Below are 56,823 nucleotides of genomic sequence, written 5' to 3' on the forward strand. Positions count from 1 at the left end.
TGCTGGGGGGGGGGGGGGGGGGGGGGGGGGGTTGGGGGGGGGGGGGGGGGGGGGGGGGGGGGGGGGGGGGGCCCCCCCCCCCCCCCCCCCCCCCGACTCCGGTGCCGACGCTCACGTGCCCGCCGGCGTTGCCGATCAGTGGCGGGGTGTCCGCGGCGACCGCCCGGAGCCTGACGATCAGCTACTCGATGCTGCTCACCCCACCCTGCGGTTACAACCCGCCCGTCACCGTCACCCTCTTCGCCGGCCAGGAAGACGCCCGGCAGTGGCTGAATCCGGTGGCCGAGGCGGTGTCCGGGCCGGAACGCTACGGAACGGTGACCATCGACGGGCTGACTCCCGGCACCGCCTACTGGTTCCGGTTCAGCGCCGACGGCCGCCGGGATCCGTACGTTGTCGGATCCGGGCGGACCACACCGCTGGCGGTCTGCGCCGCGACCATGGCGATCGGCAGCGCGTGGAGCGGCGGCTTTGTTGCCACCGTGACCGTGCGAAACGTGGGCGACGCAACGCTCGACGCGTGGCGGGTCTCGCTGCGGTGGCCCGGTGACGAGCGGATTCTGACGCTCTGGAACGCGGTGGCGCAGGGCAGCGGCGCCGACGTCACGATCGGCAACGCCTCGTACAACGGGACGCTGGCGCCCGGCGGCTCGACGACCTTCGGCATGCTCGTCGCGGTCGGCGCGCCGCCGGGGGACATCGCCCTCGGCTGCGACCGCTGATCGGGCCCCTCCAGGCGACGGGGCGCACGGTTGATCTTCGACGCGGGCCGACGGCGCCACCACTGCCACCTACTACCCGGGCGGCGCGTATTGGTGCCGGCGAACGCGCTCGCGTAGTGCTTGACCACGACCAGCTCGCCCCGCGCGGGGGACACTGGATCGGGCACGAGCTGGGCCTAGACCAGGTTCCCGCGCAGCTGGGCCGGGCCGGCGACTTCCCGGGTGATCTCGCACAGTGAGCTAGCCGCAAGGGCCGGTCATCTCGACGCTGCTGGCGCGGTCGCGCTCGCGCGGAGAATGGTCCGGCGACGGCATGTGAGCAGCGGAGACGGCCGCCGGTCGTTGATCTTCTATCGATGGTCGGCTATCCGACCTGCACCTAAGTCTGCCCTTGCGCGCTGGAGCACCGTTGACACGCCGAGTAACGCTGGCGGGCGTGGAGGGACACGAGGGGGCCTTCGAACCGGAGCAAGAGGCTGCCCGGACGACGCCGTCCTCACACCGGGCCGACGGCGGTGGCGCGGCGCTGCCCTCGGGGGTCTCGAACGCGGCCGTCGCCCGCGCGCTCGGCGGTCATCGCGCGGGTTCGGAGGAAGGCACCGAGCAACTCGCCCGCCGGGTGTTCCCAGGCTGGCCCGCGGAGGCCACGCCCGCCGCGCCGGAGCCGGCCGGTCCAGAGCCAGCGGGTCCGGCGCCGGGCACGCCGCCTAGAGCCGGGTTGCCCGCCTCGGTAGTCGGCCAGGCCGATCCGGCGTGGCGCCCGCTGCTCGGCTCGATCGGGGTTCGCGACGGCGCGGACGCCGCGTTGACCGGCCTCGGTGCCCACGGCGCCACGCGCGGCACCGAGGTCTATCTTCCGGGCGGGGTGGCGGGCGCGAGCGGCCCGGGCTCGCAGCGGCTGCTCGCGCACGAGGTTGCGCATGCCGTTCAATCCGGCGCCGGGCTGACCGGGCCGAACGCGGTCGGGCTGTGGAGTCGCGACCAGCCGTCGGAATCGGCCAATTACCAGCGCTACTGCACCTACTTCGCCGCCGAGATCGGCGACGGCATCGGGGCGGCGATCGGCCGGTTCAACCTGGCGTCACCGAGCCCGCACCTGCGCCTGAGCGCCGGCGCGCAGCCACTCGCCGAGGCGGTCGACATGGCGCTGCCCCGGGGCCCGGACCTGCTCAAGGCACTCGACCGGCTGCTCGGCACCGTGGACGAGACCGCGCGGATCGTCGACCGGACCCGGGTGCACACCCAGCAGGCGATGGCGCCCGAGTCCAAACCGGACGACATCTCCATGTGGGAGCTGTCGACCGGCCCGCTGGTGTGGTACCCGGACGTCGCCAGCGGGCTTTCGGACGCGTTGATCGCACGGTTGCGGGAATCGCTCGCGCGGATGGTCCCTCGATACCTCGACGCCCGTAGCCGGGCCCAACTCGCCGCCTGGGAGCAGGCCGCCCGCACCGACCCGGCGCTGGCGCCCGAACCCGATCCCGGCGCCCTGCTGGTCTCGCATCCGGTCGACGCTCTGACCGCCGGCTTCCTCACGTCGGGGAACACCGTGGAGGTCGACCTGGCCGCGTACCGGTCGAGCGGCCCGGCCCCCGCGGCCGCGGCGCCGCGGCCGGTGCAGATCAGCTACCTCCCGGCCGAGGGTCTGACCTACTGGGTGCGGGTGGAACAGCCACCGAACGCCACCCGGGAGGAGGTCGCCCTCGCGCTGTACGGCACCACCGAGATGGCCTACCAGCTCATGGCGGCCGGGCGGCTGTTCGGATTCCCCTGGTCCGGTCAGTTGCTGCCGAGCCGGCAGGACGAGCTGCGCCGGGCGTCGTCCCAGCCGGGAGCCGCGCCGGTCGGGCAGCCCGGCGCGAGGACACCGTCGGGATCGCCCGATCCCGTACGCGAGCTGCTCGCCTCCCCGGCGGCCGGCGAGGCGGCGCTGGCCCAGGCACGCGCCGGCGCGCCGTTCGGGCCGGTCGCGCCCGCGGCGCCGCTGCGGGTCCTGGTGACCATGAACAACAGCGAGCTGCTTCTGGACGCGGTGGCGGCGCAGGCGAAGCGCTTCGGCGCGCAGCGCGAGGTCGAGCTGGCCCGGGCTGATCTGACGGCGCGCCGGCAGCAGCTCGCGAGCGGCGCGGCCGCCGGTATCCAGGAGTGGACGCTTCAGGCTCCTGCGCAGGAGGCCCTCCTGACCGAGGTCAGCGCCGGATTCACCCACCTGGTCGCACTGCTGGACAAGGCGGCCGAGAAGGCGGACCCGTTCGCCCGGAACCTGCCCGACTACTACCGGCAGGCGTTCCGGAACGTGGCCGAGAGCCTCGCCGGCGCTGCCGGCGCCTCGCTGCTGGTCGCCACCGCCCAGGAGCGGCTCACCGCCGCCCAGCTCTCCCTCAAGTTGCTCCCGGTCACCGTGATGGAGGGAGTCCTGCACGGGTTGCAGTCCACCATCGGCGGGATGGGCGGGCGTCAGGGCGCCACGGGCCTGGGCGCCCGGGAGGAAGCGCTGCGGGCTCGGATGATCGAGTTGCGCACGCAGGCCGAAACCGACCCTCAGGCCTTCGGCCGCTCGCTCGAAGAAGTGTTCGCGCTGGTCTCGGACCTGCAGACCGAGGTCGCGATCGACAGCGGGCTCGACAACGTCGAGCAGATGTTCAAGGCGCTGGTCGACAGCGACGGCTTCTGGGCCGGCCTGACGGCGAGCATCAACGACGCGATCGAAATCGCTCAGCTCAAGGCCGAGGCCCAGCACTGGAAGGATCTGTGGCTGGACGCCAAGACACGCTGGGCGAGCGGCGATCGGCAGGCGGTCAAGGGCGACATCGAGGGCCTGGCCGCGGATCCGGGCCAGCAGAAGTGGCTGCGGCGCGTGGCCGACGCGGTGCACGACGCCCAGATCCGCGCGTTCATCGGCCAGCTCATCGCGATGGTCGCGCTCATGCTGGTGACCTCGGGCGTGGGTGCGCTCGCCCGCGGCGTGGTGGGCGGCCTCGAGATCGGCACCTCGGCCGCGTTCTGGACGGTCCAGGTGGCGGAGGCCACGACCTTCACCGTGGGCAACGCCATCATGTTCTCCGACGAGGTGACCGCCGGCGGACTGGCCGGCGACTTCGCGTTCAACCTGTTCCTGTTCGGCACCATGTCGAAGCTCGCCGCGCGGATGGAACGGACCGCCTGGGCGGCCGCCGGCGGACTGAAGGCGCTCGCCGCCGAGCACGGCGTTCCGATGCTCGTCATGGGCGCGGCCGAGCTCGCCAAGCAGGAGGTCAAGGCCCTCTGGGAAAGCCGGGGACGGCAGGGTCTGTCGGCCGCCGAGGTCGAGGAGATCGCGGGCCAGAGCTTCGTCTCGTACGCGGCCATGACCCTGATCGCCCGCGGCAAGTTCATGAAGCGCTTCACGGACTGGGCGGCGGGCAAGGGCGGCAAGCTGGGCCAGGTCGCCGGGCGCGCCATCGAGGCCCGGAAGGAGGCCATCGCGCTCGCCGAGCTGGCGAGGTCGACCCGGCGGCAGGAGGACCTCGACAGCGGGCTGCGCCGCGACAGCGAGGCGACGCAGGCCGAGCAGGAGGTGTACAACAAGCTTTCCGAGCGGCTCGCCCGGGAGCCACAACTGCTGGAAGATCTGGGGATCCCGCTCGCCGAGATCGAGCAGCGGCTGACCGGCCCGGAGGCGGCGCAGCTGCGTCAGGCCGAGCTGGCCGGACTGATGCGGCAGCTCAACGACGGCATCTACGAGGTGCCCCGCAGCCAGATGCCGCGCCTGCTCGAGGCGATGACAAGCCAGGGCGCGGAGGTCACGCCGGGCGACATCGACGTGATCAGCGGCCGCCGGCGCTACACGGTCAAGCCCGACGGGGGTGAACCGATGACCCTGGTCGAGGGCCTGGAAGCCGGGCCGGGCGGCATCGGCAAGGCTCCGCCGAACCCGGAGCAGGCCGCGGCGGCCCGGCGCGAGGTACGCGCGGCGCTCGAGCGGCTGGCGGTGCGGGACACCGCCGTGCAGAAGCTCATCGACGGCATGCAGCACATCGAGGTGGAGGTGCTCACCCTCGGCGGCGGTCCCGGCGGCATCATCGCGAGCGCCACCACGCCATCTGCGCGGGGCATGCGCAGCGCGCCGGGCGTCGACGTGACCGAGGTGCCGAAGGTCCTCAACATCACGGCCGGGGAGGTCGAGCCGTGGCGGGCGCGGGCCGAGTCGCTGCTGGCCAGCGGTGGCCTGCAGGAGGGCAAGATCGGGCAGCCGGCGGGGGAGTGGGGCTCGACGGGGCTGACCCGGCAGCCGCAGGAGTTCAACCCCGATGCGACCGGCTTCGGCCGGGCGGAGGACATCGCCGACGCGCTGACCATGACGGCGTACGAGGCGGGCGTGGTCTCCTACCGCGGCACCCAGATGCGGGTGGAGCCCAATCCCGGCGACGGCAGCTGGCCGCACGACACCCCGTTCCGGGTTCTCGTGCGCAGCGGCACCACCGGCGAGCCCAAGTACTTCTATGCGCGCAAGGGCCTCAACCTCGCGACCGGCCCCGGGCCGGCCACCCGGCTGGAGAGCCGTGGACAGCTGGCCAAGGTCACGCCGGAGCACGAGGAGGTGCTGATCGACAGCGGACGCCTGCTGTACGGCGACGCGATCTTCTCCGCCTCGGTGGCCGGCAAGACCGTCCTGGTCTCCGGCGGCGGCGCGACCGCCGGCTGGGCCGCCTGGACGGCGGCGGAGTCCGGTGCGGCCAGGGTGATCTGGCTGGGCCGGCCCGCGCGGGTGCGGCCCGGTGAGCCCCTGCCGCCCATCCCGCCCGAGATCGTCGCGCTGGGCGAGCGGCTCGGCTACGGCAACCTGCCCCCGGGCGAGGCGGAGGCCGCGCTGCGCGAGCTGATGTCGTTCAAGAACGCGGTCCTCGCGCGCAACGTCGACCTGTTCCTGGATCCCCGGGTGGAGCGGCGGGTCGCCGCGATCGAGGAGGTCGTCCCGGCCGAGCAGGCCGGCGGTTCGGCCCAGAAGGTGCGCGTACGCTTCGCCGGCGGTGCGGCCGAGGGCGAGGTCTTCGACATCGTCGGCATCTCGCACGGCCAGGACGCGGCCGGGCAGGCGCACCGCGCGGCCGGACCGCCGGGGCTGGTCGCCGTGCTCAAGGGGACCGACGTCCAGCTGCGGGTGATCGTCCGCGAGGGGCGCCTGGTCGGCCTGCGCGGCGAGGCGCCGGCCGACTTCGTCCAGGTGCCGGCCGGCTCGATGACGCCCGAGCTTGCCGAGTTCGTCGCGCCCGCCGAGAAGGCGCTCTACGTCGACCTGCTGACCCGGCAGGCCGCGGACGCCCGCGTTCCCGAACACTCCCGCGGAGTGCCCGGCTCGCTGAACCGGATCGGCCAGACGGTGCCCGGGCTCAACACCCGCGTGCCCGAGCCGGGCAAGGGCGCCGCCGTGCCCGGCGACCGCGACCGGGATCGCCGGCCGGCGCGATAGGCCCTGGCGGGCGACGAAGGTTCCGCGGGGCGGTCCGGTCACGCTGCCGTTCTCGTACGCGATCTGGCCCTTCACGGGCGATTGCCGCGCCGCGGTCTGCTGGCCGACCTAGTTGAACAGTTGGCGCACGTGCCTGACGGCCCTTTACCAACCTCTAATCCGTGTAGCCCAGCTGGGCCGAGATCCGGGCGGCGGCGGCCAGCAGATCGTCGACCACCGCGGAGCCGGAGTCGGGCTTGAAGCGCAGCGCCGGGCCGGCCACGCTGATGACCGCGACGACGTGGCCGTCGTGGTCGAAGATCGGCGCGGCCACCGAGGCGGCGCCGGCCTGTCGCTCGCCCAGCGAGGTCGCGTACCCCCGCCTGTGGATGCCGGCGAGGTCCTTGCGCAGCTTCGCCGGGTCGGTGATGGTCTTGGCGGTCACCGCCTCGAGCGGGTGCCGCGCCAGGTACGCGTCGAGCTCGAAATCGGGCACCCAGGCCAGGAACGCCTTCGACGAGCCGCCGGCGTGCAGCGGGAACGGGATGCCCAGGCTCACCTCGAGCCGCAGCTCCTGGTTGGGGACGACCTGGTCGGCGTACAGCCGGGTGTCGCCGCGGCGCAGCGAGAGCGTGGCCGTCTCCTGGGTGCGCTCGGAGAGCCACTTCAGCTCGGGGGCGGCCATCGCGCGTACGTCGGTGCGGGCCAGATAGGCACGGCCCAGCGCGACCGCCGCGTGCCCGAGCGCGTAGCGCCGGGTCGAGGTGTCGAGCGTGATCAGGTCGCGGCTGCGCAGCGCGGTCAGGATGCGGTGCACGGCGGCCTTGGTGAGGCCGAGCGCGGACGCGATCTCGGTGACCCCGAGGTCGGGCTGCTCGGTACGCCCGAAGTAGAGCAGGACATCCATCGCGCGCTCGACGGCGGCGACGGATCTCGACTGGCTCTCGCTCTCGTCATCGGCAGGCAATGGCGACTCCCCGGAACGGGTTCGGAACGAAACCAGTTGCGAAGCCTAGCAGCGATTTCGCACAGCGAAACGCCGTACCGGCCGAGACGCTGCTGTTTCTTCACGAACCCCGGGTCGTTGGAGTCGAGGGCGGCTTCTCCCTGCACGGCCGGCCATGAGCGAAGGGACAATCGCCTCCACGACCACAGAGGGAGGCTCAGTCATGACCGGAGCGGATGAGCTGCGGGCACTGCTCGCGGCCGGCACCGTCACGCACGTCCCCGGCGTCTACGACCCGGTGACCGCGGCGCTCGCGGTGGCGGCGGGACATCGGGCCGTCCATCTCTCCGGGGCGGCGGTCTCGGCGCTGATGCTGGGCCGCCCCGACTTGGGCTTCGTGCACGCCACCCAGATCGCCGACCGGGCCGCCACGCTGGCGCCGGCGCTGGGCGGCATCCCGCTGATCGCCGACGCGGACACCGGTTACGGCGCCCCGCTGCACGCGGTCTGGACCGGGCACGCGTACGTGCGCGCCGGAATCTCCGGGCTGCACATCGAGGACCAGGCGCAGCCCAAGCGCTGCGGCCATCTCGCCGGCAAGGAGGTCATCGACACCGGCCTCGCCGCCGCCAAGGTCGCGGCCCTGGCGAGCGAGGTGCCGGAGCTCGCGGTCATCGCCCGTACGGACGCCTACTCGGTGAACGGCCTGGACGACGTGATCGACCGCTGCCGCGCCTTCGCGGCGGCGGGCGCCGACGCGGTCTTTCCCGAGGGCGTCGACGCCCTCGACGAGCTCGCGCGGGTGCACGAGGCGCTGCCGGGCGTGCCCATCGTCATCAACCGCTCGGAGGCCGCCGGCAACCGGCCCGCGCCGAGCGACGCCGACCTCGCGACGGCCGGCGTCCGCCTCGTGCTGCACCCGGTGGCGGCGTTGCTCGCCTCCCTGCGCGCCGCGTCGCTGGTCTACCGGCAGATCGCAGACACCGGCAGCGCCGAGCCCGTCGACCGGATGCCGTGGGCGGCCTTCACCGCGCTGATCGGCCAGCAGGAAGCGATCGAGCTCGACGCCCGCTACGCCCAGACCGCCCCGCCCGGCTACCCGTCGCCCGCCACCCTCGCCGCCCAGACATCGTCCGACCAGTACCCCGGCTTTGTCCCGCCGACCCAGGGCGGCAGTGGCGCCGGCGCACCCGTCCCCAGCGGCGGCAGCGGCCCCGGGGCGCCCGTCCCCAGCGGCGGCCACGCCGCCGCGCAAACCCCGCCCGGCCACACGCATGCGTCGGGCACCGGCTCCACGCCGCCCGGTCAGCAGCGTCGCGACCAGCGCGAGGCCGACACCCGCCATTCGGCGAGGCTCCAGACGTGACGCCGGCAGCCTCCTCGGCGACTTCTAGCGGAGGTCGTGCTCCTCGCGGCCACGCAGGATGAGGTCGCGCATCGAGCCGAAGTCGTAGTGGTCGACGCGGGAGGACATGTCGGCCACCTCCCGGAGCACCGGTTCGACGTCGATGCCCTGGGCGCGGGCGTGGTCGCAGAGCCACCAGATCATCATCAGCTCGTCCCGCGGATCCTGATGCTGGTCGCGGGCCGACACGAGGATCAGCCGGCGGCGGAACTCGGCCGCCGACTGCCATTCGTCGGACAGCCCGACCGCCCACGTGAAATAGCGGTGCGCCCGGAAGGTCTCCCGCACCTCCTCGCGCATCTCCTCGTCGCCGCTCTCGTAGGCGTCCAGCAGCGTCGCGAGCGCCGCGGCCGCCTCGGCCGCCACGCCGGCCTCGTCCACCGGTTTCGGCGCGGCCCGGCGCTTCGCCACCCAGTCGGGGTCGCTGAGGTCCACCGGTCGCTGCGCGATGTCCCGCATCAGCAGGTCGATGGCGGCGACATCCACGCGGACGGCGGCGAGATCCATGCCCTCGCTCACCCTCGCCACGCTGCCAGCCGGGCGGCGGCTTTGCCACCCAGGTGGACGGTGTCGGCGCGCTCGGCCGAGACCGACTCCCAGCCGGTGTTGCTGACGACGGCGACCGAGTCGCCTACGCGCGTCGCGGTCCAGTAGAGGTGGTGCAGCGCGCCGCCGCCGACCGGCTCGCCGGCGTCGTCGGTGGCCGGGCGGGTCCGCTCGATCAGCACCGACTCGTCGCCGGCGCCGATCTCGCCGCGCAGGTAGTTCTTGACCGTGACGCCGGATTCCTCCTTCTGCACGGCGCAGCCCTGGACGGCGGCGCGTAGGTCGCTCATGAACGTGGTGGCGGCGTCGCCCTGGAAGACCAGGACGTCCTCGTAGACGGCGGCCTTCGGGGTGGACTCGGCCGGATCGTCGGGTCCGGCGAAGAAGACGCTCTGGGTGGCGCGGATGCCGACGGCGGCGCCCTGGTCGTAGTCGGCGTCGCAGAACTCGGGCAGCTCCTGGTCGCCGGGGCCGAGCCGTCGCGGCTTCTCCTTCGCCTTGCCGGGGACGTCGCCGGCCTGCAGGAACGCCGCATCCGGGATCGACGAAGGGATGGCGCGGGTCGTCCCCCCGGTCGCCGGCGTCGCGCTTGCCGCGGCGCTCGCCGGCGCCACGCTGGGCGCGGCGGCGCTGGGCGGGGCGGCGGCGTCCGACGCCTCTCCCTCTCCGCAAGCGGCCGGCATCGCCGCGACCGCCGCTGCCACCGCCGCGACGGCGAGGGTCCGCCGCATCCCCGTGCTCATCCGCATGCGACAACCTTGCCCGGGTGAGTCAAGGGGAATGCATGCCGGGCGGAAATTGCCTCGGAACGGATCGGGGCTGTGGACCGTCCCCGCGCAAAGAAGATCCCACAGCCCTGAACCGCCCCGTCTCATGGTCGACCTGGCCGTCGTCCGCGATGCCCGTCGCACGCTTCGCGACGGCGGCATTTCCTGATCTATGGTTCACACCATGCGCGTAGCTCGGCTTCACGGCGCCGGCGACGTCCGGCTGCACGACGAGCCCGACCCGGCTCCCGGCGAGGGCGAGTCGCTCGTCGAGGTGACCAGCGTCGGACTGTGCGGCTCTGACCTGCACTGGTTCACCGAGGGCGGCATCGGCGACGCGGTCGTCGCCCGCCCGCTGGTGCTCGGTCACGAGATGGCCGGCGTGGTGCGCGGCGGCCCGCTCGACGGCCGGCGGGTCGCGATCGACCCGGCGATCCCCTGCATGCGCTGCGAGCCCTGCCTCGAAGGCAACCCGAACCTGTGCCTGAACATCGTCTTCGCCGGCCACGGCGCCTGCGACGGCGGCCTGCGCCGGCTGATGGCCTGGCCCACCCACCGCCTGCACCCGGTCCCCGACACGATCAGCGACGACGAGGGCGCCCTGCTCGAGCCCCTGGGCGTCGCCCTGCACGCGTACGACATGGCCCACCCCCGCCTGGCCCAGACGGTCGCGGTGGTCGGCTGCGGCCCGATCGGCCTCATGCTGATCCAGCTCGCCCGCCTCGCCGGCGCCACCCGCGTCCTCGCCGCCGACCCGCTCCCGCACCGGCTCGCGGCCGCGGCCGGCCTGGGCGCCGCGCCGCTCACCGACTCCGAGGCCGACCTGGTCTTCGAGGTCTCCGGCTCCGACGCCGCCGTCGAGGCCGCGCTGCGGGCCGCCAAGCCCGGCGCCCGGGTGATCCTGGTCGGCATCCCCGACGGCGACCGCACCACGTTCCCGGCGTCGATCGCCCGCCGCAAGGGCCTCACGCTCGTGCTGTCGCGCCGGATGGGCGAGGTCTACCCGCGCGCGATCGACCTGGCCGCGCAGAAGAGGGTCGACCTGACCTCGCTGGTGTCGGCCGCGTTCCCGCTCGCCGAGATCGCCACGGCGATGACCACGGCCGCCGCCCGCACCGGCCTCAAGGTCGTCGCCCACCCGGGAGTGGCGGGATAGACAGCCGCCGACGTCTATGATCGCGGCCCTCGTGGGGGCAGGATGGCCTCAGATGCCCTGCTGAGGGGCCTGTACGAGGCGGTGGACGATGGCCAGCACACAAGAGCGCACGGCGGCCGGTGTCGGCATCGAGATGATCGGCATCGAGGTCGTTCCCGAGAGCGCTCGCTCCGGGCGGCCGCGGTCGTTGTTCTGGCCCTGGTTCGCGTCCAACATCTCGGTGCTCGGCGTGAGCTACGGCGCGTTCACGCTGGCCTTCGGCGTCTCGTTCTGGCAGGCCGTGATCGCCGGGGTCGTCGGCATCGTGGTCTCGTTCGCGCTGTGCGGCGTGATCGCGCTGGCCGGCAAGCGGGGCTCGGCGCCGACCATGGTGCTGTCCCGGGCCGCCTTCGGGGTCAACGGCAACCGGCTCACCGCCGCGCTGTCCTGGCTGCTCACGGTGGGCTGGGAGACCGTGCTGGTCATCCTGGCCACACTCGCCACGTCGACCGTGTTCACCCGGCTGGGCTGGGGCGGCGGCACCGGCACCAAGGTCGTCGCGCTCATCGTCGTCTCGGCGATCACCGTGATGGCCGGCGTGGCCGGTTTCGCCGCGGTGATGCGGCTGCAAGCGGTGATCACCGTGGTCGCGGCCGTGCTCACGGTGGTCTACATGGTGCTGGCCGCCGACCACATCCACTGGTCCACCGTCTCGTCGCTCCCGGCCGGCTCCACCCAGCAGGTGATCGGCGCGCTGGTCTTCCTGATGACCGGGTTCGGCCTGGGCTGGGTCAACGCGGCCGCCGACTACTCGCGCTACCTGCCCCGGTCGGCCTCGGCCCGCGGCGTGTTCGGCTGGACCACGTTCGGCGGCGCGCTCGGCCCGGTCGTCCTGCTGATCTTCGGCCTGCTCCTGGCCGGCTCGTCGACGTCGCTGTCGGATGCGATCGGGGCCGACCCGATCGGGGCGCTGACCACGCTGCTGCCGACCTGGTTCCTGATTCCGTTCGCCATCGCCGCCGTGCTCGGGTTGATCGGCGGCGCGGTGCTGGACATCTACTCGTCGGGGCTGGCCCTGCTCACCGCCGGCGTCCGCATCCCGCGTTACCTGGCCGCCGCCGTCGACGGCGTCATCATGATCGCCGGAACGATCTACGTGGTGTTCTTCGGCAGCAGCTTCATCGGCACGTTCCAGGGCTTCCTGATCACCCTGGGCGTCCCGATCGCGGCCTGGTGCGGGGTGATGGTGGCCGACGTGGCGCTGCGCCGCCGCGACTACGCCGAGGCGGAGCTGTTCGACCCGCGGGGGCGATACGGAGACGTACGCGCGCTGCCCTTGACCTTGGTCGTTGCCGGCACCGCGATCGGCTGGGGCCTGGTCACCAACTCGTTCGCCGGCTGGCTGAGCTGGCAGGGCTACCTGCTCGGGCCGCTCGGGCTCGGTGGCCGGGACGGTGACTGGGCCTACGCGGGGCTGGGCATCCTGGTCGCCCTCGTGATCGGCTTCCTCGGGACGCTGATCGGCAGCGCGGGCGCGGTCCGCCGGCAGGAGGCCGCCGGCTCACGGGTCGAGGACGCCCTCACCGAGCAGCCCTCGTAGCGGCGGCGTCAGCCGGCCTGGAACCGGCGGAGGCCTTTCGATTTCCGATGGACCTCCGAGATCCTCGCGTGCCCGATCTGCCTCGCCGCAGACCTGTTGCGGGCGAGCGAGGCGAGAAAAGCTACGCGCCAGTAGCTAAGTGAGGCATCGACGTCTTAACATCTATGAAATTGTTTCGCGTTCGCGTGTTCCGAAGGGATGCGTCAGATGCGCCGATACCGTCCTCTCCACGCCCTGGCAGCGACCGTCCTCGTCACCGCCGCCACCCTCACCCCCATCGCCGCCACGCCGGCTCAGGCCGCGTACGCGACCGACGACTACTGCCTCGGCCAGTGCTCCGACGTCCTGCCGCCCGGTCAGAACGGCGACGCCGATCTGGTCCAGATCCTGGCCAACCAGGCGTTCGGCACCATGCCCCCGCACTCCGACGACCAGCTCGCGAAGTACGGGAACCTGGCGTACAACTACACCGGCCTGACCGCCGACCAGATCAACACCTTCTTCAACGACAGCTCGTACGGCGTCGCCGCGGCCGATGTCGAGAGCACCAAGTCACCCCGCAGCGACGTCACCATCGTGCGGGACAAGCAGCTCGGCATCCCGCACATCACCGGCACCACCCGGGCCGGCCTCATGTACGGCGCGGGATACGCAGGCGCCCAGGACCGCCTGTTCCTCATGGACCTCATGCGGCACGTGGCCCGGGGCAATCTGACCAGCTTCGCCGGTGGCGCCGAAGGCAACCGCGAGCTCGAGCAGAGCGTCTGGCGCAACTCGCCCTACACCGAGGCCGACCTGCAGACCCAGATCAACGCGTTGCAGGCGAGCGGCACCCGCGGCGCTCAGCTCTACACCGACGTGCAGAGCTACATCGCCGGCATCAACAAGTACATCGCCGACTGCATGGCCGCCCGCGACTGCCCGGGCGAATACGTGCTCACCGGCCACCTCGACGCCATCACCAACGCGGGCGGGCCGGTGAACTTCACGATGACCGACCTGATCGCGATCGGCGGCGTCATCGGCGGACTGTTCGGCGGGGGCGGCGGCACCGAGATGCAGTCGGCCCTGGTTCGCATCGCCGCCCGCGCGAAGTACGGCAACACCGCCGGAGACGCCGTCTGGCAGCAGTTCCGTTCGCAGAACGACCCCGAGACGGTGCTCACCCTCCACAACGGACAATCGTTCCCGTACGGGGCGGGGGACCCCAACGCCGCGGGTGTCGCGATGCCCGACGCCGGGTCGGCGACCTCCGAGCCGATCGTCTTCGACAAGACCGGTTCGGCCGCCACCGCCGCCGGCGGAACGAGCGCGCTGGCCGACTCGCTGAGCACGCTGACGATCGACAGCGCCCAGCGCGGCATGTCGAACGCGGCCATCGTGAGTGCCGCGAACTCGGCCACCGGCCACCCGGTCGCCGTCTTCGGCCCGCAGACCGGCTACTTCGCGCCGCAGCTGCTCATGGCCCAGGAGCTGCAGGGCCCGGGCATCAGCAGCCGCGGCATCGCGTTCAGCGGCCTCAACCTCTACACCCTGATCGGTCGCGGCCCCGACTACGCGTGGAGCGCCACCTCGTCGATCCAGGACATCACCGACACGTACGCGGCCAAGCTCTGCAACACCGACGGCAGCGCGGCCACGTTGACGAGCACCGGCTACCTCTACCACGGCACGTGCACGCCGATGGAGGCGCTGACCCAGACCAACTCGTGGAAGCCGACCACCGCCGACTCGACCGTGGCCGGCTCCTACCGCCTCACCGTCCAGCGCACCAAGTACGGCCTGGTCACCTGGCGTGGCCTGGTCGGCGGCGTGCCCACCGCGTTCACCAGCCTGCGCTCGACCTACCGGCACGAGGCGGACTCGGCGATCGGCTTCCAGATGTTCAACGAGCCCGACCAGATGGGCACCCCGGCCGCGTTCATGAACTCGGCCTCGAACATCTCGTTCGCCTTCAACTGGTTCTACGTGAACTCGACCGACTCCGCGATGTTCACCTCGGGCGCCCAGCCAGTTCGCGCGACCGGCGTCGACCCCAATCTGCCGACAAAGGCCGAGCAGGCGTACGAGTGGCAGAACTGGAACCCGAGCACCAACGTGGCCTCGTACGTCCCCGCGTCCGCCCACCCGCAGGCGGTGAACCAGGACTACTTCGTCAGCTGGAACAACAAGCAGGCTTTGGGGTACGGCGCCGCGGACGGCAACTTCAGCTTCGGCTCCGTTCATCGTGGCGACCTGCTCGACAAGCCGCTCAAGGCCGGGATCGCGGCCGGCACCAAGTACGACCGCGCCTCGCTGGTGAAGGTCGTCGAGTCGGCGGCCACCACCGACCTGCGCGGCACCGACGTGCTCCCGGTCCTGCTCCGGGTCATCGACACCGCCACGGTCAGCGACTCGGCGCAGGCCGCGGCGATCGCCAAGCTGCGCACCTGGCTGGCCGCCGGGGCACACCGCCAGGAGACATCGGCCGGCAGCAAGGCGTACGCGAACGCCGACGCCATCCGCATCTTCGACGCCTGGTGGCCCAAGCTCGTGCAGGCGGTGTTCCAGTCCGGCCTCGGCCCCGACCTGTTCCAGTCCCTGGTCAACGCGTTGCAGATCAACGAGTCCCCGTCCGGCGGGCAGACCGGCCCGGTCTCGTCGCTGCCGACCAGCGCCAACGAATCCCAGGCCCACAAGGGATCCTCGTTCCAGTACGGCTGGTGGGGCTACGTCGACAAGGACCTGCGCGCGGTTCTGGGCGACAGCGTCCCCGGCTGGTCCACGAAGTACTGCGGCGGCGGTGCGGTCGGCACCTGCCGCAGCGCCCTGCTGACCAGCCTGTCGGCCGCCCTGGCCGAGCCCGCCGCCACCACGTACCCGGCGGACGCCAACTGCTCGGCCGGCGACCAGTGGTGCGCCGACGCGATCCTGCAGTCCCCGCTCGGCGGCGTCAAGCACGGCCTGATCGCCTGGCAGAACCGCCCCACCTACCAGCAGGTCGTCTCGTTCCCGGCCAAGCGCGGCGACGACATCGCCAACCTGGCCGCCGCCAGGACGGCCACCGCCTCCAGCACGCAGAGCGGCAACTCCGCGGCGAACGCGGTGGACGGCAGCTTATCCACCAGGTGGGCCAGCTCCTGGGCCGACAACCAGTGGCTCCAGGTCGACCTGGGCGCCACCAAACCGGTGGCGCGGGCCGTCGTCCGCTGGGAGGCGGCCTACGCCACGGCGTACCGGATAGAAACCTCGACGAACGGCACCACGTGGACCCAGGCTGCCGCCGTGACCGGAGGCAACGGCGGCCTCGACACCGTCTCGTTCCCGGCGGTGAACGCGCGGTATCTGCGCCTGACCGGCCAGACCCGGGCGACGTCCTACGGTTTCTCCATATATGAGCTGGAGACCTACTCGCACTGACCGAACGGGCCCCGGCCGCCATCCGGCCGGGGCCCGTTCAATACACCGGATCGTGCGGGTTGGCGTAACCCAGGTGGATCTCCAGGCCGGTCGTCCGCGCGTCGTCGCGCACCTCGAGGCAGAGCCGGTACGGGTTGACCAGCCGGCCTGCCGGGCGGCATTCGACCGAGGGCGTCGGCGCGAAGTCGTACCACGTCAGATGCCAGCCCTTGCTCTGCTCGAGATGCCGGCCCAGCCTGCGGGCCAGGTCGTTGCCGGTGGATCCGACGGTCATCGTTCGGGTGCAGTACTCGGCCTCGTTGAAGCGGTGGCAGGCGACCTCGTCAGTGCGCAGTTCGATGCCGCTCGGCAGCGGGAGCACGGCGTCGCTGGGCGGCACCATGCGGTCGGGTACGGGCACGGTCAGCGCGATCGCGCACGCCAGCGCCCACAGCGCGAGCCCCGCGGCAGCGCGTGGCACGGACAGCCGGAACGGACGCCGGCGCCACTCCAGGAAGGCGGCGCCGCCCACCAGGAGCCCGGCCGTCACCAGGTGCCAGAACAGGAAGTCGTCGACAGTGGACGGCGTGGCGTAGTCGGCCAGCGTGACGGTGCCGGCGGACCAGAGCGCGACGCCGCCGGCGAGCAGCGCGCCGACGCGCCGGCCGAAGGGGTGCGAGCGGCCGAGCAGCGCCCAGGCGGCCGGGAGGATCAGCACGACGGGAACGACGAGGGCCACCTCGGCGACCGACAACATCTCGTCGGCGATCGGCTCACCGTGCTGAATGCCGGGCCAGACGGGGAATGTGGCGGCGAGCGCGGCCGCGACGTACCGCAGGCGGGAGCTGCGGCTCCAGCGTCGCGGGCGGCCGGCCACGGGGCGGCCGGTCGGGCCGAAGAGATCGATGACGGACACGAGGCACTTGGACGCGACGGGAGCCGTCGCCGTTCCGCCGTTCGCGCCCCCTGAAGAGGCCTGCGACCCACACGCCTGCCGGGCCGATCACGACCCGGTTGCGTCCACGTAGACGAAGCCGCCGGAGTAGGGGCGGGTGCCGAGGCGGATCCGGTGGACGCCGGGCTGGTCGAAGCAGAGCGTGCCGGCGACGCCCGCGGGCAGGCTGCCGGCCGTGGTCGAGTAGGCCCGGCCGGAGCGATTGTCGATCAGCACGCAGCCGCCGGCCCGTATGCGGAGCCACTCGGGTTCGAAGCGGTCCGAGCGCACGATCGTCGCCGGGACGCCGTCCTGGGAGAGCCGCGCCGCCTCGCGTTCCGTGGGCGGCACATGCCACGGGCGGTGCCACCCGACGATCACCGCCACCGCCACGACCAGCGTCACGGACACGGTGTGCCGGCCGAACCCCCGCAGCGCGTCCTCCGTGCCGTCGAGGTCGTGCCCGAGCCGGCCCAGCGGGTAGCCGTAGAACACGTGCGCCAGGTACGCGATGGCGATCGGGACGAGGTGTCCGCTCAGGCCGTACCGGGCGGCGAAGGGGCTGAGCACCGCGACGGTCTCGAGGAGCAGGGCCCACACCACACCGAGCGGCCATGGGCGGCGCGCGGCGATCGCCACGTACGCGATGCCGAAGGTCACGCCGTTGGACAGGTGGTAGAGCCAGCCGAGCGTCGATGTCAGGCCGGACGACGAGGAGGCGTCGGCGATCAGGAGCCCGTAGGACTCGATCGGGGCGAACACCCGCTGGCCGGCCAGCGCGAACGGGATCCGGACCACGTCGTAGCCGATCACGCCGAGGACGCCGGCGACGGTGCCGACCCGGATCCGGGTCCGCAGATCCCGATCGACTCGGGGCAGGCTCGCCGCGACCGCGAGCACGGCCATCGTCGGCACCGAGACGAACCAGAACACCGGGGCCATCGGCGCGACGCCGTAGAGGTCGGCGAGCAGCGCCGCGATCGAGCCGCCGGCCAGGAGGAAGACGAGGACCCGCGGCGACCAGCGGCGCAGAGCGGCCCGCGGGTCCACGGTCAGGGCCGCCCCGGCGGGCTGGGCGGCGGCGGGTCGTCGTCGGGGTCGCGCCGGCGGTGCCGGGCTTGGCGCTCAGGCGGATCGGGCAGGAAGTCGTCCAGGTCGGCCCAGGGATTGCCGTGCCGTGGCACCGGGGCCGTGCCCGTCGCGGGTGGATCCGGGACCACGGGGTCGGGCGGCGGTCGTTCGGGCACGTGGAAGCCGGAGTAGGTCGATTGGTAGATCTGCCCGCCGATGCCGGACGTGCCGGATCCGTACACCCGGCCCGGGTCGGCGGGTGCGCTGGGGTCGGCCGGACGGCTGGGGTCGGCGGGTGGGCTGGGGTCGGCCGGACGGCTGGGGTCGGCGGGTGGGCTGGGGTCGGCCGGACGGCTGGGGTCGGCGGGTGGGCTGGGGTCGGCCGGACGGCCTGGGTCGGCGGGTGGGCTGGGGTCGGCCGGACGGCCTGGGTCGGCGGGTGGGCTGGGGTCGGCCGGACGGCCCGGGTCGGCGAATGAGCGGGGGCCGGCCGGCCGGTCCGGTTCGGCGGGTGGTGGCACCGGCCGCGCCCGCCCGGTGGCCGGCGGTGGCGCCGGGTCCGGTTGCGGCGGGGGCCAACTCCGGTCCTCGTGGTCGGGGCCGGCCGGCCACGAGCGCCTCCGAGGCTGGTCACCACCGTGGCGCGGCGTATGTCCCGCGCCGGCCGCCTGCGCGGCGAGACTCCCCGCGAGGGCGACGCCGATCCCGAGTCCGAGCAGCGTGCCGATCGCCGCGAAGGTCGCCCCGATCGATCCCCGGAGGAGCACGTGCCCCGCCCCGGCGGAGTGCAGCCATGCGAGCACCGCACCGAGCCCCAGGTCGGAGCAGGTGCGGCCGTCGGCGGTGACGCATTCGCTCCAGCCGCCGTCGTCGGCGTACGCCGCCCGCATCCGGATCACCTGCCAGGCCACAACCGTGGCCAGGACGACCAGCAACGTCGCGGCCCGCGGAGGCGCGGCGACCCGGGCCAAAGCCACCGAGACCACCGCGGCGGCCAGCCCGAGCAGCGCCTTTATCCGCCAGTTGCCGAACAGGCCGTCCACCGCGAGACCGGCGCCCTCACCGACCATGACCAGGAACGGGCTGATCATCACGGCTACCCGGGCGCCGGCTTTGGGCGCGATGATGCCGCACAACCCGCGCCAGATCCGGATGAGCGCGAAGTTCAGGACCACGCCGACCGGCGTCGCAGCGAGCGCCAGCAGCACCAGCCCGAGGGCGAGAGCCACCGCCGAGTCGATCAGCGTGGCGATCACCAGCGCCACCGAGGCGCCCCAGAGCAGCATGGCGAGGGTGCCCGCCCGGCTGGTGCGCATGGCCTCGGCGAACCGCCTCGGCAGTGCGGCGACGTCGGCCTGAAGTGCGGCGCGGCCGCGCGTCCACGCGTACGTCACCAGGCCGCTGACCAGGGTGAAGAGGATCAGCCAGAACACCGCGTTGAGGGTGTGGCCGTCAGCCGTCGCGGTCGTCCTGGTGTCCGCGGGGACGTCGCTGCCCTCGAGCTCGACCGCCATGGCGTACGTGTTCCAGACCCACCCGGTGAGGAAGGCCATCACGCTCAGCAGGAGCGTGATCTTCCAGTGGGTGCGCGTCCAGTGCCGCCACTGCGCCAGCACGTCGCGCGTCCACCGGAGACTGTCCCGGAACGAAATCGTCTCGGCCACGCTGATCACCCGCTCGGGATGCGGACCGCCGGCCGGCGTCGCGGGTAGCGGCCCGGCGACTCACCGTAGGCGTGACGCCGGGCCCCCGGGAAGCGGCGAGTCGCGAATCCGTCCGAGACGCACCTGCTCCTCGAATTCGCCCACTACGCAACGTAATCACGGTGTGATCCCGGCGCGTATCGGCGCCGAGGCCGGCCGTCGATGCGTCGAACAACACCGGATCCGGCCGCCGCCGCCGGCGACGAGGACGCGGCCAACCGGGCGCGGGCCGAGGCGCTGTCGCTGCTCGACACGGCCCGCTACCCGGACATCGACCGGTTGCGCGCGATTCTCGGCTGACATTCCCCGTCGGCGGGGCGAGGATGGCGTCATGTGGACCAGTGGTCGAGGCGGCCCGGAATGGCATCGCCGGATGTCGCCGCCGGAGAACGAGTTTCCCGCCGGGGTCGGGTTCACCGCCCTGCTCGGCCGGACCGAGGACGTGGCGGTCGGCGTCACCCTGATCGAGGCCTTCTCCACCGGCTTCCGGTTCACCCTTGCCGTCCGGGTGCGCCGGGCCCGCCCCGACGTCGTCGGCGGCCGGCTGCACATGCTGGTCAGCGGCCGGAGCCACCCGGCTGTCGAGGTTCCCCTTCAGGACCGTCTTCTGCTCGGCCTGCAGTACGCCGACGGCGAGCGGACGTCGACCCTGGAACGCGAGCCCGGGTCACTTCTTCTCATGCCGCACGGCGGGGGTGGCAGCGAGCGGAGCATCGACCAGACCTACTGGGTGTCGCCGCTTCCGCCCGACGGCCCGGTGACGTTCGTGCTCTCCTGGCCGTCGTTCGGCGTTCCGGAGACCCGGGCCGACGCCGACGGGGCGGCCATCCGCGCCGCGGGGGAACGCAGCCAACCGCTCTGGGAGTGGGAACCCGAGGTGGAGCCCGCGCCGCCCCCGCCGCCGCGCCGCCCGGACTCCGGATGGTTCGCCGAGCCGTAGGGGCTTCCGTGGTATGGGCCCGATCACTAACCTGAGCTGAATTCACCTTTGGCTGGAGGCTGGTGTGGGGTCGCTTGCTGGGTTTCCCGAAGGGTTTCTGGTGGGGGTGTCGACCGCCAGCTATCAGATCGAAGGCGCGGTCACCGAGGGCGGCCGCGGGCCCTCCATCTGGGACACGTTCTCGCACACGCCCGGCAAAACGCTCAACGGCGACACCGGGGACGTCGCCTGCGATCACTACCACCGGTGGGCGGAAGACCTCGACCTGATGACGGGGCTTGGCGTCGGGGCGTACCGATTCTCGGTGGCCTGGCCGCGCATCCAGCCGGACGGGACCGGTCAGCCCCACCAGCAGGGCCTCGATTTCTACGACCGGCTGGTCGACGGGCTCGCGGCGCGCGGCATCGCCGCGATTCCCACGCTCTTCCACTGGGATCTGCCGCAGGCCCTGGAGGACCGGGGTGGGTGGCTCAGCCGCGAGACGGCGTTGCGGTTCGCCGAGTACGCCGGGCACGTCGCGGACCGGATCGGGGACCGGGTCACGCGGTGGATCACGCTGAACGAGCCCGTGGTGCACATGGCGCAGGGCTACGCGTGGGGAACGCACGCGCCGGGCCGCACGCTAAACCTGGAGGCCCTGCCGGTCGCGCACCATCAGCTGCTCGGGCACGGGCTGGCGGTGCGGCAGCTGCGGGAGCGCGGCGCCACCGAGGTGATGATCACCAACAACTGCACGCCGGTGTCGCCCGCGAGTGACAGCGAGGTCGACCAGGTCGCGGCGATGCTCTACGACGGCTTCCACAACCGGCTCTTCAACGAACCCGTCCTCATCGGAAAATATCCGGAATTTCTGGACGAGGGGCTCGCGCCGGTCATTCAGGACGGCGACCTGGCGATCATCGCAACCCCGCTCGACGCGCTCGGGATCAACTACTACAACCCGACCCTGGTGGCGGCGCCGAGCGAACCGGACCAGATGTTCGATCTGCGGCCGATCGAAGGTGTGCCGACCACGGCCTTCGGCTGGCCGGTGGTGCCGGAAGGACTCCACGGCCTGCTCACCGGGCTGCGCGCGACATATGGAACAAAACTCCCGCCGGTCTACATCACCGAGAACGGCTGCTCCACCGGCGACGTCCTCGACGACCAGTTCCGCATCGACTACCTCGACGGCCACCTCGAAGCGGTCAGGCGGGCCGTCCAGGACGGCGTCGACGTGCGCGGCTACTTCGTCTGGTCGCTGCTCGACAACTTCGAGTGGGCCGAGGGCTACAGCCAGCGCTTCGGCCTGGTGCGGGTCGATTTCCAGACCCAGACGCGTACGCCGAGAGCATCGTTCCGCTGGCTCCAGGACGCGCTGAAGTGACCGCGCCCACCGCGACGCGCGTCGGCGGTCGCTGGATCGCGCTGCTCTCCCTGGCCAACCTGGGCCTGTGGATGGGCTACTTCGGCCCGCTGCAGGTGCTGCTGCCCAACCAGATCGAGGACATCAGCCCGGACAACAAGGAAACCGCCCTCGGGATCATCACCGCGATCGGCGCCCTGGTCGCGGTGTTCGCCGGCCCGCTGGCGGGCGCGCTGTCCGACGTCACGACGGCCCGCACCGGCCGCCGGCACACCTGGATCGTCGCCGGCGCCCTCTTCGGCGCCGCCGCCCTGGTCTTCCTCGGCGGCCGGCACACCCTGATCTGGGTCGGCATCGGCTGGTGCCTCGCCCAGGCCGGCCTCAACACGATGCAGGCCGGCCTCACCGCGGTCATCCCCGACCAGACCCCGGTCAACCAGCGCGGGCTGGTCTCCGGCTGGGTCGGCCTCACCCAGTCGGTGGGCGTGGTCGCCGGCGTCCTGGCCGTCACCGCGATCGGCGGCGGCTACGCCCTGATCGCCGCGGTGGTCGTACTGACCGTGCTCCCGTTCGTGCTGGCCACCCGCGATCCGGCCATCTCGGCGCCGCCGCGGTTCAAGGCGTTCCACTTCGACGCCTTCCGCGACCGCGACTTCTCCTGGGCGTTCGGCACCCGCTTCCTGGTGCAGCTCGGCAACGCCATGGCCACCCTCTACCTGCTGTACTTCCTGCGCGACAAGGTCCACTACGGGACCGCCGAGGACGGCCTCGCGATCCTGATCGTCGTCTACACGATCGCGACCGTGCTCACCGTCGTGGTGGGTGGCGTGATCTCCGACCGCACCGGCCGCCGCAAGCCCAGCGTCATCGTCTCGGGCTACGTGATGGCCGCCGCCACGGTCGTGCTGGCCTTCTGGCCCACCTGGACCGGCGCCCTGATCGCCGCCGTCATCCTGGGCCTGGGCTTCGGCGTGTATCTCTCGGTCGACCAGGCGCTGATCACGCAGGTGCTCCCGGCGGCCGAGGACCGCGGCCGCGACCTCGGCGTCATCAACATCGCCAACTCGGCGCCGCAGGTCCTCGGCCCCGCCCTGGCCTTCCCGCTGGTCTCCTACCTGGGCGGCTATCCGGTGCTGTTCCTCGCCGCCGGCGCGGTGACCGTGCTGGGCTCGGTCCTGGTGACCCGCATCCGCGGCGTCGCGTAAGTTCTCCGCCACAGCACCCGGCCGGGCAACCGGACCTTGCCGAGGAAGTACTGCTGCTCCTCGGGGGTCGCTTCCTCGAGGATCGCCCCGAGCGCCAGCTTGCACGATCCGTTACAGCAGCCCCTGCTGCCGGGCTCGTACGACCGCCTCGCGCCGCCGGGCCGCGCCCAGCTTGCGGTAGATGGCGCGCATGTGCGCCTTCACCGTGTTGACCGAGATGCCGAGGCTGTCGGCGATCTCGCCGGCGGTCAGCACGGTCGGCAGGAAGCGCAGCACGTCGCGTTCCCGCTCGCTCAGCGCCTCGGCCAGCGCCTCCGGCGTTCCGGCCGGCAGATCGAGGTCGCCGGTGTCGTCGTCCTCCAGCCAGCGCTGCCGGCCGGTCAGCGTGGCGATCCGGGCCGGGTCGAAGCGGCGGAACGGCTGGCGGAGGCCGTTGCGCCGGGCCAGTAGGCCGGCCCGCGACATCGCGTCGACCGACCGGCTCACGTGCCCCTGCGACTCGGCGAGCAGGGCGAGGGCGATCCATGCGGTCACCGCGGCCACCATGTCGGGGCTGTTGCCGGCGCGGGTCAGCAGCTCCTCCGCCGCGGTGTGGTCGCCGAGCGCCGCGTACGCCCGGCCCAGGCACACCTGCTCGGCGGGGCGCAGCGACGGCTCGGCCAGCCGGTAGAGCGCCACCACCCGGTCCGGCTCGTGCAGGGCCAGTGCCAGGTCCGCCTCGGTGAGCCGCAGCCATCGGTCGAGGCGGGGCGCGTTCAGCGCCAGGGGCGCCTCGTCGAGCGTGGTGGCCAGCAGCGCGCGGGCGGCGGCCGGGTCGCCGGCGGCGAGCAGCAGCTGGACGCGCACCAGCGCGGCGAGCGTCGCGGCGACCGCCTCGTGCGGGTTCATCTCGGAGTGCAGCGCCCGGCGCAACGCGGACTGCGCCTCGGCGAACAGACCGCGCTCGGTCTCGACGAGCGCGACCACAAGGTGGGACATGGTGGCCTGCGGCGCCGACTCCGCGCCCAGCCGCCGGGCCAGCTCCTCGGCGGCGGACGCGTGCTGCTCGGCCTCGGTCAGCGAGCCCTGCAGATAGGCGAGCAGGCCCAGGTAGCCCTGGGCGTTGATCTCCACAAGCGGCACGCCGGCGCCGCGGGCCGCCGACATGCCGGCCCAGAGGTACTGGTCGGCCTGGTCGAGCGTGCCCGTCCAGAGCAGGGCGACGCCCTTGTTGCTCAGCGCGAACGCGCGGAACTGGAGCAGCGCCGGAACCTGGTCGAGCCGGGCCGGGCGCAGCAGCTCGAGGACGTGAGTGGTCGCCGCCAGCAGGCCCGGCATGTCGCCGCTGACCCGGATCACCGCGGCCGACTCCAAGGCGTCCAGCGCCACGTCGACGGCGATGCGCCGTTCGGGTTCGCGGCCGGCGAGCTGCCGCCGGGCCCGGGCGATCCGGTCGCGCAGCGCGGGCTGGTTGCCGTTGGCGAACATCAGCACCGCCGCGCACAGGCTGAGCTCGGCCGTGGCCGGCAGCAGCTCCGGCGGGATCCGGCGGAGCGTGTCGAGAAGCTCGTCCCGGCGCTCCGAGAGGCTCATGACGATCGCCCGCTCGGCGACCAGCCGGCCGACGTACGTCCAGTCCGCGGCGAGCCGGGCATGCCGCAGCGCCTCGGACAGCGACCTCTCCCGGGCGTACCAGCGGGCGATCAGCCCATGCACGGCGAGCGTCGCGTCCGGCTCCTCCAGCTCGAACTGGTGGCACAGCGCGTCGCGCAGCTGGGCGCGGTAGCGGAACCAGCGCCGGTCGCCGGGCCGGTGGGTCACGAAGCCCGTGGTGCGCTCGAGGTGCTCGAGGATCTGCCGGCCGTGCGTCTCGCCGGTCAGCGCCGTGGCCAGGTCGGCGCAGATCAGCTCGGGCAGGCAGGTGCGCAGCAGGAAGCGGCGCACGGTCGGCGGCTGCGCCTCGACCACCTCGCGCAGCAGATAGTCGCGGGTCGCCTCCTCGGGACGGCGGGCCTCCTTCCTGATCCGCACGCCCAGCGGCCAGCCCTCGGTGTCGCCGATGTCGCACTCGTCGGCCGTGAAGGCCAGCTCCGGGGCGCCGATCTCGGCCAGCTCGCCGGCCGCGCGCAGCCGGTGCAGCCGCAGGGCGGGCTCGCTGCGGGTGATCAGAACGAAGCGCAGCCACTCCCGCGGCCGCTCGACGAACGCCGCCAGGTCCGCGCTGGACGGTGCGCCGTCGAGCACCTGAAGGTCGTCGAGCACGAGCGTCACGGTCTCGGGCGATTTCGCGACGCATCCGTCCACGATCACCACACCGACCGGCGCGAGCGTGCCGGCGACGGCGAGGGCCAGCGCGGGCCCGTCGCGGTGCTCGGGCCGCAGAGTCAGCCAGGCGGTCGGGCGGCTCCGGTCGGACGCCCAGGAGCGCACCAGGGCGGTCTTGCCCCAGCCCGGGCCGGCCCGCACGAGCGTCACCTGACGGCGGGCGCCGTCGTCGAGCAGCGCGAACAGTCGTGAGCGAGGCACGATCCTCTCGGTCATGGCACTCCACCCCGTCGGCCGTTCTCAGGTCACACCAGGTAGATCCTTACCGCTGGGGTGGGATCATAAACTGGCGTTGATATGCGAACGCTCCATTGTTGGCGGCGTGTCGATAGTGGCATGTGCCAAGCTCGATCCCCATGAACACGCGGTCTCCCTTCGGCATCATCGACCGCGGCGCCACGCCGGACCCCGCTGTCGTGGAGCAACCGGCCCCAGCGCCGGCCTTCCACACCGCCGACCTGTACGTCATCGCCGGCCTGCTCGGCTACGACCCCGGCGACATGGTCGCCCTGACCGGCGTCCGCCCGGTCTTCGCGGACGCCCGAGTCCACCCGGCGGCGGCCGAGCTCGCCGCGCCGGCCTGGAACGCCCGCCGCCTCACCCGGGACCAGGTCGCCGTGGTCCTCGAGGTGTTCGGTCGGTGACCGACGCGGGCGGTGCGGGCGGAGCCTGCAGCGCCTGGATGGCCCGGCGGCCGGGTATGGCATTTCGTTGCACTCAGCCGGTCCGCTGAAGCGGGTGCTCGTCTTTACCCGTACGGAAAAAGAAATGACCCGCCGGCAGCGAATATCGCTGCCGGCGGACCCCCGATGTTCTGTAAGTCAGTTGGCGCTCTTGAGCGGGAAACCCGGGATCGCCTTCGTCTTGCCGCCGTTCGGGGAGATCGCGAACCATTTGCCGTTCACGCCCTGGCCGTTGAGGTCGCCCGGTTTCGCGTCGGCGATGAAGTAATAGACCGGCCAGCCGTTGATCGTCACCTGACAGGTGTGGTCGGCGCGCTCGACGTAGCCGACGAGCTGGGGGTCGATGCCGTCCGGGAAGATCTTGCCGGGCGATTTGATGAGCAGCGGCGGCCAGGCCTCGGCGCATTGGCCGTTGCAGTTCGACTTCGGCGGCTTCTGGGTGTCGTTGTCGAAGCGGTAGAGCGTGCGGCCGGCGCCGTCCGTCACGAAATCGCCGATCTGGTCATTGGCGACCACATTGAGCTCGACGGTGTGGCTGCCCTTGGTCTTGTCGGCGTTCGGCTTGATGTCCTTGTCGAACGGGCCGCTGAAGATCTTCACCCATTTCTGGGTCTTGGCGACCGTCGGCTTGGCATTCGGCTTCTGAATACCGCCGGCGCCGGAATCCTGACCGGTCGCGGACGCGCTGGGGGACGGTGTTGCCGCGTCCGCGCCGGTCAGGTCGCCGGGCCCATTGGAAGGCGCGGGGGCTTCGGCCGACCTGGTCAGCGCGACCGGAAGGGGAATCGCGTCGGTCGATGGCGTCTGCCGGCTGCCGCAGCCCGCCAGACCGGTCAGGCCGGCCAGCGTGGCCACGATGATCGTTGTGCGTGCCCGCCTCATCATGGCTTAGCTCCCTCGCTCCCGCCCGGCTGGATCCGGGCCTGCCATCCACACGACGCGATTTCCAGGACGGTTCACCCGGGCGTGCCACATTCTCAAGATCTTTGATCCGGTTGGGCTACCTGGTCGTATCTCAAGTAGCTGCGGCACAGTACGTTCATCGATGTCGACTTCGGCGGGTGCGCCGCACATGCGGACCCGTACCGAAAAGGCACCGAATGATGCCGCGGGAAGAAAGAGACGCAATGCCGTCACCGAAGACCAGACCCCGCCGGGAGGTGGCCGATGAAGCACTGGTCAGATCGCTGTTCGCCGAACACGGCCGGGCCATGCTCGCGTACGCCACGCAGCTGACCAGGGACCGCCAGGCCGCCGAGGACGTCGTCCAGGAGGCGCTGGTGCGTGCCTGGCGACATCCCGACAGCCTCGACAGCGGGAAGGGCTCGGTGCGCGGGTGGCTGCTCACGGTCTGCCGCAACATCGTGCTCGACCAGATCCGCGCGCGTAACCGAAGGCCTCCCGAGGTCAGGGAGAGCCCGCCGGACGCCGCGGTCGAGGGCGACCACGCCGAGCGGGTGGTCAACTCCATGGTCGTGGTCGACGCGCTCAGTCGTCTCTCCGCCGAGCACCGGGCCGTGCTCGAACAGGTCTATCTGAAGGGCAGCACGGTGACCGAGGCCGCCGAAGCCCTGGGCATTCCGCCGGGAACGGTGAAGTCCCGGTCCTACTATGCGTTGCGGGCCCTACGCGAGGCCGGCAGCACGGAACGGTTGGCATCATGAGTACGCCGGAGAGCACGAACCCGACCAACGACCACGTCGACATGGCCGGTTACCTGATGGAGATGCTCACGCCCGACGAGAAGCGCGCGGCCGACGAGCATCTCGCGGGCTGTGCTGCCTGCCGCGAGGAGATCGAGTCGCTGCAGGAGTGGTCGTCGGCGCTGCGCGAGATCCCCGACGAGATGCTGCTGGACGGCCCGCCCGAGGACGCCGACCTGGTCCTGCAGCGGACGCTGCGCCAGGTGCGCCAGGAGGCCGGCGGCAGCCGCATGCGCCGCATCGGCATCCTGGCGACGGCCGCGGCGGCAATCGTCGTGGTTGCGGTGGGCACCGGCGTCATTGTCGGCCGGGGTACGGCGCCCGGCGGCACTCCGCAGGCGCAAGTGACGACGTCGCCCTCGGCGGTGCCGCCGGGCACCCAGGTGGTGGCGGCGGCCGACCCGGGCACGGGCGCGCGGATCAACGCGACGATCACGCCGGCCATGGGCTGGGTGCGGTTGAGCGCGACCGTCGCGGGCATCCCGGCGGGGGAGAAGTGCCGTCTCGAGGTGGTCGGCAAGGACGGGTCGCCGATCCTGGCCGGTTCGTGGCTGGTGTCGCCGGCGGGCGAGGCCAACGGCACGACGCTCAACGGGAGCGCCCTGATCGAGCCGTCCGACGTCGCCGCCGTACGGGTCGTCAACACCGCGGGCAAGCAGTTCGTCAGCGTCAACGTCTGAACAGAGAACCCGCTTCTTGACCGGTACAGACGACGTGGGTACTGTACCGGTATAGAAAGGGGTTCGCCATGGAACTTCCCACCGCAATGATCATCGGTGTCGACCAGGTTCGCCGTAGCTTCGCCGAGTGCGCGCCGGACGCGCCCGCCGTGCGCCAGGTGGAACGCCCGCCCCGGAACCGCCGGGCGCGGGTGACGCTGGCCCGCGGGCTGATCCGGCTGGCCCGCGCGATCGCGCCGCCGGAGCCGGTCTGCCGTTGAGGGCCGTGCTTCCCGGGCGGAGCTATGGTGACGCGGTGGCAGCACGCGTGACACTGCAGACGATCGCCGACCGGGTGGGCGTGAGCCGGATGACCGTCTCCAACGCGTTCTCCAAGCCCGACCAGCTCTCCGCCACGATGCGCGAGCGCATTCTCGCCGCCGCCGAGGAGCTCGGCTACGTCGGGCCCGATCCGGCGGCAAGGGCCCTGGCCAAGGGCACCACCGGCGCGGTCGGGGTGCTGTTCACCCACTCGCTCCGCTTCGCCTTCACCGACCTGGTGGCGACCGGCTTCCTCGGCGCGATCGCCGAGGAGCTGGCGCCGACCGGCCTCTCGCTCACCCTGCTGACCTCCACCGACGACGGCGACATCGTGCCCGCCCGGGACGTCCCGATGGATGGTGCGCTGGTCTACTCGTGCGACTGGACGTCACGCGCGGTGGACTTCCTGCACCGGCGACGGCTGCCGCTGGTCTACGTCGACCAGGACCCGGCCGCCGACATCCCGAGCGTCAACGTCGACGATCGGGGCGGGGCCCGGGCCGCCGCCCGGCACCTGCTCGACCTGGGCCACCGGCGGATCGGCCTGCTGATGTCCGGCACACACGGCCCGTACGGGCTCCTCGACGATCCGGGCGCTGTCGACGGCCACTCGTCCCGGCAGCGGTTGCTCGGCTGGCTCGACGACCTCGGCCCGGCCGGGGCCGAGCTGATCTCGGCCCGGCAGGACGGCACCGGCCTGGAGCAGGCGCGCTGGGGCGCCCGGCTGCTGCTCGACCGGCCCGACCGGCCGACCGCCGTGCTGTGCTTCTCGGACGCCGTCGCCTACGGAGCGTTGCAGGTCGCCGCCGAGCTGGGCCTCGACGTCCCCGGACAGCTCTCGGTCGTCGGATTCGACGACAACCCCCTCGCCACGCAGGTACGGCCGCGGCTGACCACGGTCCGGCAGGACATCGCCGCCAAAGGCAAGGCCGCGGCGGCCACGCTGACCGCGGCGATCGAGCGGGCCAAGGCGGGCACGCCGGCTCCCGCCGAACACGTCCTGCTTCCCACCGAACTGGTGATCCGGGAGAGCAGCGGCCGGCTGTCCTAGCGGCGGCGCCAGGACCTGTCGGCCACCCGGCGACGAGGTGAAGGCGATCGTGCGCGCCCGGTTCGGAAAGTTCATCTTCAGCGTCAGCCTCAACGACACCATCGCGAAGCTCTCCCCGGACGACGCCCAGAAGGCGGCCGTGGGCCTGGCGACCCTCATGACGCAGCGCTGCCCCAACATTCGGTGAGGCAGGCTCATAGCGGATCCGGGTGAGCGTCCTCGATGGCGTCCACCCGGAGGTAGGTGAGCAGGTCTTCCCGGTCGGCCGGGCCGAGGTCGGCGAACGCCGCATAGGCCGCGTTGCGTGAGCCGGGCGTCTTGGCGGCGAGCAGCCCGATGATCGCCCCCCACGCGAGCGAGACCCGATGGAAGATCCGGTCGTTCCGGATGTGCGGCAGATGGCTGGCCGCGGAGAGCGCCGCGACGGCCGCGTCGTCCCGGCCGGCGCGGGCGGCCAGCTCGAAGACCGCCTTCGCGCGGTAGACGTCGGCCCGCTCGACCAGCGCCCGCAACTCGCCGACGGACATCGCCCGCACGTCCGGCGAGGGCACGGGCTCGAGCAGGCTGGGGATCAACGAGCAGAGGATTCCGTACGCGTCTCGCCCGATGCTCACCGCGGCGGCCGCGCCCCGGCCCTCGGCGACCTGGTCGGCCACCCGGTCGACCGTGGTGGCGTGCCGGGTGATCGTGTCGGCCTGGACCTGGAAGCCCGGATCAGCGCTCATCGTCCGGCTCGGGGTAGCGGTGCTCGAAGCTGGACACCACCGCGCGGGCGCTTTCCGAATCGGCGCCGACGGTCTGCGCCGCGACGCCCGCCACCCGCTCGGCGAGCCGGGACTGGGCCCTGCGCATGGTGCGGAGGATCTCGCCGGCGAGCTCGTCCATCGGCAGGCGGGCCGCCTCGGGCGCGAGTCGCAGGCCGACCAACCCGCCGGAGCCGTTCACGGTCGTGGTGATCAGGCGATCGGGATCGGTGGCGTCGACGGTCAGCCGGGCCACCCGGTCGGCGAGCTCACGAGCGGCCGCGGCGCGCTCGGAGACGGAGTCGGACCACGACCGGACCCATTCCTCGGCCGCGTCCTTCATGGGTCATGACGATAGTCGATGGCCCATGATCAGATGTACCCGCGTCAGATGTAGTTGCCCAGGACGCCGGCCAGGACGTCGGTCGCGTCCTGCACGTCGATCTCGGTCATCTGCAGCGGCCCGCCCGTCTCGACGAAGCGCGCCGTATCGGCGCGCCCCGCGAAGACCGGGGCGAACCCCAGGTCGCGGATCAGCTTCGACGCGGTCAGCCGGGCGTCGACGAGGTCCGTGCAGACGAACTCGGCCAGCAGCGGATCGTGCCCGCGCCGCCGGGACAGCACGGCCGTGGGCAGCGTGTTGAACGCCTTCACCCAATGGGCCTCGGGCGCCCAGCTCATCAGCGTCTCGAGGCCGCTCATCCCGTCCGGCGTGGCTTCGGGCGGGTTCGTCGCGTCGATGACCACCTTGCCGGCGAGCGCGCCGCCGGCCATGTCGATCGCCTGCCGTGCCGACGACCAGTCCGGCGCGAACAGCACCGCGTCGGCGTAGGCGGCCGCGTCGGCGACCGGCATGGCCACCGCGTGCTCGCCGATCCGATCGATCAGGCCGCCCAGCCGCTGCGGGTGCCGCGACGTGATTGCCACGTCGTGCCCGCTCTGCGTGCACCACTCGGCGATGGTCGCGCCGAGCTTTCCTGCCCCGATGACGCCGATGTGCATGGTTCCAGCGTGCCAATTCGCCCACCCTCGGGGTGGGCGAACGGCTATTTTGCCCTCAACATCCGAGGTGACGGATTCCCACGCCCGCGGCGACCACCAGCGGCACTGCCCAAGCCGGATCAAGACGCGTACGCAGGGCAGGCGTCCACCCGGCGTCGGGCGTGAGATTCGGGTCGTACGCGGCGTTGTAGGCAGCCACCAGATCGACCGGCTTGGCCTTGTTGCCGACCTGGACGAGCGACCCGATCGCGGTGATCTTCGTGCCCTTCCAGTAGTGGATGACGTCGGCGGCGGGGACGTCGGCGCTGAGCTTGAAGTAGTTGTTCTCGGCGTAGATGCTCGACTCGACCCCGACGCCGAGCGAGTACTGGTACAGCTCGTCGGTTGCGACGTACAGGTTGTCGTACACGTCGACCTGGCCGAAACGCACGCGCGGCGCGCGCTGGATGACGTTGCCGAAGCGGTTGTGATGCACGGTGACGCGCAGCTTGCCGACGTCGACGCCCGGGGTGTCGGTCGAGCCGATCAGCATGGTCTTGTCGTGGTCGTAGTAGTCGTTCCAGGAGACCGTGACCAGGTCGGAGCCGCGGATGATGTCGGACGCGCCGTCGTGCGCCTGGTAGGGGCGGCCGAAGTAGAGCGGCTGGTCCTCGTCGTGGTTGTTGCCGTCGCTGAACGTGTTGTGGTCGATCCACACGTTGGTCGCGCCGGAGAGCGAGACGAGGTCGTAGAGCGAGTTCCAGTTGCCGGTGGCGCCGTCGGTGGGGTCCCACGCCGGGAAGCAGTCGGCCGCGTCGGTGAGCTCCAGATTTCGGACGATCACGTTGCTCACGTTGGTGACGACGAGGCTGCCATGGGTCAGCCGGCCGCCGTTGATCCCGACGATCGTCGTGTTGCTGCCGACGTTGACCTTGATCGTGTCGCCCTGCTTCTTGGCCGAGCGCACCCGGGCGTCCTCGAGCGGGCCGCTGGGCTTGGCGGCCGTGCCCCAGACCGCCGGGTCGTAGGCGGCGAGGAAGGCGTCGAGGCTGTAGTCCGGGTCGGCGAAGGAGTCGCACCCGACGGCGTTGTTGTCCGCGTCGACCCGGAGGTCGATCTTCCCGCTGACGTACACGATCTTCGGGGTGGCGTTCTGCCCGTTGGTGGCGGCGTTGCCGCCGAGGGCCGCGATGAGCTCGGCCCGGGTGCGCACGACGGCGACATGCGCGTCGTCGGCGGCCGCGCCGCCGGTGGTGCCGGCGCCCGAGGACGCCCAGCCGTCGTTGGCGGGCAGCGTCTGGCGGCCCAGCTTCAGCGCGGCGGGGGAGAGGCCGGACTTCTTGACGGCCTGCGTGGTCGCGCCGGCGGCGGCCTGCGTGGTCGCGCCGGCGGGGGTGGTCTCCGCGGTCGCGCCGACGGCAGCGGTCTCCGCGGTTGCGCCGACGGCAGCGGTCTCCGCGGTCACCCCGGCGGGCGCTGCGAGAGCGCCCGCCGGGGGAGCGGCGCCGGCCGGTGTGGCTAGCGGCGGGCCCGCTATCCCCAGCGCGGCGACAGCGGCGAGGACAGCGGCGGAGGTGGCTCTGGAGGGCATGGCATCTCCCTAGAACGGCCGGTGGCGGCCGCGTAGGACGCAGGAAAGCGCTTGCCTGGCAACATTCACACGCGGGTCGATTGCAGTCAATGCCTCAAACAACGCAGAAAGTTTGCAGCCCTCGCGCCGCGGCGATCTCCCGCACACCGGCGCGGCCCAGGCGAAATGCCGTCGCTGCCGCAACCCGGGCGGCTTGCCGCAAATCGCCCCTGGCTCGCGGAAGTTTGCAGCCATGGCGTCCAAGGGCGCGGCGTCCTTGCCGGGCAGGTAGAACGCGAAGGCCGACCCGGCCGGCTGCCGTCCGGCGTCCGGCACCCGGCACCCGGCACCCGGCACCCGGCACCCGGCGTCCGGCACCCGGCGTCCGGCGTCCGGCGTCCGGCGTCCGGCGTCCGGCGTCCGGCGTCCGGCAGATGATTGATCGCGGTCCGCGGCGGCGGCCCGCTGAACAGACGTGACTCGCGGTCCGCGGCTGCGTCCGCTGAACAGACGTGACCCGCGGTCCGCGGGGGCGGTCCGCTGGGAGGCTCGACCCGCGGTCCGCGGCGGCGGACGGCGAGCATCTCGGTCGGCCGGGTGGAGCAGGTTGGTCTGGTGGAGCAGGTTGGTCTGGTGGAGCAGGTTGGCCCGGTGGAGCAGGTTGGCCCGGTGGAGCAGGTTGGCCCGGTGGAGCAGGTTGGCCCGGTGGAGCAGGTTGGCCTGGTGGAGCAGGTCGGCCCGGTGGAGCCGGCTACTTGCAGGACTGCGGCCGCCACCCGTCGGCGCCGCGCAGGAAGGCCGCCATCGTGTTCTCGAAGGCCTGCGCATCGGTCAGTTGCGGACGGTCGGCCGACGGAATCGCCCCCGGTCCCCGGTTGTGGTATTCGGCGAGTCGCGCCTCGCGCCACGGCCACGTGCCGAAGTCGCTCCAGGCCGATGACCCCACGTGCGCCCCGATCCACGACTCGCGGATGAGGGTCTGGCCGATCGCGTTGGGGTCGTTGCTCGGGTGCCATGGCCGTCCGAGGAACACCGTGCCCGCGGGCGCGTCCGAGGTGAGCATGCAGCGGTGGAAGAGCAGCCCGTGCGGGTTGGCCGCGTCGGTGCTCGGCGCTGTCACGTACCCGCTGGGGGTGGAATTGCGGTTGAGCGAGTGAATCCGGCACCGGTCGAAGACCGCGGTCGCGCGGCCGAAGATGAAGTCGACGTCGCCCTCGACGTAGCACTCGCGGAAGTACGCCCGGGCCACCACGCCGGCCGCGGTGCTGTTCACGTAGAGAGTGTCCTGGTTGCCGAGGAACCGCACCCGATCGAACTCGACCTTGTCGGCCCGGGTCAGCACCGCCACCGCCTGCCTCGACGTGATCTCCGGGTGCCCGGCCTCGTCGAAGAGGTTCGCGAAGGTGAGGTTGCGGGCCCGGAACCCGGCCCCGTCCACGGTGACCGAGGCGCTGCCGGTCGTGCCCCAGGGCGTGCCGTCCGGCTTGAGCGTGCCGTTGGCCCGGTCGTCCGCGATCACCACCGCGTCCGGCCCGGCGCCCAGCCCGGTCAGTGTGATCAACGGCTTGGCGGCGGGCACGATGACCTGTCCGCGGTAGGTGCCCGGCCGTACCGCGATGGTGATCGGCTCGGCATTGCCGGCCGGCACCGCGTCGACCGCCGCCTGGATCGTCGTGAAGTCGCCGGCGCCGTCGCCGGCCACGACGGCGAACGGGGGAGCGGCCCGGGAGCGGCCCCGGCCCGGAGCGGCCTGGGCCGGTGAGACGGTCGCTGTGAGAGCGGTGCCGGCGAGTCCGCCGCCGGCCAACTCGAGGAACCTGCGTCTGCGCATGCTGGGGAACCTCCATAGGAAAGCCCTTTCCTGCGGAAGTTAGGCCCATCGATGCCTAGCCGTCAAGCGCCCAGGTGCTCTCGCGCGGCACCAGTTCGGCCGCCACGTGCTCCACCCGCGGCTCGTCCCCGGCGGCACCCAGCGCCAGTCGCATCGCCCGCTCCCCGAGCTCGGTCAGCGGCAACCGCACCGAGGTCAGCGAGGGCGTCACGTCCCGGGCGATCGGCATGTCGTCGAACCCGATCACGGCGACCCGCCGTCCCGCGCTCCGCAGCGCTGCGAGGGCGCCCACCGCCATCGAGTCGTTGAGCGCCGCGATGGCCGTCACCGCGGGAAACTCCGCGAGGATGCGCTGGGTGGCCGCGACCCCGCCGTCCCGCGTGAAGTCCGAATGGACAATCCGCTCCTTCGGCAACTTGCGCCGATATTTCCGGACGGCCCGCTGCAACCCGGTCAACCGGTCGGCCGTGGTGGTCAGATACGCCGGCCCCGCGATCACCGCGATCTCCTCGTGCCCGAGCTCGAAGAGATGAGCCGCCGCCAGGAATCCGCCCTCGTCGTTGTCCGGCATCACCGCGTCCCCGGTGTGCTCGTGCCGCCCGATGACGGCGATCCGCCCGCCGGTCGCCTCGAACGCCCGCAGCCGATCGTCGAGCCGCGCCGCGGTCGGAGCGTCGAGATACCCCGACCCCGCGATCACGATCGCCGCCACCTGATGGGCATGCAGCAGGTCGATGTACTCGAGCTCGCGATCCGGTTCCCGGTAGCTGTTGCAGATGATCGCCAGCCGCCCGTCCGCCTCGGCGACCCGCTGCAGGCCCCGCGTGATCTCCGCGAAGTACGGGTCGGACACGTCGTGCACGATCACGCCGACGGCGCTGCGATGCGACCGGGCCAGCATCTGCGCATGCGCGTTCGGCACGTACTTGAGCTCGGCCACGGCCGCGAGCACGCGCACCCGAAGCGCGTCCGCGACCGGCTTCGGGCTGCCGTTGATGATCCTGGACGCGGTTGCGGTGGAGACTCCCGCGTGGCGCGCGACATCCGCCAAGGTGGCCATGACCGGGCACAATACCGCCGTACTCGCCGCACGCCGGGGACGACACTGCTCTTGCTTGCGTGGCGCTTCGCCCACTACGGTCTAGGAAAGCGCTTACCTCAGGAAAAAACGGAGGACCCGCAACAATGGGCCGGACGACGATCGGAATCGTGCTCAACGGTGTCACCGGGCGGATGGGGCTGCGGCAACATCTGCTCCGCTCGGTGCTGGCCATCCGCCAGGACGGCGGCCTGCCGCTCCGCGACGGGTCGGTGCTCTGGCCCGAGCCGGTGCTGGTCGGCCGCAGCGAGGCCAAGTTGCGGGCCATCGCCGAAAGCCACGGCATCGCCGAAAAAAACTGGACCACCGATCTGCCTGCGGCGCTGGCCCGCCCCGACGTGCAGGTCTACTTCGACGCCCAGGTCACCTCGGCCCGGGTCAAGGCCCTGCAGATGGCGATCGACGCCGGCAAGCACATCTACACCGAGAAGCCGGTCGCCGAGACCCTCGAGCAGGCCGTCGAGCTGGCCCGCCTCGCCGACACCGCCGGCGTCAAGCACGGCGTCGTGCAGGACAAGCTCTACCTGCCCGGCCTGCGCAAACTGGCCCGCCTGGTCGAGTCCGGCTTCTTCGGGCGCGTGCTGAGCGTTCGCGGCGAGTTCGGCTACTGGGTTTTCGAGGGCGACTGGCAGTCCGCCCAGCGCCCCTCCTGGAACTACCGCGCGGCCGACGGCGGCGGCATCGTCCTCGACATGTTCCCGCACTGGCACTACGTCCTCGAGCAGCTCTTCGGCCCGGTCCGGGCGGTGACGGCCCGCGCGGCGACCCACGTCGGCCGCCGCTGGGACGAGGAGGGCGCCCCCTACGACGCCACCGCCGACGACGCCGCGTACGGCATCTTCGAGCTCGACGGCGGCGTGATCGCCCAGATCAACTCCTCCTGGACCGTCCGCGTGAACCGCGACGAGCTGGTCGAGTTCCAGGTCGACGGCACCCACGGCAGCGCGGTGGCCGGTCTGCACCACTGCCGCATCCAGCCCCGCGCCGCCACGCCGAAGCCGGTCTGGGACCCGGACGTCCCCACCGCGCAGCGCTTCCGCGAGCAGTGGCAGGAGGTCCCCGACAACGACACCTTCCCCAACGGCTTCCGCGCCCAGTGGGAGCAGTTCCTCCGCTATGTCGCCGAGGACGCGCCCTACGCCGGCGACCTGTGGGCGGGCGCGCGCGGCGTGCAGGTGGCGGAGCTGGGCCTGCGATCCTCGCGGGAGGGCCGCCGCCTGGAGATCCCGGAGCTGGACCGATGATCACCTTCAGCGGCCGCCGGTTCGCCCCCGGCGTCTTCACCAGCCGCATCGCCTACGCCGCCGCCCCGGTGACCGCCGATCAGCGGGCCGAGAACATCCCCGGCGCGCCCGCCGCGCTCGACTGGGACGCCACCCTCCGCTTCCGCCACCACCTCTGGTCGTACGACTTCGGCGTGGCCGAGGCGATGGACACCGCCCAGCGCGGCGCCGGCCTCGACTACACCGCGACCCGCGAGCTGATCCGCCGCAGCGCCGCCGAGGCGAGGTCGGTCGGCGGCAAGATCGTGGCCGGCGTCGGCACCGATCAACTCCCGGGCGGCCCCGCGACGATCGACGACATCCGCAAGGCGTACGCGGAGCAATTGGCCGACGTGCAGGAAGCCGGCGCCCAGCCGGTGATCATGTGTTCCCGCCATCTCGCGGCGGCGGCCGCGGATGCGGACGACTACCGTCGTGTCTACGGCGAGCTGCTCTCCCAGGCGGACGGCCCGGTGCTGCTGCACTGGCTGGGGGAGGCCTTCGACCCCGCGCTGGCCGGTTACTGGGGCGGCGGCGACGACGTGGTCCTCGAGATCATCGCAGAGCACGCCGCGAAGGTCGACGGCATCAAGCTCTCCCTGCTCGACGCCGGCCGCGAGATCGAGATGCGCCGCCGGCTCCCGTCGGGCGTCCGGATGTACACGGGCGACGACTTCAACTACCCGACGTTGATCAAGGGAGACGACCAGGGGCACTCGGAGGCGCTGCTGGGGGTGCTGGCCGTGATCGCCCCGCCGGCCGCCACCGCCCTGCGCGCCCTGGACGCCGGCGACCTGACGACCTACGACCGGCTGATGGATGCCACGCTGCCGCTGGCCCGCCATCTCTTCGCCTACCCGACCTACCACTACAAGACCGGCATCGTCTTCCTGAACTGGCTGGCCGGCCACCAGGACCACCTGGTCATGGTCGGCGGCGCGCAGGCCGGCCGTTCCCCCGGCCACCTGCTCACGCTGATGCGCCTGGCCGACGATGCCGGAATCCTCCCCGACGCCGACCTCGCCACGGCCCGTGCCCGGGCCTGGCTCATGACAGTAGGACTGGACCGATGAACGGTTTCTCGCTCAACCAGGCCACCACCAAGCGCTGGCCCCTCGACGAACTGGTGGCCGGCTGCGTCGCCGCCGGCGTGCCCGCGGTGGGCCTGTGGCGCGAGGAGGTGGCCGAGTTCGGTCTGGACAAGGCAGCCGCCCTGGTCCGCGACGCCGGCCTGGCGGTGTCGTCGCTGTGCCGCGGCGGCTTCTTCCACGAGGCCGACTGGTACGACAACAACCGCCGCGCGATCGATGAGGCCGCGACCCTGGGCACCGACACCCTGGTGCTGGTCAGTGGCGGCCTGCCCGGCAAGTCCCGCGACATCGACGGCGCCCGCCGCCACGTGTCCGACGCGATCGGCGCCCTGGTCCCCGACGCCCGCGCGGCCGGCGTCCGCCTGGCGATCGAGCCGCTGCACCCCATGTTCTGCTCGGACCGCTGCGTCGTCGCGACCCTCGGCCAGGCCCTCGAGATCGCCGCCCCGCACCCCGCGGATGCGGTGGGCGTCTGCGTCGACACCTACCACCTGTGGTGGGACGACCAGGTGTGGGATCAGATCGCTTCCGCCGGCCGGGCCGGCCGGATAGCGGCCTTCCAGCTCGCCGACTGGATCACCCCGTTGCCCGCGGGCGTCCTGCTCGGCCGCGGCCTTCCCGGCACCGGCTGCGTGGATCTCCGCCGCTTCTCCACCGCCGTTCGCGACGCCGGTTACCAGGGCTACGTCGAGGTGGAGGTCTTCCACGAGGACGTCTGGTCCCGTCCCGGGCCCGAGGTGCTCGCCGAGGCCTACGCCGGCTACCGGGCCTTCGCCGCATGACCGCGTTGCGCGTGGCCGGCCGGCCCGTGGCCACCTACGTCGAGCACCCCGACCTCGACATCCGCCTGGCCCCCCGGCCCTACCTGCACCCCATCCGCACACTCTCCGGCGTGACGGTCACCGACGCTCTCTGTCACGACCACCCTTGGCACATGGGGGCCTCGGTGACCATGGCGGACGTCGACGGCCTCAATTTCTGGGGCGGCCGCACCTACGTCCGCGACGAGGGCTACGTCTGGCTCGACGATCACGGCCGCATCGTCCAGGCGGACTCCTCCCCGGTGACGGACGGGTTCACCGCGCTCCTGCACTGGCAGGACGCTTCCGGCGCGGTCATCCTGCGCGAGCAACGCACGGTGACGGCACGTGAGGCGCCGCACGGCTGGCGTCTTTCTTTCGCGTACGCACTGAGCACCGTCACCGAGTCAGCGGTGATTCTCGGTAGCCCCGCCACCCACGGCCGCCCCGGCCAGGCCGGCTACGGCGGCTTCTTCTGGCGCGCCACCGAGGGCCCGGCCACGGCCTTCGGCGCCCTCTCGGATTCCCCGCACGCCTCGGCCGACCCTTGGCTGGCCGTCACGGTGGCCGACCGCTACACGCTGGCCTTCCAGGGCCTGGCCGACGGCGACCGCTGGTTCGCCCGGACCGAGGAGTACGTGGGCGTCTGCGCCGCCCTGGCCTTCACCGACCCGCTGCCGATCAAGCCCGCCCACCCGCTGACCAGGACGATCCACGTCCTGGTGGCCGACGGCGCTCTGTCGCGTCCTCAGATCGAGGAGGCGCTCGCCTGAGCCGCCGCGGTGTCTCCCAGGATCTCGCCCAGCGCCGCCAGCAGCAGTAGCGCGACCAGCGCGGCCGCGAGTCCGAACAGCGCCGCCTGCACGCCGAGCGCCGCCGACGACCGGGCGTTGCGCGCGCCGGCCGCCACCCACCACCCCGCCACCACCAGGCAGCCCGCCAGGAAGATGCCGACCCACAGCAGGCTGCCGGCGACGGTTTCACGCAGCCCGTCGCTCAGCGTCCCGGTGGCCGCCGCGAACCCGACGACGCCCGCGATCAGCCCGGCCAGGATCCAGGCCGCGGCGATGGTGAAGGCGCGCATCCGGCTCACCATGGCGGGCAGCGTACTCCACCGGCATGCACGCTTGTCGATTCCTAGGTCACCGGCAGCCGCTGGGTGAAGGGCGGCGCCGCCCACGGCACACCCATCTCCGAGGGCAGCGCCGTCGTCTCGACCACCTTGCGCAGCAGGTCGTTGATCCCCGGAATGGTGCGTTGCGGCCCGTCGGTGACCACGGCCGAGTCGTCCAGCAGATGCGGCAACGGCGCGTCGGGCACGGTCAGCGCCTCCAGCACCGCCGTGAAGTCGGCGGTCGCCGCGAGCGGAACGAGCAGCGGCACACCGCTCGCACGATGCTCGACCAGGTTGGTGAGCAGATCGGCGCGCCCCTCGATCTTGCGCAGGGCGCCGTCGCCCGGCAGCGCCAGCCGATCGGTCGGATACTCGAGCGTGGCCCGGCCGCGCGTGCCCCGGGCCGAGATCTCGCCGGCGATGAAGTCCTCCCCGGCCAGCGTCACCGCGATCACGATGCTCAGCCCACCGTCGAAGGTGATCCGCGCGAACGCCGTGTCCTCCACCTCGATGGGCCGCACCCGGTACCGCTCGGCGACGAGCTGCCGCGGCCGTCCCGCCCCCACCGCCTGAGCGCTGGCGAGCGCTTGCATCACGGCGTGCGCCAGCGGATTGACCAGCGCTCCGTCCACCACCGGCCGCCCGCCCATCCTCCGCTTGCCGGCCCAGGGCGACCGCGCGTAGTAGGTGTCGTCGCGCTGCCACGAAGCGGTAGCCGTGATTCCGTCGAGCTTCCCGAGCCCGGCCAGCGCGTCCCGGAAACTCAGCCAGGCTTGCGACCCGAGCGCCTGGAACCCCACCTGGCAGGCCCGCCCCGCGGCCCCGAGCGACGCGGCGAGCGTGTGATGCGCCGCCAGCGACGCCACCGGCGGTTTCTCCAGCAGCAGGTCACATCCGGCCGCGATCGCATCGAGCGCGATCTGCAGATGCGTGTGCGGCGGCGTGCAGATAACGACCACGTCGGGGCTGGTCTTCGCGAGCAGCTCGCGGTGATCGGTGAAGACCGGGACCCCATCCGGTACGGGCGGGTCCGGCTCGAGCGGCCGCACATCGGCAAGACCCACCAGCCGTACGCGTCCTGCCTGCTCGACCTCGGCGATCCGCCGCCGGTGCCACCGCCCGTGCCCGTTGGCCCCGATCAACGCCACGGTCGCCGTCATGTCCTGCCCACCTGCGTAGCGGCGCCGGCCAGGGTCGCCTCGACGCCGTGCTTCTCGAAGGCGGTCAGCCACTCGACGAGCACCTCGCGCACCGTGTCGTCGCCGGCGAGCTCGGGCGCGAAGACGGTGTCGAGCCCCAGCAGCGCGTCCACGACGCCGGCCGGAGTGCCGGGCGCCGCCGCGAGCCGGGCCCGGATGCGGGCCGCGAGGGGATCGTTGAGGGGGAGCGCCTGCCCGTCGTCCGTGCGGCCGCCGGTGAAGCGCATCCACGCCGCCACCACCATGATTCCCCAGCGGGGCGTGGCCCCGGCCGTCCGCCGGTCGATGATCGTGTGCAGCAGCCGCGGGGGCAGCTTCTGCGAGCCGTCCATGGCCACCTGCACGGTCCGGTAGTCGATCGCGGGGTTGGCGAAGCGGTGCAGCACCTCCTCGCCGTACGCGATGGTGTCGACGCCGGGCGGAGGCGTCAGGCTGGGCGCGATGTCCTCGGCGATGAATCGCCGCACCGCGGCGGCCATCCCGGGCAGCGTGAGCGCGTCGGCTATGGTCTCGCGCCCGGCGAGCGCCCCGAGGTAGGCGATCGCCGAGTGCACCCCGTTGAGAGTCCGCAGCTTGAGCCGCTCCCAGGGCCGCGGGTCGTCGGTGAGCACCGCCCCGGCCTTCTCCCACGCCGGCCGCCCGGCGGGGAAGTCGTCCTCGATGATCCACGCCGAGTACGGTTCCCCGCCCAACGCCGCCTCGTCGCGGACGCCCAGCTCGCCGCGCGCGACGGCCAGGGTCTCGGCGGTGCTGGCCGGCACGATCCGGTCGACCATCGTGCCGGGGAACGTCACGTTGTCCTCGACCCAGTCGGTCAGCGAGGTGGCGGCGGCCAGGTAGTCGACGAGGCCGCGCAGCCGGTGCCCGTTGGACGGCAGGTTGTCGCAGCTGACCAGCGCGATCGGCCCGCCGTCGGCGCGCCGGCGGGCGGCGAGGCCGCGGATGAGCAGGCCGGGCACGGTCCGCGGGGGCCGCTCGCTCTCCAGGTCGCCGCGCAGCTCGTCGTCGAGCAGGAGCCGCCCGGTCGCGGGGTCGAGGCGGTAGCCCTTCTCGGTCACGGTGAGCGTGACGATCCGGATGGCCGGGTCGGCGAGCAGCGCCACCACCGCGTCCGGGTCGCTCGCCGCGTGCCGCAGGCCGGCGTGGGCCCCGATCACCCGGGTGGAGCGGCCTTCGGCCGCGAGCGTGGTGACACTGTAGAGGCGGTCCTGCGCGCGCAGCGCGTCGAGCACGGTGACCGAGCGGGGCGCGACGCCGACGATGCCCCAGTCGCCGCCGGCGGCCGCCATCGCGTCCTCGGTGAAGACGGCCTGGTGGGCCCGGTGGAACGCGCCGAGGCCGAGGTGGACGATGCCGGCGGCGGCCTCCCCGGGCGTGATCCGGGGGCGCGACGCGGCGGGGACGCGGTTCAGGGTGTTGCGGCCCAGGAGATCGCTCATGACCAGGCCGGCCCTTCCGGGAAGCGGAACTCGGCGATCGACGCCGGCTTGAGATCCGAGCTGTAGCCCGGCTTTTCCGGTACGAGGTAGCGCCCGTCCCGGGTCCGTACGGGATCCTCGAAATGTTCGTGCAGATGATCGACGTACTCGACCATGCGGCCGTCGAGCGACGTGCCGACCCGCAGGAAGTCGAAGATTGCCAGGTGCTGCACCAGCTCGCAGAGGCCGACCCCGCCGGCGTGCGGGCAGACCGGCACCCCGAACTTCGCGGCCAGCAGCAGCTCGGCCAGCACCTCGGGGACGCCCGCGACCCGGCAGGCGTCGATCTGCATGACCCGGATCGCGCCGGCCTGCAGCAACTGCTTGAAGATGACCCGGTTGGCGGCGACCTCGCCGGTCGCGACCCGCACCGGGGCGACCGCCTGCTGGATGCGCGCGTGGCCGAGCACGTCGTCGGGGTGGGTCGGCTCCTCGATCCAGTACGGGTTCATCTCGGTCAGGCGGGCCATGTTGGCGATCGCCTCGTCGACGCCCCACACCTGGTTGGCGTCCATCATGAGCAGCGCGTCCGGCCCGATCTCGTCCCGGATGATCCGGGCGCGGCGGACGTCGTCGTCGATCGGCCCGCCCACCTTCATCTTCATCGCCCGCCAGCCCTGCGCGTACGCCTCGCGGGTGAGCGCCCGCACCTTGTCGTCGGGGTAGCCGAGCCAGCCCACGCTGGTCGTGTACGACGGGAAGCCCTCGTCGCGCAGCTGGGCGAGCCGGTCCTCGAGCCCGACCCGGCCCTTGTCGAGGATGGCGGCCGCGTCCTCGGGGGTCAGCGCGTCGTCGATGTGCCGGAAGTCGACGCAGGCGACCAGGTCGGCGGTGGGCATCTCGGCGAGCAGCCGCCACATCGGCTTGCCGGCGACCTTGGCCCGCAGGTCCCAGACGGCGTTGACGATCGCGCCGGTGGCCATCTGCAGGGCGCCCTTCTCGGGCCCGAGCCAGCGCAGCTGCACGTCGGCGGTGAGCGAGCGCAGGAACGCCAGCGGCTCGGCTGTCAACTCCTCGAGCGTGCGCCCCTGGACGTGGTGGGCGAGCGCTTCCACCGCGGCGCAGGTGATCTCGTTCCCGCGCCCGTTGGTGAAGGTGAATCCCGTGCCGGTCGGCCCATCGGTGGCGAGCTCGACATAGGTCGCGGAGTAGTCGCCCCGGTTGATCGCGTCGGAGCCGTCGCCGGCGGCCGCGGTGGGAAAGCGTACGTCGTGGACGGTGAGTCCGGTGATGGTCGTCATGCTGCCTTCTTCTCCAGCTCGTTCTGGTCCAGCCGGAAGATGCGCTTCGGCAGGTGGTAGGAGAGGTCGGCCATCGTCTCGACGGCCTCGTCCATCGGGAGCCGGTCCTGCACCACCAGCGAGGCGAGGTACGCGGCGTCGGAGCGGCGGGAGATGTCGTGCCGCACCGGGATCGAGCAGAACGCCCGGGTGTCGTCGACGAAGCCGGCCGTGTTGTAGAAGCCGGCCGCGTCGGTGACCGCCTCGCGGAAGCGGCGCATCGCGTCGGGCGTGTCCAGGAACCACCACGGTGCGCCCAGGTAGAGGGCCGGATAGCCGCCGGCCAGCGGGGCCAGCTCACGGCTGAACGTGTACTCGTCGAGCGTGTAGACCACCACACGCAGGCGAGCGTCCATCCCGTACGTGTCAAGCAGTGGTTTCAAAGCGTGCACATAGTCGGTCGCCTGCGGGATGTCGCCGCCGACGTCCTTGCCGTGCGCGGCGTAGAGCTTGCCGTTGTGGTCGCGCACGGCACCGGGATGGATCTGCATGACCAGGCCGTCGTCGATCGACATCCGGGCGAACTCGAGCAACATGTGCCCGCGGAACGTCTCGGCGTCGGCGGCGGAGGCTTGGCCGCGCAGTCCCCGCTCGTAGATCGCGGCTGCCTCGTCCGGGGCCAGGATCGCGGTGCGCGCGGTCGGGTGCCCGTGGTCGGAGGAGGTGGTGCCGGCTGCGATGAACGCCTCCCGCCGGCTGCGCAGTGCGTTCATGTAGCCGGAGTACGAGGCGGTGTCCTCCCCGGCCAGGTCGCCGAGCAGCCCGATGTTGTCGAGCCAGTCCTCGCGGTCGAGGTCGACCACGTTGTCCGGCCGGAACGTCGAGATCACCCGCCCGCCGGGACCGCCCCAGCCGTCGGCGGCGAGCTTGGCGTGCTGCGCGAGGTCGTCGGTGGGCGACTCGGTGGTGGCCAGGACCTCGATGCCGAACCGCTCGAACAGCGCCCGCGGCCGGAAGCCGGGCTCGGCGAGGCGGGCCGCGATCGCGTCGTACACGTCGTCGGCGGTGTCGCGGCGCAGCGGCGTCCCGACGCCGAAGACGGTCTGGAAGGTGCGCTCGAGCCACAGCCGCGACGGGGTGCCGCGGAACAGGTGCCAGTTGTCGGCGAGCAGCCGCCAGATCACCCGGCCGTCGGTCTCGACCGGACCGCCGTCGCGCCGCGGGACGCCCAGCCGATCGGGCGGGATGCCCTGGCTCAGCAGCATCCGCGTCACGTAGTGGTCGGGCACGATCAGCAGCCGCGCCGGATCGGGGAACGGCTCGTCGTCGGCCAGCAGGCGCGGGTCGACGTGGCCGTGCGGGCTGATCAGCGGCAGGTCGCGAGCGGTGGCGTACAGCTCGCGCGCGACCTGGGCGTGGCGCGGGTCGATGGCGAACGTCGGGTCTGTCACGGTCACCTCTTCGGGCTTTTTTGGGCGAGGTCGAGCAGGTCGGAGACCCGCACCCGCTCGGCGGATTGCAGGGAACGGTTGGCGGCGAGGCCGGTGAGCAGCGCCAGCGCGCCGTCACGGGCGGTCGCCGTGCGGCGCATCGGGTCGGTCTGCCCGCCGAGCAGGACGGCGGTCATGCGGTGGTCGGCGCCGCCGTGTCCCTCCCGGCTGTGCGGTTGCAGCTCGACCGCGTACGGCGGCGCCCAGTACGGCCGGATGGTCAGCGTGACCCCGCCGCGCTCCGGGGCGGCCTCCGTCCCGTGCACGGCCGCGCCCTTGAGCTCGCCGGCCGCTGCGAGGCTGACGTGGTCGCTCTCGACCACCTCCAGCTCGAGCCGCCCCTTGCTGCCGTTGACCATGAGCCGGTAGCCCTCCCACGGCGCATAGGCGGTGAGGTGGTAGGTCATGGTCGCCCCGGTGTCGTAGCGGACCAGCACCGCCAGGTCGTCCTCGATCGTCACCCCGGGCGCGAACACGTTCTGGTCGCGGTGGTAGCCGTCCTCGGCCTCGGCGTCGAGGTAGAGCTCGCGCAGCCGCGGATTGTCCTGCAGATGCAGGGCGAACGGGTCGTCCTGCGCCTCGGGGCTGCCGTGCACCCGGTCGTAGTCGCGCGCGTAGCCGTGCCGCTTGCCGTTCTCGCCGTAGAAGAACAGCCGCCCGGAGGCGTACACCTCGGCGGGCGCCGCGCCGAGCCACCAGTTGACCAGGTCGAAGTGGTGGCCGGACTTGTGCACCAGCAGGCCGCCCGAGTTGGCCTTGTCGCGGTGCCAGCGGCGGAAGTAGTCGGCGCCGTGCCGCACGTCGAGCAGCCATTCGAAGTGGACCGAGCCGATCTCGCCGATCTCGCCGCCGGCCAGCAGCGTGCGGACCATCTCGTGCACCGGGTTGAACCGGTAGTTGAAGGCGACCTGCACCCGGTGGCCGGTGCGCTGCTGCGCGTCGAGGATGCGCGCGGCGCTCTCGGCGTCGACCGTCATCGGCTTCTCGGTGATGACGTCGCAGCCGGCCTCGAGCGCGGTGACGATGTGCCCGGCGTGGGTGCGGTCGATGCTGGTCACGATCAGCTCGTCGACTTTGTTTTTTTGAAGCATGGCGGTCAGGTCGCCGGCCCGGTAAGTCGGCACTGGCTCGTGTCCGGCCGCCTTGAGCCAGCGGTTGTGCGCGTCCATCCGGGACTGGTTGACGTCGGCGAGCGCGACCAGCTCCGCGGTCTCGGCGTGGTCGGCGGTGACCGCGCGGACGAACATCTCGGCGCGGGCGCCGGCGCCGATCAGGGCGTAGCGGCGGCGGTTGTCTCGTGGCACGGGGGCCTCCAGCCGAAGGCAACAAAGGTTTGCAGGGAAGTTAGGCCGATCGATGTGGCCGAGTCAATGAGGTGGCACCTTCTTGTCCCATTTTGTCATGAGGAAAGTGCTTTCCTGATGCCCGTCTGCAATCTTTATGCAACACAAGAACATTGACACCGGTGCAACCGCTTGCATTAATTGTGGTCGTCAGTGACCGTCGCCACACAGCCGGTACGGGAGGTCAGAGCGTGTCCGTCACCATTCGCGATGTCGCCCGCGCGTCCGGCGTGCACATCTCCACGGTGTCGCGCACGTTCTCGGCGCCGCATCTGGTCAACCCCAACACCCGCAGCCGGGTGCTGGCCTGCGCCGAGGAGCTGGGCTACCGGCCCAACCGGGCGGCCCGCGCCCTGATCACCGGCCGGACGTACAACATCGGCCTGATCGTCGCGGACATCGCCAACCCGTTCTTCCCCCCGCTGATCAAGGCCGCCGAGAGTCAGGCCCGCAAGCACGACCACCACATCTTCGTCGCCGACACCAACGAGGACCCGGCCGTCGAGGAAGAGGTGGTCAAGGCCCTGGCCAAGCAGGTCGACGGCGTCCTGATCTGCAGCCCGCGGATGAACAACGCGCTGATCGAGCAGCTCAGCCGCGAGGTGCCGCTGGTCGTCGTCAACCGCCAGATCGCCGGCATCCCTGCCGTCGTGATGGACGTGGCACAGGGCGCCCGGCTCGCCGTCGAGCACCTCACGTCCCTGGGGCACCGCAACATCGCGCTGCTCAGCGGCCCGCGCGGCTCGTGGACCAGCCGGGAGATCCGGCGCTCCGCGACCGCCACGGCCCGGGCCGGCCGCGCCGAGCTCACCGTCATCGGGCCCAACCCGCCCACCGAGGTCGGCGGTCTCACCGTCGCCGAGGACGTGCTGCGCGCCGGCGCCACCGCCGTGCTCGCCTACAACGACCTGATGGCGATCGGCCTCATCGAGGGGCTGTTCTCCGCCGGGGCGCGGGTGCCCGAGGACGTCAGCGTCGTCGGAATAGACGACATCATGCTCAGCCGGCTCACCCGACCGAAGCTGACCACGGTGGCGACACCCACCGCCGCCGCGGGTCGGGCGGCCGTCGACATGCTGCTCGCGCATGGCGACGACCGTCGTTCCACCGCACACCTACACCTGCAGACCGAATTGGTCATTCGCGACTCGACGGGGAAGGGCCCGGGTCCGCACAGCCCTGCGGACCCGGGCGACGTGAACCTCCCCGAAGGTGTCGCCTCCTAAAAAGGAGCCAACCGTCATGGATCCCTTCACGAGGAGCGCCACGCCCGATCAACCTACCCCGGCGTTCCGTCGCTCCCGCCGCCGCCTGCTCGCGGCCGTACTCGTCCTGCCCCTGGCCCTCGCGGTCGCGGCCTGCGGCGGAGACGGCGACTCCGGCGGCAGCGGGTCGAACGACAAGGTCGAGCTCTCCATCTTCTGGTGGGGCGCCGATGCCCGCGCCGAGCTCACCGAGAAGGCGCTGGACCTCTACACCCAGAAGCACCCGAACGTGACGTTCAAGAAGACCTGGCAGGCCAACCAGGGCTACTACGACAAACTCGCCACGCTCACGGCCGGTGGCAACGCGCCCGACATCTTCCAGATCGACGACAACGCCATCTCGGAGTACGCGAGCCGCGGCGTCACGCTCGACCTCACCCCGTACACCTCGAACGGCAAGCTCGACGTCAGCAAGTTCCCGAAGAGCCTCAAGGAGTACGGCGAGGTCGACGGCAAGCTGTCCGGCGTCGCCATGGGCGAGAACACGCAGGGCCTGGTGTACGACAAGACCCTGATCGACAAGTACAAGCTGCCGGCGCCGACCACCGGCATGAGCTGGGAAGACTTCATCAAATGGGCGGCCGCGGTCTCCAAGGCGTCCAAGATTCCGGGTACGCAGGACCCCAGCGCCATCTACCAGGCCCTCTGGGTCTACCTGCGGCAGAACGGCAAGGACCTCTACAAGGACAACCAGATCGCCTTCGACGAGGCCGACATCGCCAAGTGGTTCCAGATGTGGAAGGACGCTCGCACGACCGGGGCCACCCCGACGCCCGACGTCGTCCACGAGGGCAACGACTCCAGCGTCAGCAAGCAGCTGGTGGTGACCGGCAAGGCGGGCACCTCCTGGGTCTGGACCAACCAGATGCCCGAGCTGAAGAAGAACACCAAGAGCGAGCTCGGCCTCATCGCGTACCCCGGTGACACCAGCGCCCAGTGGGCCCGCGCCTCGCTCTACTTCTCGGTGTTCCGCGGCAGCCCGCACAAGGACGCCGCGGTCGACGTGGTCAACTTCCTGGCCAACGACCCCGACGCCGGCAAGATCCTCGGCACCGACCGTGGCCTGCCGCCGAACCTCGACGTCCGCAAGCAGGTCGAGGCGACGGTGACCGACCCGAACATGAAGCAGACCATCGAGGTCCAGAACGAGCTCGGCACCAAGTTCGGCCCGACCACGCCGAGCGTCCCGCCGAAGGGACACAGCAAGGTCAAGACCGAGCTGATCAGGATCGCCGAGGAAGTGACCTACGGACGCCAGACCCCCGAGGCGGGCGCCACCGCGTTCGTCACCGCCGCCAAGGCGGCCATCGGGCAGAGTTAGAGGAACCCTTTCCGTGACGATGGCTCAGATGCCGGTCCGTCCGACCGAGCCCGTGCCCCCGGTTCCCGCCGCTCCGCGGCGGGGCCGGGCGGCCCGCCGGCGCCGCCGGGAGGACCTGGCCGGTTACGTTTTTCTCTCCCCATGGCTGCTCGGGCTGCTGGGGATCACCGCGATCCCGATGCTGATCTCGCTGTACCTCAGCTTCACCGACTACAGCCCGCTGATCTCGGTGACCGAGGCGCAGTGGGTCGGCCTCGACAACTACCGGCGGATGTTCACCGCCGACCCCTCCTACTGGCACGCCGTACGCGTCACGGTCACTTTCGCCGTGGTCGCCGTGCCGCTCAAGCTCGCCGCCGCTCTCGGCGTGGCGATGCTGCTCAACAAGGCCATGCGCGGCATCGCGCTGTTCCGCGGCCTGTTCTATCTGCCGTCGCTGCTCGGCGGCAGCGTGGCGCTGGCCATCGTGTGGCGCAGCATGTTCAACGCGGACGGCGCCTTCAACGAGTTCTTGTCGTTCTTCGGCATCCAGGGCAAGGCCTGGGTGAACGACCCGACCTGGGCGCTGCCCACCCTGATGCTGCTGGCGATCTGGCAGTTCGGCGCCCCGATGGTAATCTTCCTGGCCGGCCTCAAGCAGGTGCCGTCCGAACTGTACGAGGCGGCCTCGGTCGACGGCGCCAACGCGTGGCGGCGCTTCGCGCACATCACGCTGCCGATGCTGTCCCCGGTCATCTTCTTCAACCTGGTGCTGGAGACGATCCACGGCTTCCAGGGCTTCACGTCGGCGTTCGTGCTCAGCAACGGCACCGGCGGTCCGGTCGACTCCACGCTCATGTACACGCTGCACCTCTACAACGCGGGCTTCGTCGAGCTGAACATGGGATACGCCTCCGCGATGGCATGGGTCTTCCTGCTGGTGGTCGGCGCGATCACCGTCGTGCTGTTCAACACCGGCCGGTTCTGGGTGCACTACTCCGACTCCGAGGAGAAGTGATGCGCCCTTCTTTGCCTGTCGTGCGTTTGGTCGTGCTGATCCTCATTCTGGCGGCCGTGCTGTACCCGCTGTTCTGGATGATCGGCACGTCGTTCAAGTCGCAGGAGGAGATCGCCAGCAACATCGGCCTGTTCCCGCAGCAGTTCACGCCGTCGAACTTCGTCGAGGGCTGGAACAAGTTCGACGAGCCGTTCGGCCGGTTCTTCCTCAACAGCGCGCTGGTGGCCTCGCTGACCGTGGTCGGCAACACGGTCTCCTGCCTGCTGGCCGCCTACGCCCTGGGCCGGCTGCGATTCCGGCTGAGGGGATTCTGGTTCGCCATCATGATCGGCACCCTGCTGCTGCCCGGCCACGTGCTGATCATCCCGCAGTACATCCTGTTCCGGACGCTGGGCTGGGTCGGCGGCGACTTCCCCTACCTGCCGCTGCTCGTGCCGCACTTCCTGGCGACCGAGGCGTTCTTCGTGTTCCTCATGGTCCAGTTCATGCGCGGCATCCCACGCGAGCTGGACGAGGCCGCGGTCATCGACGGCGCCTCGTCGTACAGCGTCTTCCGGCACGTGGTGCTGCCGCTGAGCCGCCCGGCCCTGGTCACCACGGCGATCTTCTCGTTCATCTGGACGTGGAACGACTTCTTCCGGCAACTGGTGTACCTGTCCGACCTCAAGGACTACACCGCGCCGGTCGCGCTGACCCTGTTCATCGACTCGACCAGCGAGAGCTCGGTCGGCCCGATGTTCGCCATGTCCCTGCTCTCGCTGGTGCCGGTCTTCCTCTTCTTCGTGGCCTTCCAGAGGCTGCTGGTCGAGGGCATCAACACCAGCGGCCTGAAGGGGTAAGCCGATGCCACACGATTGGCGCGACTCCCTGCGCCTGGCCGCCGACCTCGCCCTGCTCGGCATCGTGGTGACATTGCTGTCGCTCCCGCTGTTCACCGCGGGAGCGGCGGTGGCCACGGGCAGCCACGCCATCCGCCACCTGATCACCAACGGCCGGTGGCCTTCGTTCATCGACTGCTGGGCGGTCTTCCGCGCCCGCCTGGTCCCCGGCCTGGTAGCCGGCCCGGCGGTGGCAGCCGGCACGGTCCTGGTCCTGCTGGACATCTCCGGCCTCCGCCGCGGCGCCGTCCCCGGCGGCGGCCCGGCGCTGGTGGTGGTATTGACCGCGGCGGCGCTCGTCGCGGGATACGTAGCGCTGGTAGCGGTCAAGGCCGGGACAACCAGCCGTGGCGCCGCCCGCGCGGCGCTCGCCCTGGCCCTGAACCGCCCGCTGACCGCGATCGCCGCCGCGGCGGTGCTGGCGGTGGCGGCCGTGCTCGCCGCCCTGGTGCACCCGGCGCTCGTGCCGGTGCTGGCGGGTTACGTGCTCTTCGCCCTGCACGTGGTGACGCCGAAGGTAGCGGGCCACCGCCTGACCCCGACGGCGTAGGTGGCGGGCGGCCGCCTGACCCCGACGGCGTAGGTGGCGGGCGGCCGCCTGACCCCGACGGCGTAGGTGGCGGGCGGCCGCCGACTTCGATCGCGTAGGTGTGGCGGGCCGGCGCCTGGCCCCGACGGCGCAAGGGTGGCCGGCCGGCGGGTCACCCCGGCGGCGCGGCGGACCAGAGCTCGGCGAGCAGCGGGTTGACCCGCGCCGGGCTGCTCGAATGGCCCCGACCGCGACGGTCGGGAGGTTCGAGGGGTGGCCCGCGACCTTCGTGATTCCATTCCTGTGACTGCCGACCGCGACGCGAATGGTGCCGGCCGACCCCGATAACGCTCGGCCGGAATGTGCCGATCCGGTCGGCCGTGCCCATTGGCAGAAATGTCTCGGAATGGTGTTCAGATCTGCGGGATGTCGTTACGAAAACACCGCCTGCTGAATGGCGCTTCCGGTGGTTGAATGCAGCACGTGTCGCTTGCTGCGCGGTAGGCGGTCGTGGTGTTGACGTGCAGTCTGGTGTGTGCTCGGCGTTGGGCTGAGTTGTCGGTTGTACCGCGCGTGGGTGGCGCTGGGCAGAGGCCGCCGCCGGCGCGCGGTCCCGCTCCGATCGGCGCTCGACCTGCTCACCGGCCGGGTGCTCCGCCTGCTCGTTCGCCTTCCCAACCCGCTCGCCAGCAGGGCGTGCCACCTGCTCGTTCGCCTGCCCAAGCTGCTCGCCCACCGGGCGTGCTACCCGCTCCTTCGCCTCGCCAACCTGCTCGCCCGCCGGGCGTGCCACCTGCTCGTTCGCCTGCCCAAGCTGCTCGCCCACCGGGCGTGCTACCCGCTCCTTCGCCTCGCCAACCTGCTCGCCCGCCGGGCGTGCCACTTGCTCGTTCGCCTGGCCAAGCTGCTTGCCGGCCGGGCGCGCCACCTGCTCCTTCGCTGAGCCGTGGCCGTGGCCGGCTGGGGAAAGCTGTGCCGCGGGCGACGGCGGACGACCTGCTCGGCTGGGCCCGGGCGTCGGATGCGCGTCGCCGCCGTGCAGGCGGCGTAGCTTCTGGGTGTGCCGTTGAGCAAGGCCCCACTCGCGATGCCGGGCATGCTCCCGGCGGAACTCTTCCGCCGTCGGAGAATAACGGCGCGACCGAGTTCGGTCGCGCATTTCCGCCACTTGGGACCTGGTGAAGAACTCTAGCTGCCGCACCTCTAGATTGTCCCACTTCAAGAATCCGGCGGTAAGCTGAAAATCGCAGTGGATCGTGCCAACTTCGCTCGGCTCGAGCAATTAATATCAGGGACCTTCTGCGGCCTTCCCGAAATGGCGGCGATGGCATCGATCAAGGGCGACGGGAGGCACTCACCGCGAGCGGGCAGGCGCCGAGCCATGGCAACACGGCCCGGCCATTGCCACACCGCGACCGGGCAACCGCCAGGCCGCGGCGGCCGCACCGTGGCGTTCGCGGGACGGCGGCGGCCGGGCCGTGGCGTTCGCGGGACGGCGGCGGCCGGGCCGTGGCGTTCGCGGGACGGCGGCGGCCGCGCCGTGGCGTTCGCGGGACAGCGGCGGCGGCCCCGCTGACGAAATGTCAGCTGACGCCGGCCGTGCGGGCGGCTGCGAGCAGGTTTTCGGCGGCCTGGCGCAGGCCCTCGACCTGGTCGAGCTCGGTGTCTTCGTGCTCGATGTTCACGGCCATGTCGGGGTCGATCGCGTGCAGCGCGCGCAGGAACGGGGCCCAGAACTCGTCGGTGCCGTGGCCGCGGCCCACCGCCACGAACTGCCACGACGGACTCGACGGCCACTGGTTGAGGGTGTTGCGGCCGCCGAGGTTGAGCGGGTTGCGGTCGGCCGGCGTGCGGGTGAAACGGTCGTCGAGGACGCCGAAGAGGCGGACGTTCTCCGCGTTGATCCGGGTGTCCTTGGCGGCGGCGTGGAAGACCAGGTCGCCCAGGTGCTCGACGGCGGCGACCGGGTCGATGCCCTGCCAGAACAGGTGACTTGGGTCCATCTCGGCGCCGATGTGGGTGGCGTGGGTCTTCTCGACCAGCCGCTCGAGCGTGGGCGGGTTGAAGACCAGGTTGTGCGGGTGCATCTCGATGCACACCTTGACGTCGGCGTCGGCGGCGCGGGCCTGGATGTCGGCCCAGAACGGGATGGCGACGTCGTTCCACTGGTGGTCGAGGACGTCGAGCCACTGGCTGTCCCACGGATTGACGACCCAGTTGGCCGCGGTGGAGCCGGGGTGGCCGCCGGGCAGGCCGGACATGGTGACCACGCGCTTGACGCCGAGCAGCGCAGCGAGATCGATCGTGCGGCGGAGGTCGGCTGCGTGGCGCGGGCCCACCAGCGGGTTGGGGTTGAGCGGGTTGCCGTTGACGTTGAGCCCGGTCAGCGTGATGCCGGCCTGGGCGAAGCGGCCCAGATAGTCTTCCCGGGCGGCGCGGCTGGCCAGCAGATCGTCGATCGGGATGTGCGGCGCCCCGATGAAGCCGCCGGTGTTGATCTCGGCGCTGGTCAGGCCCAGCTCACCGAGGATCTTCAGGGTCTCGTCGAGGGAACGGTCGTGCAGGCAGGCGGTGTACGCGCCGAGTTTCACGGGGATCTCCTCAGAGCTGGGAGGGCTTGTCGGTGGCGGACACGACCGCGTCGAGGACGCGCAGGTTGTGCAGGCCATGAGCCATGTCGGGGCAGGGCGGCAGGGTGACCGCGCCGGCGATCTGGTCGAGGAACGCGCGGGCCTGGTAGACGAAGAAGTCGTTCTGCCCGTGGCCGACGGTGGGGAAGTCCATCGGCAGGCCCTGCGCGATGTAGGGATGCCAGGGGCCGATGAAGACCGTGCGCACGCCGTTGACCGAGGGCTCGGGCGTGGCGTCGGCGATCGTGAACTCGGCCGGGCGGGTCAGGTCGAACGAGGCCGTGCCGTTCTCGCAGAACAGGTCGATGCGCAGCGTGTTCGCGTGGCCGAAGGCGACCCGGGACAGCGAGAACGTGCCGACCGCGCCCGACGAATAGGAGGCGGTGAAGGTGCAGACGTCTTCGTTCTCGACCGGGACTCGCTCGTCGCTCACCTGGACGCCGCCGGCGTGCCCGACGGCCACACCCAGCGGCCGGGGCCGGTCTTTCACCAGCGTGGCCATGGTGGTGCCCTGGACGGCGACGGTCTCGCCGCAGAAGAACTCGGCGAGGTCGGCCATGTGGCTGCCGATGTCGGCCAGCACGCCGCTGCCGGGGCCGCCCAGATAACGCCAGCTCATCGGCCGCTGGGGATCGTAGCCGTAGTCGCACCAGTAGTTGCCGACGAAGTGCCGGACCGGGCCGAGGACGCCCTCGACCTGCTGTTTGATCGCATTGATCGCGGGGGAGCGGCGGAAGGTGAAACCGACCGCGTTGACCTGGCTGGGGGCGGCAGCCGCCGCCTCGACCATGGCCTGGGCGTCGGCGACGGAGGGCGCGAGCGGTTTCTCGCAGAGCACGTGCTTGCCGGCGGCGAGAGCGGCCTCGGTGATCTCGCGGTGCAGGCCGTTGGCGACGGCGACGCTGACCGCGTCGATGTCGGGGGACTCGACGACGGCGCGCCAGTCGGTCTCGGCGCGGGCGAAGCCGTAGCGGGCGGCCGCGTCGGCGGCGAACGGCTCGTGCAGGTCGGCGACCGCGACCAGGCGCGGCGCGGGGAGATCGAGGCCGAAGACGGTGGCGGCGTTGCGATAGGCGCTGGCGTGGGCGCGGCCGACCATGCCGGCCCCGATCACCGCCACACCGATGGACGGCTGGGTCATGAGGGGACCTCCGGGTGAGGGGATCTTTTAAAGCGCTTTAAGTTCCCTGTACTATCTTTGTCGATCTCGATGTGTGTCAAGTGCCTCACGGGGAGTGATTCAGTGGATCAGCGACCGCGCCTGGCCGACGTCGCCGCCCGCGCCGGCGTGTCGACGGCATCGGTGTCCCTCGTTCTCCGCGGCGCGCCGGGCCCGAGCGCCGAGACCCGCGAGCGGGTGCTGGCCGCCGCCGCCGACCTGGCCTATCGCGCCGACCGCACGGCCAGCCTGCTCGCCCGCCGCCGCCGTCACCTGCTCGGCGTGTTGCTCGACGTGCGTAACCCGTTCCACGCCGAGCTGGTGGAAGAGTTGCACGCCGAGGCCGACAAGGCGGGCTACGAGGTGGTGCTCTCCACGCTGACCCGCGACCGCGACGAAGCCCGCGCGATCGAAACCCTTCTCGACTTCCGTTGCGAGGCGCTGATCCTGCTGGGCCCCGACGCCTCCGATGCCACGCTCGGCACGCTGGCGGCCCAGGTTCCGTGCGTGGTGGTGGGCCGTCCGGTCGGCGACGCCGACGTCGACGTGGTGCGCCCGGCCGAGGACGTCGGGGTCGACGCGGCGCTCCATCATCTGATCGCTCTCGGACACAGCCGCATCACCTTCGTGGATGGTGGCCGCGGCGCCGTCGCGGCGGCGAGGCGCCGCGGCTATCGGCGGGCGATGCGGCGGGCCGGGCTGGTCGCCGAGGTACTGCCGGGCGATCACACCGAAGAAGGCGGCGTACGGGCGGGGCGCCGTATCGTCGCCGAGCATGTGCTGCCCACGGCCGTGGTGACCTCCAACGACCGGCTCGCGGTGGGCGTGATGGACGCGTTCGTCCGGGCGGGCGTGGACGTTCCGGGTCAGGTCTCGGTGATCGGGTACGACGACAGCACCCTGGCCCGCCTCGCCCACATCGACATGACCTCGGTCAACCAGGACGCGCCCGCCCAGGCCCGCCACGCCGTCGAGGC

The 56,823-nt window shown here is 71.9% G+C and carries 50 protein-coding genes (1 of these 50 running past the window's edge); 28 read left to right on the plus strand and 22 right to left on the minus strand.

The features are described 5' to 3' along the window. Positions 1 to 146: 146 nt before the first annotated feature. The 3 genes from ACIA5D_RS15160 (at position 147) to ACIA5D_RS15170 (ending at position 6,171) form a co-directional block, all read left to right on the plus strand. Positions 147 to 722: a cellulose binding domain-containing protein gene (locus ACIA5D_RS15160; protein WP_396030500.1), complete on the plus strand. Its 576-nt coding sequence runs from the start codon at positions 147 to 149 to the stop codon at positions 720 to 722. A gap of 116 nt (positions 723 to 838) precedes the next feature. Further along, positions 839 to 961 carry a hypothetical protein gene (locus ACIA5D_RS15165; RefSeq protein WP_396030501.1) on the plus strand — a complete coding sequence of 41 codons (123 nt, stop codon included), beginning with the start codon at positions 839 to 841 and terminating at the stop codon, positions 959 to 961. A 197-nt stretch (positions 962 to 1,158) separates the two neighbouring features. Continuing rightward, complete coding sequence (locus ACIA5D_RS15170; protein ID WP_396030502.1) at positions 1,159 to 6,171, plus strand: DUF4157 domain-containing protein; 5,013 nt, start codon at positions 1,159 to 1,161, stop codon at positions 6,169 to 6,171. A gap of 154 nt (positions 6,172 to 6,325) precedes the next feature. Here ACIA5D_RS15170 and ACIA5D_RS15175 read toward each other — a convergent pair whose 3' ends face one another. Next, entirely contained in the window at positions 6,326 to 7,117 is a 792-nt protein-coding gene (locus ACIA5D_RS15175) for an IclR family transcriptional regulator (protein ID WP_396030503.1), read from the minus strand. A 202-nt stretch (positions 7,118 to 7,319) separates the two neighbouring features. Here ACIA5D_RS15175 and ACIA5D_RS15180 point away from each other — a divergent pair, with 202 nt between their 5' ends. Then, positions 7,320 to 8,462 (plus strand): isocitrate lyase/phosphoenolpyruvate mutase family protein, encoded by a 1,143-nt coding sequence (locus ACIA5D_RS15180; protein ID WP_396030504.1) that lies wholly within the window; start codon positions 7,320 to 7,322, stop codon positions 8,460 to 8,462. Positions 8,463 to 8,486: 24 nt separating this feature from the next. Here the strand turns inward: ACIA5D_RS15180 and ACIA5D_RS15185 are convergent, their stop codons facing one another. Together ACIA5D_RS15185 and ACIA5D_RS15190 are read right to left on the minus strand one after the other, a co-directional pair. Then, positions 8,487 to 9,020 carry a hypothetical protein gene (locus tag ACIA5D_RS15185; RefSeq protein ID WP_396030505.1) on the minus strand — a complete coding sequence of 178 codons (534 nt, stop codon included), beginning with the start codon at positions 9,018 to 9,020 and terminating at the stop codon, positions 8,487 to 8,489. Next, positions 9,017 to 9,796, minus strand: coding sequence for a hypothetical protein (locus ACIA5D_RS15190; protein WP_396030506.1), 780 nt, complete (start codon positions 9,794 to 9,796; stop codon positions 9,017 to 9,019). Before ACIA5D_RS15190 ends, ACIA5D_RS15185 begins: the two co-directional genes overlap by 4 nt. A 202-nt stretch (positions 9,797 to 9,998) precedes the next feature. On the opposite strand from ACIA5D_RS15190, the gene ACIA5D_RS15195 reads away from it, so the two are divergent. From ACIA5D_RS15195 to ACIA5D_RS15205, 3 genes are all read left to right on the plus strand, one after another. Next, complete coding sequence (locus tag ACIA5D_RS15195) at positions 9,999 to 10,970, plus strand: zinc-binding dehydrogenase (RefSeq protein ID WP_396030507.1); 972 nt, start codon at positions 9,999 to 10,001, stop codon at positions 10,968 to 10,970. A gap of 88 nt (positions 10,971 to 11,058) precedes the next feature. Beyond that, positions 11,059 to 12,549 carry a purine-cytosine permease family protein gene (locus ACIA5D_RS15200; RefSeq protein WP_396030508.1) on the plus strand — a complete coding sequence of 497 codons (1,491 nt, stop codon included), beginning with the start codon at positions 11,059 to 11,061 and terminating at the stop codon, positions 12,547 to 12,549. A gap of 207 nt (positions 12,550 to 12,756) precedes the next feature. After that, the gene (locus ACIA5D_RS15205; RefSeq protein WP_396030509.1) at positions 12,757 to 15,948 is read left to right on the plus strand and encodes a penicillin acylase family protein; all 3,192 of its coding nucleotides are present in this window, start codon (positions 12,757 to 12,759) and stop codon (positions 15,946 to 15,948) included. A 37-nt stretch (positions 15,949 to 15,985) separates the two neighbouring features. Here ACIA5D_RS15205 and ACIA5D_RS15210 read toward each other — a convergent pair whose 3' ends face one another. The 3 genes from ACIA5D_RS15210 to ACIA5D_RS15220 form a co-directional block, all read right to left on the minus strand. Further along, positions 15,986 to 16,843 (minus strand): hypothetical protein, encoded by an 858-nt coding sequence (locus ACIA5D_RS15210; RefSeq protein WP_396030510.1) that lies wholly within the window; start codon positions 16,841 to 16,843, stop codon positions 15,986 to 15,988. Between the two features lie 87 nt (positions 16,844 to 16,930). Further along, the gene (locus ACIA5D_RS15215; protein WP_396030511.1) at positions 16,931 to 17,911 is read right to left on the minus strand and encodes a hypothetical protein; all 981 of its coding nucleotides are present in this window, start codon (positions 17,909 to 17,911) and stop codon (positions 16,931 to 16,933) included. 2 nt (positions 17,912 to 17,913) lie between these two features. Next, positions 17,914 to 19,596 carry a hypothetical protein gene (locus ACIA5D_RS15220; protein ID WP_396030512.1) on the minus strand — a complete coding sequence of 561 codons (1,683 nt, stop codon included), beginning with the start codon at positions 19,594 to 19,596 and terminating at the stop codon, positions 17,914 to 17,916. Positions 19,597 to 19,797: 201 nt separating this feature from the next. Here ACIA5D_RS15220 and ACIA5D_RS15225 point away from each other — a divergent pair, with 201 nt between their 5' ends. From ACIA5D_RS15225 to ACIA5D_RS15240, 4 genes are all read left to right on the plus strand, one after another. Beyond that, entirely contained in the window at positions 19,798 to 19,935 is a 138-nt protein-coding gene (locus ACIA5D_RS15225) for a hypothetical protein (RefSeq protein ID WP_396030513.1), read from the plus strand. A 31-nt stretch (positions 19,936 to 19,966) separates the two neighbouring features. Then, on the plus strand, positions 19,967 to 20,575 hold the full coding sequence (locus ACIA5D_RS15230) for a hypothetical protein (protein WP_396030514.1): 609 nt from the start codon (positions 19,967 to 19,969) through the stop codon (positions 20,573 to 20,575). A 100-nt stretch (positions 20,576 to 20,675) separates the two neighbouring features. Continuing rightward, positions 20,676 to 21,941, plus strand: a complete 1,266-nt coding sequence (locus ACIA5D_RS15235) for a GH1 family beta-glucosidase (protein ID WP_396030515.1) — start codon at positions 20,676 to 20,678, stop codon at positions 21,939 to 21,941. Next, the gene (locus tag ACIA5D_RS15240) at positions 21,938 to 23,125 is read left to right on the plus strand and encodes an MFS transporter (protein WP_396030516.1); all 1,188 of its coding nucleotides are present in this window, start codon (positions 21,938 to 21,940) and stop codon (positions 23,123 to 23,125) included. The genes ACIA5D_RS15235 and ACIA5D_RS15240 overlap by 4 nt, the downstream gene beginning before the upstream one ends. Before the next feature lie 111 nt (positions 23,126 to 23,236). Here the strand turns inward: ACIA5D_RS15240 and ACIA5D_RS15245 are convergent, their stop codons facing one another. After that, positions 23,237 to 25,645 carry a LuxR C-terminal-related transcriptional regulator gene (locus tag ACIA5D_RS15245; RefSeq protein WP_396030517.1) on the minus strand — a complete coding sequence of 803 codons (2,409 nt, stop codon included), beginning with the start codon at positions 25,643 to 25,645 and terminating at the stop codon, positions 23,237 to 23,239. 140 nt (positions 25,646 to 25,785) lie between these two features. Here ACIA5D_RS15245 and ACIA5D_RS15250 point away from each other — a divergent pair, with 140 nt between their 5' ends. Further along, entirely contained in the window at positions 25,786 to 26,073 is a 288-nt protein-coding gene (locus ACIA5D_RS15250; protein ID WP_396030518.1) for a hypothetical protein, read from the plus strand. A gap of 177 nt (positions 26,074 to 26,250) precedes the next feature. On the opposite strand, the gene ACIA5D_RS15255 is transcribed toward ACIA5D_RS15250, so the two are convergent. Further along, entirely contained in the window at positions 26,251 to 26,997 is a 747-nt protein-coding gene (locus ACIA5D_RS15255) for a hypothetical protein (protein WP_396030519.1), read from the minus strand. A 242-nt stretch (positions 26,998 to 27,239) separates the two neighbouring features. On the opposite strand from ACIA5D_RS15255, the gene ACIA5D_RS15260 reads away from it, so the two are divergent. The 5 genes from ACIA5D_RS15260 (at position 27,240) to ACIA5D_RS15280 (ending at position 30,033) form a co-directional block, all read left to right on the plus strand. Continuing rightward, the gene (locus ACIA5D_RS15260; RefSeq protein ID WP_396030520.1) at positions 27,240 to 27,776 is read left to right on the plus strand and encodes a sigma-70 family RNA polymerase sigma factor; all 537 of its coding nucleotides are present in this window, start codon (positions 27,240 to 27,242) and stop codon (positions 27,774 to 27,776) included. After that, positions 27,773 to 28,495, plus strand: coding sequence for an anti-sigma factor family protein (locus ACIA5D_RS15265; RefSeq protein WP_396030521.1), 723 nt, complete (start codon positions 27,773 to 27,775; stop codon positions 28,493 to 28,495). Before ACIA5D_RS15260 ends, ACIA5D_RS15265 begins: the two co-directional genes overlap by 4 nt. A gap of 68 nt (positions 28,496 to 28,563) precedes the next feature. Continuing rightward, positions 28,564 to 28,755, plus strand: a complete 192-nt coding sequence (locus tag ACIA5D_RS15270; RefSeq protein ID WP_396030522.1) for a hypothetical protein — start codon at positions 28,564 to 28,566, stop codon at positions 28,753 to 28,755. Between the two features lie 35 nt (positions 28,756 to 28,790). Continuing rightward, positions 28,791 to 29,846 (plus strand): LacI family DNA-binding transcriptional regulator, encoded by a 1,056-nt coding sequence (locus tag ACIA5D_RS15275; RefSeq protein WP_396030523.1) that lies wholly within the window; start codon positions 28,791 to 28,793, stop codon positions 29,844 to 29,846. 49 nt (positions 29,847 to 29,895) lie between these two features. Next, positions 29,896 to 30,033 carry a hypothetical protein gene (locus tag ACIA5D_RS15280; protein WP_396030524.1) on the plus strand — a complete coding sequence of 46 codons (138 nt, stop codon included), beginning with the start codon at positions 29,896 to 29,898 and terminating at the stop codon, positions 30,031 to 30,033. 7 nt (positions 30,034 to 30,040) lie between these two features. Here ACIA5D_RS15280 and ACIA5D_RS15285 read toward each other — a convergent pair whose 3' ends face one another. The 6 genes from ACIA5D_RS15285 to ACIA5D_RS15310 all read right to left on the minus strand — a co-directional run bounded on the left by ACIA5D_RS15285 (position 30,041) and on the right by ACIA5D_RS15310 (position 36,031). Next, on the minus strand, positions 30,041 to 30,571 hold the full coding sequence (locus ACIA5D_RS15285) for a hypothetical protein (RefSeq protein ID WP_396030525.1): 531 nt from the start codon (positions 30,569 to 30,571) through the stop codon (positions 30,041 to 30,043). Further along, positions 30,561 to 30,932 (minus strand): YbaB/EbfC family nucleoid-associated protein, encoded by a 372-nt coding sequence (locus ACIA5D_RS15290; RefSeq protein WP_396030526.1) that lies wholly within the window; start codon positions 30,930 to 30,932, stop codon positions 30,561 to 30,563. The genes ACIA5D_RS15285 and ACIA5D_RS15290 overlap by 11 nt, the downstream gene beginning before the upstream one ends. Positions 30,933 to 30,976: 44 nt before the next feature. After that, positions 30,977 to 31,591 (minus strand): NADPH-dependent F420 reductase, encoded by a 615-nt coding sequence (locus ACIA5D_RS15295; RefSeq protein WP_396030527.1) that lies wholly within the window; start codon positions 31,589 to 31,591, stop codon positions 30,977 to 30,979. Between the two features lie 55 nt (positions 31,592 to 31,646). After that, entirely contained in the window at positions 31,647 to 33,161 is a 1,515-nt protein-coding gene (locus tag ACIA5D_RS15300) for a polysaccharide lyase family 1 protein (protein WP_396030528.1), read from the minus strand. 730 nt (positions 33,162 to 33,891) lie between these two features. Next, positions 33,892 to 34,971 carry a pectinesterase family protein gene (locus tag ACIA5D_RS15305; RefSeq protein WP_396030529.1) on the minus strand — a complete coding sequence of 360 codons (1,080 nt, stop codon included), beginning with the start codon at positions 34,969 to 34,971 and terminating at the stop codon, positions 33,892 to 33,894. A 55-nt stretch (positions 34,972 to 35,026) separates the two neighbouring features. Continuing rightward, positions 35,027 to 36,031, minus strand: a complete 1,005-nt coding sequence (locus tag ACIA5D_RS15310) for a LacI family DNA-binding transcriptional regulator (RefSeq protein WP_396030530.1) — start codon at positions 36,029 to 36,031, stop codon at positions 35,027 to 35,029. Positions 36,032 to 36,156: 125 nt separating this feature from the next. Between ACIA5D_RS15310 and ACIA5D_RS15315 the strand changes: the two genes are divergently transcribed. The 4 genes from ACIA5D_RS15315 to ACIA5D_RS15330 are packed head-to-tail and all read left to right on the plus strand — an operon-like array spanning position 36,157 to position 39,996. Continuing rightward, a complete protein-coding gene (locus ACIA5D_RS15315) occupies positions 36,157 to 37,314 on the plus strand; it encodes a Gfo/Idh/MocA family protein (protein ID WP_396030531.1) in 1,158 nt (385 codons plus the stop codon). Then, on the plus strand, positions 37,311 to 38,405 hold the full coding sequence (locus ACIA5D_RS15320) for a dihydrodipicolinate synthase family protein (RefSeq protein ID WP_396030532.1): 1,095 nt from the start codon (positions 37,311 to 37,313) through the stop codon (positions 38,403 to 38,405). The genes ACIA5D_RS15315 and ACIA5D_RS15320 overlap by 4 nt, the downstream gene beginning before the upstream one ends. Beyond that, positions 38,402 to 39,205 carry a sugar phosphate isomerase/epimerase family protein gene (locus tag ACIA5D_RS15325; RefSeq protein WP_396030533.1) on the plus strand — a complete coding sequence of 268 codons (804 nt, stop codon included), beginning with the start codon at positions 38,402 to 38,404 and terminating at the stop codon, positions 39,203 to 39,205. The genes ACIA5D_RS15320 and ACIA5D_RS15325 overlap by 4 nt, the downstream gene beginning before the upstream one ends. Beyond that, positions 39,202 to 39,996: a PmoA family protein gene (locus ACIA5D_RS15330; RefSeq protein WP_396030534.1), complete on the plus strand. Its 795-nt coding sequence runs from the start codon at positions 39,202 to 39,204 to the stop codon at positions 39,994 to 39,996. Before ACIA5D_RS15325 ends, ACIA5D_RS15330 begins: the two co-directional genes overlap by 4 nt. On the opposite strand, the gene ACIA5D_RS15335 is transcribed toward ACIA5D_RS15330, so the two are convergent. From ACIA5D_RS15335 to ACIA5D_RS15360, 6 genes are read right to left on the minus strand one after another with little or no spacing between them, the layout of a single operon-like run. Continuing rightward, entirely contained in the window at positions 39,972 to 40,319 is a 348-nt protein-coding gene (locus tag ACIA5D_RS15335; RefSeq protein ID WP_396030535.1) for a hypothetical protein, read from the minus strand. The two genes, ACIA5D_RS15330 and ACIA5D_RS15335, sit on opposite strands and share 25 nt — an antisense overlap. Before the next feature lie 41 nt (positions 40,320 to 40,360). After that, positions 40,361 to 41,497 (minus strand): Gfo/Idh/MocA family protein, encoded by a 1,137-nt coding sequence (locus ACIA5D_RS15340; RefSeq protein ID WP_396030536.1) that lies wholly within the window; start codon positions 41,495 to 41,497, stop codon positions 40,361 to 40,363. Next, entirely contained in the window at positions 41,494 to 42,975 is a 1,482-nt protein-coding gene (locus tag ACIA5D_RS15345; protein WP_396030537.1) for a mannitol dehydrogenase family protein, read from the minus strand. Before ACIA5D_RS15345 ends, ACIA5D_RS15340 begins: the two co-directional genes overlap by 4 nt. After that, a complete protein-coding gene (locus ACIA5D_RS15350; protein WP_396030538.1) occupies positions 42,972 to 44,255 on the minus strand; it encodes an enolase C-terminal domain-like protein in 1,284 nt (427 codons plus the stop codon). Before ACIA5D_RS15350 ends, ACIA5D_RS15345 begins: the two co-directional genes overlap by 4 nt. Next, a complete protein-coding gene (gene uxaC, locus ACIA5D_RS15355; protein WP_396030539.1) occupies positions 44,252 to 45,691 on the minus strand; it encodes a glucuronate isomerase in 1,440 nt (479 codons plus the stop codon). Before uxaC ends, ACIA5D_RS15350 begins: the two co-directional genes overlap by 4 nt. Next, positions 45,688 to 47,028, minus strand: coding sequence for a Gfo/Idh/MocA family protein (locus ACIA5D_RS15360; protein ID WP_396030540.1), 1,341 nt, complete (start codon positions 47,026 to 47,028; stop codon positions 45,688 to 45,690). The genes uxaC and ACIA5D_RS15360 overlap by 4 nt, the downstream gene beginning before the upstream one ends. Before the next feature lie 230 nt (positions 47,029 to 47,258). On the opposite strand from ACIA5D_RS15360, the gene ACIA5D_RS15365 reads away from it, so the two are divergent. The 6 genes from ACIA5D_RS15365 to ACIA5D_RS15390 all read left to right on the plus strand — a co-directional run bounded on the left by ACIA5D_RS15365 (position 47,259) and on the right by ACIA5D_RS15390 (position 53,000). Further along, positions 47,259 to 48,293, plus strand: coding sequence for a LacI family DNA-binding transcriptional regulator (locus ACIA5D_RS15365; RefSeq protein ID WP_396030541.1), 1,035 nt, complete (start codon positions 47,259 to 47,261; stop codon positions 48,291 to 48,293). 16 nt (positions 48,294 to 48,309) lie between these two features. Next, positions 48,310 to 49,653 (plus strand): ABC transporter substrate-binding protein, encoded by a 1,344-nt coding sequence (locus ACIA5D_RS15370; RefSeq protein WP_396030542.1) that lies wholly within the window; start codon positions 48,310 to 48,312, stop codon positions 49,651 to 49,653. A 28-nt stretch (positions 49,654 to 49,681) separates the two neighbouring features. Continuing rightward, the gene (locus ACIA5D_RS15375; RefSeq protein ID WP_396030543.1) at positions 49,682 to 50,650 is read left to right on the plus strand and encodes a carbohydrate ABC transporter permease; all 969 of its coding nucleotides are present in this window, start codon (positions 49,682 to 49,684) and stop codon (positions 50,648 to 50,650) included. Continuing rightward, the gene (locus tag ACIA5D_RS15380; RefSeq protein ID WP_396030544.1) at positions 50,650 to 51,489 is read left to right on the plus strand and encodes a carbohydrate ABC transporter permease; all 840 of its coding nucleotides are present in this window, start codon (positions 50,650 to 50,652) and stop codon (positions 51,487 to 51,489) included. The genes ACIA5D_RS15375 and ACIA5D_RS15380 overlap by 1 nt, the downstream gene beginning before the upstream one ends. Before the next feature lie 4 nt (positions 51,490 to 51,493). Then, the gene (locus tag ACIA5D_RS15385; protein WP_396030545.1) at positions 51,494 to 52,078 is read left to right on the plus strand and encodes a hypothetical protein; all 585 of its coding nucleotides are present in this window, start codon (positions 51,494 to 51,496) and stop codon (positions 52,076 to 52,078) included. Between the two features lie 556 nt (positions 52,079 to 52,634). Continuing rightward, positions 52,635 to 53,000: a hypothetical protein gene (locus tag ACIA5D_RS15390; RefSeq protein ID WP_396030546.1), complete on the plus strand. Its 366-nt coding sequence runs from the start codon at positions 52,635 to 52,637 to the stop codon at positions 52,998 to 53,000. Positions 53,001 to 53,640: 640 nt separating this feature from the next. Here the strand turns inward: ACIA5D_RS15390 and ACIA5D_RS15395 are convergent. Beyond that, positions 53,641 to 54,648 (minus strand): sugar phosphate isomerase/epimerase family protein, encoded by a 1,008-nt coding sequence (locus ACIA5D_RS15395; RefSeq protein WP_396030547.1) that lies wholly within the window; start codon positions 54,646 to 54,648, stop codon positions 53,641 to 53,643. A gap of 10 nt (positions 54,649 to 54,658) precedes the next feature. Further along, positions 54,659 to 55,828: a Gfo/Idh/MocA family protein gene (locus ACIA5D_RS15400; RefSeq protein ID WP_396030548.1), complete on the minus strand. Its 1,170-nt coding sequence runs from the start codon at positions 55,826 to 55,828 to the stop codon at positions 54,659 to 54,661. Positions 55,829 to 55,930: 102 nt separating this feature from the next. Between ACIA5D_RS15400 and ACIA5D_RS15405 the strand changes: the two genes are divergently transcribed. Then, positions 55,931 to 56,823, plus strand: the 5' portion of a protein-coding gene (locus ACIA5D_RS15405; protein ID WP_396030549.1) for a LacI family DNA-binding transcriptional regulator. It continues 121 nt past the right edge of the window; only the first 893 of its 1,014 coding nucleotides appear in the window; the start codon lies at positions 55,931 to 55,933; its stop codon lies beyond the right edge, outside the window.

The organism is Actinoplanes sp. NPDC051513 (assembly GCF_044454685.1).
In the GTDB taxonomy this organism is placed as follows: Bacteria; Actinomycetota; Actinomycetes; order Mycobacteriales; family Micromonosporaceae; genus Actinoplanes.

Coding starts and splice junctions, on each gene's coding strand:
- ACIA5D_RS15370 (WP_396030542.1), top strand. CDS start 48,310: ATGGATCCCTTCACGAGGAGCGCCACGCCCGATCAACCTACCCCGGCG.
- ACIA5D_RS15285 (WP_396030525.1), bottom strand. CDS start 30,571: ATGAGCGCTGATCCGGGCTTCCAGGTCCAGGCCGACACGATCACCCGG.
- ACIA5D_RS15225 (WP_396030513.1), top strand. CDS start 19,798: ATGCGTCGAACAACACCGGATCCGGCCGCCGCCGCCGGCGACGAGGAC.
- ACIA5D_RS15305 (WP_396030529.1), bottom strand. CDS start 34,971: ATGCGCAGACGCAGGTTCCTCGAGTTGGCCGGCGGCGGACTCGCCGGC.
- ACIA5D_RS15190 (WP_396030506.1), bottom strand. CDS start 9,796: ATGCGGATGAGCACGGGGATGCGGCGGACCCTCGCCGTCGCGGCGGTG.
- ACIA5D_RS15300 (WP_396030528.1), bottom strand. CDS start 33,161: ATGCCCTCCAGAGCCACCTCCGCCGCTGTCCTCGCCGCTGTCGCCGCG.
- ACIA5D_RS15205 (WP_396030509.1), top strand. CDS start 12,757: ATGCGCCGATACCGTCCTCTCCACGCCCTGGCAGCGACCGTCCTCGTC.
- ACIA5D_RS15320 (WP_396030532.1), top strand. CDS start 37,311: ATGATCACCTTCAGCGGCCGCCGGTTCGCCCCCGGCGTCTTCACCAGC.
- ACIA5D_RS15195 (WP_396030507.1), top strand. CDS start 9,999: ATGCGCGTAGCTCGGCTTCACGGCGCCGGCGACGTCCGGCTGCACGAC.
- ACIA5D_RS15330 (WP_396030534.1), top strand. CDS start 39,202: ATGACCGCGTTGCGCGTGGCCGGCCGGCCCGTGGCCACCTACGTCGAG.
- ACIA5D_RS15245 (WP_396030517.1), bottom strand. CDS start 25,645: ATGACCGAGAGGATCGTGCCTCGCTCACGACTGTTCGCGCTGCTCGAC.
- ACIA5D_RS15290 (WP_396030526.1), bottom strand. CDS start 30,932: ATGAAGGACGCGGCCGAGGAATGGGTCCGGTCGTGGTCCGACTCCGTC.
- ACIA5D_RS15315 (WP_396030531.1), top strand. CDS start 36,157: ATGGGCCGGACGACGATCGGAATCGTGCTCAACGGTGTCACCGGGCGG.
- ACIA5D_RS15325 (WP_396030533.1), top strand. CDS start 38,402: ATGAACGGTTTCTCGCTCAACCAGGCCACCACCAAGCGCTGGCCCCTC.
- ACIA5D_RS15295 (WP_396030527.1), bottom strand. CDS start 31,591: ATGCACATCGGCGTCATCGGGGCAGGAAAGCTCGGCGCGACCATCGCC.
- ACIA5D_RS15340 (WP_396030536.1), bottom strand. CDS start 41,497: ATGACGGCGACCGTGGCGTTGATCGGGGCCAACGGGCACGGGCGGTGG.
- ACIA5D_RS15385 (WP_396030545.1), top strand. CDS start 51,494: ATGCCACACGATTGGCGCGACTCCCTGCGCCTGGCCGCCGACCTCGCC.
- ACIA5D_RS15335 (WP_396030535.1), bottom strand. CDS start 40,319: ATGGTGAGCCGGATGCGCGCCTTCACCATCGCCGCGGCCTGGATCCTG.
- ACIA5D_RS15270 (WP_396030522.1), top strand. CDS start 28,564: ATGGAACTTCCCACCGCAATGATCATCGGTGTCGACCAGGTTCGCCGT.
- ACIA5D_RS15375 (WP_396030543.1), top strand. CDS start 49,682: ATGCCGGTCCGTCCGACCGAGCCCGTGCCCCCGGTTCCCGCCGCTCCG.
- ACIA5D_RS15200 (WP_396030508.1), top strand. CDS start 11,059: ATGGCCAGCACACAAGAGCGCACGGCGGCCGGTGTCGGCATCGAGATG.
- ACIA5D_RS15380 (WP_396030544.1), top strand. CDS start 50,650: ATGCGCCCTTCTTTGCCTGTCGTGCGTTTGGTCGTGCTGATCCTCATT.
- ACIA5D_RS15345 (WP_396030537.1), bottom strand. CDS start 42,975: ATGAGCGATCTCCTGGGCCGCAACACCCTGAACCGCGTCCCCGCCGCG.
- ACIA5D_RS15255 (WP_396030519.1), bottom strand. CDS start 26,997: ATGATGAGGCGGGCACGCACAACGATCATCGTGGCCACGCTGGCCGGC.
- ACIA5D_RS15260 (WP_396030520.1), top strand. CDS start 27,240: ATGCCGTCACCGAAGACCAGACCCCGCCGGGAGGTGGCCGATGAAGCA.
- ACIA5D_RS15250 (WP_396030518.1), top strand. CDS start 25,786: ATGAACACGCGGTCTCCCTTCGGCATCATCGACCGCGGCGCCACGCCG.
- ACIA5D_RS15310 (WP_396030530.1), bottom strand. CDS start 36,031: ATGGCCACCTTGGCGGATGTCGCGCGCCACGCGGGAGTCTCCACCGCA.
- ACIA5D_RS15400 (WP_396030548.1), bottom strand. CDS start 55,828: ATGACCCAGCCGTCCATCGGTGTGGCGGTGATCGGGGCCGGCATGGTC.
- ACIA5D_RS15350 (WP_396030538.1), bottom strand. CDS start 44,255: ATGACGACCATCACCGGACTCACCGTCCACGACGTACGCTTTCCCACC.
- ACIA5D_RS15265 (WP_396030521.1), top strand. CDS start 27,773: ATGAGTACGCCGGAGAGCACGAACCCGACCAACGACCACGTCGACATG.
- ACIA5D_RS15230 (WP_396030514.1), top strand. CDS start 19,967: ATGTGGACCAGTGGTCGAGGCGGCCCGGAATGGCATCGCCGGATGTCG.
- ACIA5D_RS15180 (WP_396030504.1), top strand. CDS start 7,320: ATGACCGGAGCGGATGAGCTGCGGGCACTGCTCGCGGCCGGCACCGTC.